General features: G+C 39.4%; 44 protein-coding genes and 2 pseudogenes (1 of these 46 running past the window's edge). 21 read left to right on the top strand and 25 right to left on the bottom strand.

The window, feature by feature from the left end; all coding sequences use genetic code 11:
- From AAC147_RS12645 to AAC147_RS12630, 4 genes and pseudogenes are all read left to right on the top strand, one after another.
- A pseudogene (locus AAC147_RS12645) lies at nucleotides 1–1,770 on the top strand (non-ribosomal peptide synthetase) (its annotated part extends 3,084 nt beyond the left edge of the window); the annotation flags it as partial.
- A 328-nt stretch (nucleotides 1,771–2,098) separates the two neighbouring features.
- Nucleotides 2,099–3,067, top strand: coding sequence for a methyltransferase (locus tag AAC147_RS12640; protein ID WP_047681562.1), 969 nt, complete (start codon nucleotides 2,099–2,101; stop codon nucleotides 3,065–3,067).
- A gap of 260 nt (nucleotides 3,068–3,327) precedes the next feature.
- Nucleotides 3,328–3,654, top strand: coding sequence for a hypothetical protein (locus tag AAC147_RS12635; RefSeq protein WP_231571408.1), 327 nt, complete (start codon nucleotides 3,328–3,330; stop codon nucleotides 3,652–3,654).
- Between the two features lie 224 nt (nucleotides 3,655–3,878).
- Nucleotides 3,879–4,982, top strand: coding sequence for an alkene reductase (locus AAC147_RS12630; protein WP_047681559.1), 1,104 nt, complete (start codon nucleotides 3,879–3,881; stop codon nucleotides 4,980–4,982).
- 96 nt (nucleotides 4,983–5,078) lie between these two features.
- On the opposite strand, the gene AAC147_RS12625 is transcribed toward AAC147_RS12630, so the two are convergent.
- Genes AAC147_RS12625 through AAC147_RS12610 form a run of 4 tightly spaced genes read right to left on the bottom strand, consistent with a single transcriptional unit; the run spans nucleotide 5,079 to nucleotide 9,716 of the window.
- Nucleotides 5,079–6,329 carry an HlyD family secretion protein gene (locus AAC147_RS12625; RefSeq protein WP_156115357.1) on the bottom strand — a complete coding sequence of 417 codons (1,251 nt, stop codon included), beginning with the start codon at nucleotides 6,327–6,329 and terminating at the stop codon, nucleotides 5,079–5,081.
- Complete coding sequence (locus AAC147_RS12620) at nucleotides 6,322–7,785, bottom strand: TolC family protein (RefSeq protein ID WP_047681552.1); 1,464 nt, start codon at nucleotides 7,783–7,785, stop codon at nucleotides 6,322–6,324. The genes AAC147_RS12625 and AAC147_RS12620 overlap by 8 nt, the downstream gene beginning before the upstream one ends.
- The gene (locus AAC147_RS12615; protein WP_047681549.1) at nucleotides 7,778–8,986 is read right to left on the bottom strand and encodes an ABC transporter permease; all 1,209 of its coding nucleotides are present in this window, start codon (nucleotides 8,984–8,986) and stop codon (nucleotides 7,778–7,780) included. The genes AAC147_RS12620 and AAC147_RS12615 overlap by 8 nt, the downstream gene beginning before the upstream one ends.
- Nucleotides 8,979–9,716: an ABC transporter ATP-binding protein gene (locus AAC147_RS12610; RefSeq protein ID WP_047681536.1), complete on the bottom strand. Its 738-nt coding sequence runs from the start codon at nucleotides 9,714–9,716 to the stop codon at nucleotides 8,979–8,981. Before AAC147_RS12610 ends, AAC147_RS12615 begins: the two co-directional genes overlap by 8 nt.
- 361 nt (nucleotides 9,717–10,077) lie before the next feature.
- On the opposite strand from AAC147_RS12610, the gene AAC147_RS12605 reads away from it, so the two are divergent.
- From AAC147_RS12605 to AAC147_RS12585, 5 genes are all read left to right on the top strand, one after another.
- Nucleotides 10,078–10,356: an LCI fold-containing protein gene (locus tag AAC147_RS12605; RefSeq protein WP_047681534.1), complete on the top strand. Its 279-nt coding sequence runs from the start codon at nucleotides 10,078–10,080 to the stop codon at nucleotides 10,354–10,356.
- A gap of 298 nt (nucleotides 10,357–10,654) precedes the next feature.
- Nucleotides 10,655–10,939 (top strand): hypothetical protein, encoded by a 285-nt coding sequence (locus AAC147_RS12600; RefSeq protein ID WP_047681532.1) that lies wholly within the window; start codon nucleotides 10,655–10,657, stop codon nucleotides 10,937–10,939.
- 156 nt (nucleotides 10,940–11,095) lie between these two features.
- The gene (locus tag AAC147_RS12595; protein ID WP_047681531.1) at nucleotides 11,096–11,377 is read left to right on the top strand and encodes a hypothetical protein; all 282 of its coding nucleotides are present in this window, start codon (nucleotides 11,096–11,098) and stop codon (nucleotides 11,375–11,377) included.
- A gap of 739 nt (nucleotides 11,378–12,116) precedes the next feature.
- Nucleotides 12,117–13,016, top strand: coding sequence for a LysR family transcriptional regulator (locus AAC147_RS12590; protein ID WP_047681529.1), 900 nt, complete (start codon nucleotides 12,117–12,119; stop codon nucleotides 13,014–13,016).
- Nucleotides 13,017–13,457: 441 nt separating this feature from the next.
- Nucleotides 13,458–14,399, top strand: a complete 942-nt coding sequence (locus AAC147_RS12585; RefSeq protein WP_047681527.1) for an alpha/beta hydrolase — start codon at nucleotides 13,458–13,460, stop codon at nucleotides 14,397–14,399.
- A gap of 238 nt (nucleotides 14,400–14,637) precedes the next feature.
- On the opposite strand, the gene AAC147_RS20155 is transcribed toward AAC147_RS12585, so the two are convergent.
- Complete coding sequence (locus AAC147_RS20155; RefSeq protein ID WP_187649329.1) at nucleotides 14,638–14,874, bottom strand: non-canonical purine NTP pyrophosphatase; 237 nt, start codon at nucleotides 14,872–14,874, stop codon at nucleotides 14,638–14,640.
- A 216-nt stretch (nucleotides 14,875–15,090) separates the two neighbouring features.
- On the opposite strand from AAC147_RS20155, the gene AAC147_RS12580 reads away from it, so the two are divergent.
- A complete protein-coding gene (locus AAC147_RS12580) occupies nucleotides 15,091–16,299 on the top strand; it encodes an insecticidal delta-endotoxin Cry8Ea1 family protein (RefSeq protein WP_047681525.1) in 1,209 nt (402 codons plus the stop codon).
- A 119-nt stretch (nucleotides 16,300–16,418) separates the two neighbouring features.
- Here the strand turns inward: AAC147_RS12580 and AAC147_RS12575 are convergent, their stop codons facing one another.
- Both AAC147_RS12575 and AAC147_RS12570 read right to left on the bottom strand, forming a co-directional pair.
- The gene (locus tag AAC147_RS12575) at nucleotides 16,419–17,594 is read right to left on the bottom strand and encodes a DmpA family aminopeptidase (RefSeq protein WP_197056378.1); all 1,176 of its coding nucleotides are present in this window, start codon (nucleotides 17,592–17,594) and stop codon (nucleotides 16,419–16,421) included.
- 283 nt (nucleotides 17,595–17,877) lie between these two features.
- Nucleotides 17,878–18,981 (bottom strand): alkene reductase, encoded by a 1,104-nt coding sequence (locus AAC147_RS12570; protein ID WP_047681515.1) that lies wholly within the window; start codon nucleotides 18,979–18,981, stop codon nucleotides 17,878–17,880.
- Nucleotides 18,982–19,151: 170 nt separating this feature from the next.
- Between AAC147_RS12570 and AAC147_RS12565 the strand changes: the two genes are divergently transcribed.
- Nucleotides 19,152–19,649: a GNAT family N-acetyltransferase gene (locus AAC147_RS12565; RefSeq protein WP_047681512.1), complete on the top strand. Its 498-nt coding sequence runs from the start codon at nucleotides 19,152–19,154 to the stop codon at nucleotides 19,647–19,649.
- Between the two features lie 193 nt (nucleotides 19,650–19,842).
- Complete coding sequence (locus AAC147_RS12560) at nucleotides 19,843–21,360, top strand: hypothetical protein (protein ID WP_052189531.1); 1,518 nt, start codon at nucleotides 19,843–19,845, stop codon at nucleotides 21,358–21,360.
- A gap of 21 nt (nucleotides 21,361–21,381) precedes the next feature.
- Here AAC147_RS12560 and AAC147_RS12555 read toward each other — a convergent pair whose 3' ends face one another.
- The 6 genes from AAC147_RS12555 to AAC147_RS12530 all read right to left on the bottom strand — a co-directional run bounded on the left by AAC147_RS12555 (nucleotide 21,382) and on the right by AAC147_RS12530 (nucleotide 33,138).
- On the bottom strand, nucleotides 21,382–21,840 hold the full coding sequence (locus AAC147_RS12555; RefSeq protein WP_047681511.1) for a MarR family winged helix-turn-helix transcriptional regulator: 459 nt from the start codon (nucleotides 21,838–21,840) through the stop codon (nucleotides 21,382–21,384).
- Nucleotides 21,841–21,943: 103 nt separating this feature from the next.
- Entirely contained in the window at nucleotides 21,944–26,566 is a 4,623-nt protein-coding gene (locus AAC147_RS12550) for a non-ribosomal peptide synthetase family protein (RefSeq protein ID WP_081989008.1), read from the bottom strand.
- A complete protein-coding gene (locus tag AAC147_RS12545) occupies nucleotides 26,556–28,361 on the bottom strand; it encodes a non-ribosomal peptide synthetase (protein WP_052189530.1) in 1,806 nt (601 codons plus the stop codon). Before AAC147_RS12545 ends, AAC147_RS12550 begins: the two co-directional genes overlap by 11 nt.
- A gap of 453 nt (nucleotides 28,362–28,814) precedes the next feature.
- Complete coding sequence (locus AAC147_RS12540; protein WP_047681508.1) at nucleotides 28,815–31,082, bottom strand: ATP-binding cassette domain-containing protein; 2,268 nt, start codon at nucleotides 31,080–31,082, stop codon at nucleotides 28,815–28,817.
- Nucleotides 31,083–31,336: 254 nt separating this feature from the next.
- Nucleotides 31,337–31,540 carry a hypothetical protein gene (locus AAC147_RS12535; RefSeq protein ID WP_047681506.1) on the bottom strand — a complete coding sequence of 68 codons (204 nt, stop codon included), beginning with the start codon at nucleotides 31,538–31,540 and terminating at the stop codon, nucleotides 31,337–31,339.
- A gap of 236 nt (nucleotides 31,541–31,776) precedes the next feature.
- Entirely contained in the window at nucleotides 31,777–33,138 is a 1,362-nt protein-coding gene (locus AAC147_RS12530; RefSeq protein ID WP_052189529.1) for an aspartate aminotransferase family protein, read from the bottom strand.
- A 249-nt stretch (nucleotides 33,139–33,387) separates the two neighbouring features.
- Between AAC147_RS12530 and AAC147_RS12525 the strand changes: the two genes are divergently transcribed.
- Together AAC147_RS12525 and AAC147_RS12520 are read left to right on the top strand one after the other, a co-directional pair.
- Nucleotides 33,388–33,831 (top strand): DUF2946 domain-containing protein, encoded by a 444-nt coding sequence (locus AAC147_RS12525; protein WP_047681503.1) that lies wholly within the window; start codon nucleotides 33,388–33,390, stop codon nucleotides 33,829–33,831.
- A 105-nt stretch (nucleotides 33,832–33,936) separates the two neighbouring features.
- A complete protein-coding gene (locus tag AAC147_RS12520) occupies nucleotides 33,937–35,985 on the top strand; it encodes a TonB-dependent copper receptor (protein ID WP_047681501.1) in 2,049 nt (682 codons plus the stop codon).
- A 153-nt stretch (nucleotides 35,986–36,138) separates the two neighbouring features.
- On the opposite strand, the gene AAC147_RS12515 is transcribed toward AAC147_RS12520, so the two are convergent.
- Nucleotides 36,139–36,630, bottom strand: a complete 492-nt coding sequence (locus tag AAC147_RS12515; protein ID WP_047681498.1) for a MarR family winged helix-turn-helix transcriptional regulator — start codon at nucleotides 36,628–36,630, stop codon at nucleotides 36,139–36,141.
- A gap of 318 nt (nucleotides 36,631–36,948) precedes the next feature.
- Between AAC147_RS12515 and AAC147_RS12510 the strand changes: the two genes are divergently transcribed.
- Complete coding sequence (locus tag AAC147_RS12510) at nucleotides 36,949–37,545, top strand: NADPH-dependent FMN reductase (RefSeq protein ID WP_047681495.1); 597 nt, start codon at nucleotides 36,949–36,951, stop codon at nucleotides 37,543–37,545.
- A gap of 109 nt (nucleotides 37,546–37,654) precedes the next feature.
- Here the strand turns inward: AAC147_RS12510 and AAC147_RS12505 are convergent, their stop codons facing one another.
- From AAC147_RS12505 to AAC147_RS12495, 3 genes are all read right to left on the bottom strand, one after another.
- Nucleotides 37,655–38,269: a pyridoxamine 5'-phosphate oxidase family protein gene (locus AAC147_RS12505; RefSeq protein ID WP_276552565.1), complete on the bottom strand. Its 615-nt coding sequence runs from the start codon at nucleotides 38,267–38,269 to the stop codon at nucleotides 37,655–37,657.
- Between the two features lie 101 nt (nucleotides 38,270–38,370).
- Nucleotides 38,371–38,796: an N-acetyltransferase gene (locus AAC147_RS12500; RefSeq protein ID WP_047681490.1), complete on the bottom strand. Its 426-nt coding sequence runs from the start codon at nucleotides 38,794–38,796 to the stop codon at nucleotides 38,371–38,373.
- Between the two features lie 11 nt (nucleotides 38,797–38,807).
- The gene (locus AAC147_RS12495) at nucleotides 38,808–39,500 is read right to left on the bottom strand and encodes a class I SAM-dependent methyltransferase (protein WP_047681487.1); all 693 of its coding nucleotides are present in this window, start codon (nucleotides 39,498–39,500) and stop codon (nucleotides 38,808–38,810) included.
- A 677-nt stretch (nucleotides 39,501–40,177) separates the two neighbouring features.
- Here AAC147_RS12495 and AAC147_RS12490 point away from each other — a divergent pair.
- The 3 genes from AAC147_RS12490 (at nucleotide 40,178) to AAC147_RS12480 (ending at nucleotide 46,290) form a co-directional block, all read left to right on the top strand.
- Nucleotides 40,178–43,243, top strand: coding sequence for an autotransporter domain-containing protein (locus tag AAC147_RS12490; protein WP_047681485.1), 3,066 nt, complete (start codon nucleotides 40,178–40,180; stop codon nucleotides 43,241–43,243).
- Between the two features lie 180 nt (nucleotides 43,244–43,423).
- Complete coding sequence (locus tag AAC147_RS12485) at nucleotides 43,424–44,944, top strand: trypsin-like serine peptidase (RefSeq protein WP_047681481.1); 1,521 nt, start codon at nucleotides 43,424–43,426, stop codon at nucleotides 44,942–44,944.
- 152 nt (nucleotides 44,945–45,096) lie between these two features.
- Nucleotides 45,097–46,290 (top strand): MFS transporter, encoded by a 1,194-nt coding sequence (locus tag AAC147_RS12480; protein WP_047681479.1) that lies wholly within the window; start codon nucleotides 45,097–45,099, stop codon nucleotides 46,288–46,290.
- A gap of 280 nt (nucleotides 46,291–46,570) precedes the next feature.
- Here the strand turns inward: AAC147_RS12480 and tyrP are convergent, their stop codons facing one another.
- The 3 genes from tyrP to AAC147_RS12465 form a co-directional block, all read right to left on the bottom strand.
- The gene (gene tyrP, locus AAC147_RS12475; RefSeq protein ID WP_047681476.1) at nucleotides 46,571–47,779 is read right to left on the bottom strand and encodes a tyrosine transporter TyrP; all 1,209 of its coding nucleotides are present in this window, start codon (nucleotides 47,777–47,779) and stop codon (nucleotides 46,571–46,573) included.
- An 18-nt stretch (nucleotides 47,780–47,797) separates the two neighbouring features.
- Entirely contained in the window at nucleotides 47,798–49,747 is a 1,950-nt protein-coding gene (locus AAC147_RS12470) for a pyridoxal phosphate-dependent decarboxylase family protein (protein ID WP_047681473.1), read from the bottom strand.
- Between the two features lie 313 nt (nucleotides 49,748–50,060).
- On the bottom strand, nucleotides 50,061–50,963 hold the full coding sequence (locus AAC147_RS12465; protein ID WP_047681472.1) for a dimethyl sulfoxide reductase anchor subunit family protein: 903 nt from the start codon (nucleotides 50,961–50,963) through the stop codon (nucleotides 50,061–50,063).
- 270 nt (nucleotides 50,964–51,233) lie between these two features.
- Between AAC147_RS12465 and AAC147_RS12460 the strand changes: the two genes are divergently transcribed.
- Together AAC147_RS12460 and uspE are read left to right on the top strand one after the other, a co-directional pair.
- Complete coding sequence (locus AAC147_RS12460) at nucleotides 51,234–51,989, top strand: FNR family transcription factor (protein ID WP_047681471.1); 756 nt, start codon at nucleotides 51,234–51,236, stop codon at nucleotides 51,987–51,989.
- Nucleotides 51,990–52,119: 130 nt separating this feature from the next.
- On the top strand, nucleotides 52,120–53,061 hold the full coding sequence (gene uspE, locus AAC147_RS12455; protein ID WP_047681469.1) for a universal stress protein UspE: 942 nt from the start codon (nucleotides 52,120–52,122) through the stop codon (nucleotides 53,059–53,061).
- A gap of 107 nt (nucleotides 53,062–53,168) precedes the next feature.
- Here the strand turns inward: uspE and AAC147_RS12450 are convergent, their stop codons facing one another.
- The 5 genes from AAC147_RS12450 to AAC147_RS12430 form a co-directional block, all read right to left on the bottom strand.
- The gene (locus AAC147_RS12450; RefSeq protein WP_369793148.1) at nucleotides 53,169–54,083 is read right to left on the bottom strand and encodes a tyrosine-type recombinase/integrase; all 915 of its coding nucleotides are present in this window, start codon (nucleotides 54,081–54,083) and stop codon (nucleotides 53,169–53,171) included.
- 459 nt (nucleotides 54,084–54,542) lie between these two features.
- Nucleotides 54,543–55,946 (bottom strand): coniferyl aldehyde dehydrogenase, encoded by a 1,404-nt coding sequence (locus AAC147_RS12445; RefSeq protein ID WP_047681463.1) that lies wholly within the window; start codon nucleotides 55,944–55,946, stop codon nucleotides 54,543–54,545.
- Complete coding sequence (locus AAC147_RS12440) at nucleotides 55,943–56,722, bottom strand: lysoplasmalogenase (protein ID WP_052189528.1); 780 nt, start codon at nucleotides 56,720–56,722, stop codon at nucleotides 55,943–55,945. The genes AAC147_RS12445 and AAC147_RS12440 overlap by 4 nt, the downstream gene beginning before the upstream one ends.
- Before the next feature lie 166 nt (nucleotides 56,723–56,888).
- On the bottom strand, nucleotides 56,889–57,122 hold the full coding sequence (locus AAC147_RS12435; RefSeq protein WP_255347665.1) for a recombinase family protein: 234 nt from the start codon (nucleotides 57,120–57,122) through the stop codon (nucleotides 56,889–56,891).
- Nucleotide 57,123: 1 nt separating this feature from the next.
- Entirely contained in the window at nucleotides 57,124–57,213 is a 90-nt protein-coding gene (locus AAC147_RS12430) for a hypothetical protein (protein ID WP_255347666.1), read from the bottom strand.
- A gap of 190 nt (nucleotides 57,214–57,403) precedes the next feature.
- Here AAC147_RS12430 and AAC147_RS12425 point away from each other — a divergent pair.
- A pseudogene (locus AAC147_RS12425) lies at nucleotides 57,404–57,671 on the top strand (IS110 family transposase); the annotation flags it as partial.

The following is a 57,671-nucleotide window of genomic DNA, read 5'->3' as shown; positions in this document are numbered from 1 at the left end:
CGTGGCCGGGCTACGCTGTTCAATGCTTATGGCCCGACGGAAATCACGGTATGTGCCACCACTTGGCGTTGTCCGGCAGATTATATTGGTACATTAATTCCTATCGGACGTCCGACAGCCAACACTTGTGTCTATCTTCTGGATGCCAGTGGTCAGCCGGTTCCACTGGGAGCGGTAGGGGAGCTGTATATTGGTGGTGACGGTGTCGCGCGTGGCTATCTTAACCATCCTGATCTGACCGCTGAATGCTTCCTGGCTGACCCGTTTAGTCAGACACCGGGGGCACGGATGTACCGCACCGGCGATTTGGCCCGCTACTTGCCGGATGGTAACCTGATATTTGTTGGCCGTAACGACCAGCAAGTGAAAATCCGGGGATTCCGTATTGAACCGGGTGAGATAGAAGCCCGGCTGGTGGAGTACCCGGCAGTGCGTGAAGCTATCGTACTGACTTTGGGTAATAAGCAGGATAAACGTTTAATCGCTTATGTTGTGGCGGAAGAAGATAACAGATTAGTAGCCCGTTTGCGTGAACATCTGAGTGCTATTTTGCCTGATTATATGATGCCGGCGGCTTTTGTACGCCTGAACGCATTTCCTCTGACCCCTAACGGTAAGCTGGATCGTCGGGCACTGCCGGAGCCTGATCAAAATGCCTTTGCTCATCAAGCCTATGAAGCTCCACAGGGGGAGGTTGAGATTGCATTGGCAACCATCTGGCGTGAATTGCTGGAGGTTGAGCAAATAAGCCGGTATGACAATTTCTTTGCGTTGGGTGGACACTCGCTGCTTGCTATGCGGATGATAAATCTTGCCGCAGGTCGTGGTTTGATGTGTACACTGAATAACCTATTCCAATTCCCTGTACTGGCTGAACTGGTATCAAAAATCACATTAGATCCACTGTCTCAGCCGCAAAGCGGGGCGATACCTGTACGGCCATCCGGAACAGAACCGCCGTTATTCTTTGTGCCCAGTGGAATGGATGATTACTCCTATATCTTTGGATTAGCTAAACATATTCAATCAGACTATCCGATTTATGCATTACCTTGGACGTCCATTGATGAAGAACAGATATCGACTATTGAAGCATTGGCTACCAAAATGATCGCCTTTATGAAGACGGTTCAACCGGAAGGCCGATACCGGATCTACGGTTACTCTTCTGGTGGTGTACTGGCTTATGCCATTGCCCAACAACTTTTGAATGCCGGTGAGACCGTCGATTTCCTGGGTTTGATTGATACGCCTGCCCCTCACTGTTTCAGGCATCAGGTCATTCAACCAAAACTCCAGTTTCTTGTTGAACTGGCAAAACAATCGGGCAGGGAACATAGAGAGGAAATTGCGGTATTGCATCAGAAAATTGATAAACTGAATTTGGTGCAATTTATTGCCGCGGCGCAGGAACTGGAACTCTACCCGCCGAACCTGCGTCCTGACTTGATCGCAAGGCGTTGGGAACAGATGGTAAATTATATGCAACTGGTCAAAAAATATGAACCACAAGCCTTGGCGATAACACTCCACCAGTTCTATGCAAGAGAATCTTATCCGCAACTCCCTTTCGTTACGGAAGCTGCATTACCCTCCTTGAGTACGGAACCGTCGTTAGGCTGGAAGCAAATTGTGCCTGATTCTTTGCTCCAGCTAACATCTATACCGGGCGACCATTTTAGCCTGATGGAGGATAGTAAAAATAAAACCATTTTGGCTAAAACCTTAAGTATGGCATTGGCAATGGATTGTGAAGCGGAGGCAGTGTAATGTCAGTGATATTGCAGGAATAGCAAGCGATTATTGACGGCGATATTGTCCGGTCAAAGATGTTTTTATCATGGCCGGACATCTCTCCCAAATAGAATTAAGGAAAAGAATCTATCACCTTATCCCAATTCAGTATTTGAGGGAAAGAGTTAATAAAAATATTAGATGTAATTAGATAAATATGACTTGACTTCAAGTTAACTTGAGGTTTTAGAGTATGCGCATTAACCAGGGGAAGTAAAACGAAAGATGTTTCTTGAAACCTGGCAGATTTCTAAATTAGGCAAATCAATCTATCGATTTAATAATCTGAATCAGGAGAATAATAATGTCATTGGAAATGATTACAGCCTATCGTAAATCGAATGCACTATTCGCTTTTGTAGACAGCAAAGCACCATTATATTTAAGTACTCAAGATGGAAAAACAGTGGAACAAATTTCTCAGTTATGCCATGTTTATCAAGATAGATTCCATAGATTATTGGATTATATGCAAAAACTTAATGTGTTAACAAAAAAAGAAGATAAATTTTACCTTACTGAACAATGGTCATCACTCAGTGATCCAAACAGCTTTGAAACATTATATATAAAGTTCGAATTAGACCCTGCCTTCTGGAACGCTTGGTCACAATACAGTGCATCCTTAAGTAAAATAAATGAAAAATCTGCTTTTGAACTTACTCATAATAAGCCATTTTTTGATTACCTCAGTCATGAAAATAATAAATATATTAAAAAAATTTTTGATGAATTATTGGCAAAAATGACCGATAAGATAAATAAATATATTATTGAACATATACCTCTAAATAACATTACTTCATTTATCGATATCGGGGGTGGGGAGGGATCTTTTTCAAAAAATATAAAAATGCATTACCCACATATCCAATGTTACGTCATGGATCAATATAATTTCACAAGGAAAGAATCAGAAGGGGTTACTTTCATCAATGGCAATTTCTTTTCTGATATTCCATCGGGATATGATGTTTATAGCATAAAAAATGTTTTGGATGATTGGCCAGATAATAAAGCCATTGATATTCTCAAAAATTGCCATAAAGCAATGCGGGAGGATTCCATTTTATATGTTATCGATATGATAAAAGGACCCAATGATGCTGCGTCATTTGATTTATACATAGATACTCTTCTGTTAGGCCGGAAAAGGTACCAATCTGAATTTGAATTTATGGCAAAACAAGCTGGATTCTCTATTACAAATATCTACAATTTGAATTTTTCCACAGAAAATGGCAGCTACTACCTTATTGAAATGAAAAAATGAATTTTGTGAAAATGAGATGGGGGTTGGTCAGTCACTGACCCTGATAAAATGGGACATTGTGACAGCTCTAAATGGATAGCAAGTGACATGACTATATTGGTGTTACAATGAAGGTTCGCATAATGTATATTATGTTAAATAATAGATCACTTACTTCACTATCCTTTTCCACTCTAAAATAATCATAAAGCTACCTGTCTTCCTAAATGATCCCCTACCATTCTCCTGATATGGAAGTACGTCCGATATCAGGAACAACTTTGCTTGCAGCAGATTATTTAAATGACTGTCCTGAAAACAGTGCTACATGTATCGCAATGAATGCTTTACCTGTCATAAAAAAAGCCTTTACAGGCAGTGATAGTCTATGTTTAGAAAAAGCTTCTGTGGGTATGCGTCCAATTCCTAATGATGAAATGCCCATCGTCGGAAAAGTTGCTGATTATCGTGGCTTATATATGCTCAGCATGCATGCAGCAATTACACTTGCACCACTGATATGCCGACTGGCTCAGGAAGAAATAATAAATGACACAGAACAAGCTGCGTTAAATCCATACAGATTAACACGCTTTGATAAAAACTGAGTTATTCGTTCTATATCAGAAGATGGCTTTTGCCATCTTTGCAATATCAGCAAAAGACTTCTGCGTTTATTGCTCTTTTTTAGAGTGACCTATCTCATGATAATAAAACCCATATTAATCAAATTAACCGCTATCGCCACACTTGATCGTAACGAACGTATCGTTAATCCAGAAGGACTTGCCCCTCAATGGGATAACTAATCTAATGAAGGATGAGGTTTATTATGCTTTTTGAACGCTATTCTCTGAGTGGTTTATTGTTATCTAATCGTATTGTAATGCCACCGATGACTCGTTCGCGGGCAGGAATAGATGGTATAGCCACTGATTTAATGGCTAAATATTATGCACAACGAGCCAGTGCCGGGCTTATTATCAGTGAAGGGACACAAATCAGTCAGCAGGGACAAGGATATGCCTGGACACCGGGTATTTATAAGCCTGAACATGTCATCGGATGGAAAAAAGTAACAAATGCAGTGCATAAGGCAGGTGGAAAAATTTTTGCCCAGTTATGGCATGTAGGAAGAGTTTCACACACTATTCTGCAACCTAATAATGCTGCGCCTGTTTCTCCCTCTGCTCTTCAAGCAAAAGGTGTAAAAGTTTTTGTGGATATTGCGGGTTGTGGGCCTGAACATGGTTTCGGTGAAATGGTACAACATTCGCAGCCACGAGCACTGACACTTGATGAAATTCCAGATATCGTAACTGATTATATTCAAGCAGCAAAAAATGCTATTGCAGCAGGTTTTGATGGCGTAGAGCTTCATGCAGCGAATGGCTATCTGATTAATCAGTTTATTGATTCCCAGTCTAACCTGCGGGATGACGAGTATGGTGGAACCCTGCAAAATCGGCTACGTTTTTTGAAAGAAGTCGCTATGTCAGTAGCTGCTGCAATAGGTAAAGATAAGCTAGGAGTTCGCCTGGCACCACTCACAACTCTGATGGGTTCAAAAGATGATACCCCTGAAGCAACTTATCTGGCTGCCGCGAGTGTGCTGAATGATATCGGAGTAGCCTATATTCATATTGCGGAAGCTGACTGGGAAGACGCACCTGTTATGCCAGTCGCTTTCAAAGAAGCGTTCCGCATGCTTTATCATGGCACGCTGATATACTCTGGAAAATACACGTTAGAACGTGCTGAAGAAGCACTGACTAAAGGTTGGGCAGATCTGATCGGGTTTGGCCGCTCTTTTATTGCTAACCCCGATCTACCCTACCGTCTTGCCAATGGGCTGGAATTAAACCAGCCAATAAAAGAAAAATTTTTCGGTGGTAGTGAGGAAGGTTATACTGATTATCTGGCGATAAGCGAATAAAAATATATCTCTTCAATTTTCAAGCTATCTCTTGGTGGCTTTATATTCCAGCTCCTTCGGGAGCTGTTTATTCTTCCACATCTGAAATCAATATTTTCAACGAGGTAACGCGATAAATCCCTCTTCCAGCCCGTGAACTTCCATACCTTCCGGCATAGCTTCCCCGATAGTTACCCGACGAGATACAGCCGGGCTTTTTAAATTCGGACGCCAGGTTACGGTTACTTGTCCATTGCTATCGTGAGTTAATGCTTTTTCTGGCACAACAGTACCCCGTTCATTGCGATAAGTAATAATATTCACTTTGGCACTCATACCAGGTCTGATGGGGTAACCCTGTTTCATGGGTGAAGTCACTTTAATCACAACGTCATAATAAATCGCCGAACCGGGGTTGTCGTTATTCACACTTTGCATGGCAATAGTTTCAATTTCACCATCCAAAGGGTGATCGGAAAACCCCTCTCCGCTAATTTTTACTGTCTGCCCTTCTCTGAGTTTGGCGAGATCAGTTTCTTCAACTTTTGCCAGTACCTGATACTGTGTTGTGTCCATCACTTCCAGTAAAGGCATCCCATCGGTAACCCGCACGCCGGTCTGAATCGTTAATAACTTCCCCTTTTCTCCCTGTGCTGCTCTGAGTATGACACCGGAAAATGGCGCTTTGATTTCTTTACGGGTGTATTGTTCCTGTAGCGCCTGATAGCGGCTGGTTGCATTTTGCAGCTCCATCTCTGCAACACGTACATTGCTAGCGCTTCCTTTTTGTCGGGTTGATACAAGATCATCCTTTACAGAAGCGAGCTCCGTGAGTTGCCGACGAAGTTGCTGCTCAAGGTTTTCTACTTCCATTCGTGGAACGATACCTCGTGAAAAAAGCGCCTGTGTTTTTGCCAGATTATTTTTTAATTCCATCACCATATGATTCGCATTTTCGACATTTCTTCTGGCCCGGATGACTTCCTGACTGTTTTCCCAATCACGCAATTGTTCAACGGCAAATGAGGCTTTAATCATTTCAACCTGCGCCTGCCGAAGTTCAATATCCAGCTTGCGGGTGTCAAGTATCACTAATGTCTGGCCAGCTTTCACTTGTTGCCCTTCTTTGACCAAGACTTGTTTGATAATGGCATCAAATGGCGCAGGGATAGTTTCGAGACGCCCGGATTGCAGCTTGCCGACCAGACCTAATTGCTTTTCTATCAGGTTGTGTTTTACTTCAATCCACTGTACTGATCCCTGATCTGACGATTCTTTTGAGGACAAATACCCTGAGAACAATAAGGCAAAAAAACAAATTACTATGACAAGTACGCCAACGATGGCCCATTGATAACGTTTAGTCATTGAGAACGATCTCCCAGCTTTCCAGTGTCGTGCCAAGAATTTGATCCAGTTCGGCCTGAGCATTGAGATAGTGGATAAGTGTATTCAGGCGTGCATTTTCGGCATTTCTCAAGTCGGTTTCAAAACTCAGAACCTGAAAGTTACTGGATCGCCCTGCCTGTAATTTTTCCTGTTCAATTTCGAGTTTCTTTTGAGAAAGTGAACTGGCTTTTATTGCTAGTTGATATTCCTGCCAGCGTGATTCTGTATCCCGGATGGCATTGATGACTTTTTGTTCCAGATTTATTTTGGCCTCTTCCAGATGTAACGCCTGCTTCTGGACTTCTACTCTGGCCTGAACTTCCTCTTGTTTCCGGGTCATATCACCGATTGGAATATCCAGTTGTATACCCACATAATTTTCCCAGTTGCGGGCCTCAGAAGAGGATGAACGATACTGGGATGTTCCTCCAACCAATGATAAATCCCAGAGCTGGTTATCTCTGGCCTGCAATAATTGAATATCTGCCGTTTTTGCGGAAAGTAACTGGATCAGATAACCCGGCTGCTGAGCCTGCGCTTTTTTAATGGATTGTTCAACATTTAAACTGACGTGAGTACCTTCCAGCGTATCAGTCGCCTGGATAGGGGTTTTAAGGCTCAAGGCAAGTAACTTAAGTAATGCCAGCTTTGTAGTATGCACATTGTTTTCAGCCTCTTTTGCTGATAATTCCTGCATGGCCAAATCAGCCTGCGTCTGTATGATATCTGTCTGAGCCATTCTGCCGGCATCAATCAATTCTTTGTTCGTCTCCACTAATCTCTGCATACGCTTAAGGGAAGCGATGGATAATGCCTGTTGCTCCTGAGCACGAAGTAACGCATGGTATGCCAGAATAATTTGCGTGATGGAATCGGAAATAGTTGCTTTTAGATTCAATCGGTTGGTTTGTTCCCGAAGTTTTGCCAGTAAGATTGGGGCATTATTAATATCGGTTCCTGCTCCCCGTAAAAGAGGCTGTATCACAGAAATACTTGCGCCATCATTGTGAAGTTTGTTTATCCTTGAGTTATTGTTCTCACGTGTCCAGGAAAGTGTGAAACGCGTTCCCAAAGGAGTGAGCAATGTGGCATTCGGAGAAAGGCTAGTTTTCCTGAAACTTGAATCCTGACTTTTACCTGCAATGTAACGTCCACTTAGCTGTAATTTGGGGGTGAATCTATCCTCTGCCACCCGTAAATCAAATTTTTGCGCAATGCGATCCAGATAAATACTGCGGATTGCATAGTTATTCCTTAAACCAAGCGATATCGCGTCACTCAACGACAAGCCGATCACTTCTCCAGAAGTTTCCCGGCTAAGACTGTAATCAGGTTCTGATAAAACCCATCGTCCCTGTTCAGATGCAAAGGTTCCTGTTTGAGTAAAACAGAAAAACAAAGTCAACGAGCTATAAAGGAAATATTTTTTAATCATCACGTAATGCCTGTACCGGTTCCATTTGAGAGGCTTTATGCGCGGGATAAAAGCCGGAGATAAGCCCCGCTACGATTGAACTCCCTATTCCTAATGGAATAGATAAAGGAGCCAGAGAAAATGACCAACCAGAATAAAGAACAAAAAGAAAGGCGACGATGACACCGACTAACGCACCTAGGATTGCGCCGGCAAAAGTCAGTGCCGCAGCTTCATACAAAAAAAGACGCCGGATATCTTGAGTTCTTGCCCCTAAAGCCATTCGCAACCCAATCTCTTTTCGCCGGGCCGAAACGTTCATCAGCATCACATTCGAAATCGCAATGCCGCCAGTGAGCAGCGAAATGCCGGCTAACCCAATCAACATAAAAGAAAAGGTTTTACTTTGTTCTGTCTGCCCTTTCAGTAATTGCTGAGCAACCCGAACATCAATGTTAACCTCTGGAAACTTACGTTTGAGCAACGCCAATAAATCTTTTGCATCGGTTTCTGTGGTTGCGTTTGTTATGGTACGGGCGATGATGCCGTTCAGATCAATATTGGATGAGATTTTTCGCATGGCATTGATAGGAGCAACCACAACCGAATCCAGAGAAAAAGGAAAGATGGGGTTTTGCCCTTTTACATCGAAAATGCCAATTACAGTGTATAAATAATTGCCAAGCTGAATCTGCTTGCCAATTATACGGAATGGGTCCCCTTCACCAAGGGTAACCGCGACTTCATTGCCAATGACCAAATAAGGCGAGTGCTGATCATAATCAGAGATGAACCGGCCATAACGAAGTCGCAACTGCATAACTTCCTCCAGTTCCGCAGAAGAACCTATCACGGTAAATGTTTCTGTTTTCCCATTATATCGACCAGAAGAAGGAGAATAGATCCACGGTGCTGTTGAAGATAAACCAGGAATAGCCGCTGTCAGATCGGCCATGTTAAGTGAGTTACTATCAATTCCATGATTATATGAGTAAAAATTTGTTGTAATGACATTGATATCCAGCCCACTGAACATCTTTAACGCAGCCAGTGTGGCGTTATGTCCGGTATTCACAAATGCCACAATAGACGCACAACCAATAGCAATCCCGGATAAAGCAAGCAGAGAACTTTTCCCTGTTGCCATTAAGTTACGCCAGGCTTCTTTCCACATCATTAATACCGACATGCCATAGTTGCCGGACTGACGATTATCATGCATGTGTTGTCATCCTTTTGGTTTCATGCAACTGACCATCAATCATGCGTAATTCGCGCTGCATATGGTTTGCAACCATAGCATCATGGGTTATTACAACCAGCGTCATCGCGTTTTCTGTGTGAAGAGAAGAAAGCAGCAATAAAATTTCTTCTGCCGTTTGTTGATCCAAATTACCGGTCGGTTCATCAGCCAGCAGTAATGAAGGTTCTCCGACCAATGCCCTGGCAAGCGCCACCCGTTGACGTTGCCCGCCGGATAAATCTGCCGGATAATGCATGGCACGGTGTGAAAGCCCTACCAAGTTCAGTTTTTCTCTGGCAATTTTATGGGCCTGTGAGGCAGAAATACCACGGTAAAGAAGCGGCAGAGCGACATTTTCTGTCGATGTCATTCCGGCCAACAAATGAAAACTTTGAAAGACAAAACCAATTTCTTTATTACGCATTCTGGCACGAAGATCAGCATCGGCTGTTGACATATCAACGCCGCAAAGAAAATATTCCCCCGAAGTGGGCTTATCCAGCAGACCGAGAATATTCAGTAATGTGCTTTTGCCTGAACCCGATGCGCCAACAATAGCGCAACTCTGACCGGCAAAAATTTGTGCAGTGATATTTTTCAGAATCGATACTTCGCCCTCCCCTCCATGTTGATAAACACGGGTTAGTCCTTGCATATTGATAACAGGTGATATCGGTATTGTGGGATGAAGCAAATTTAAAGTATCCATTATTTTTATAATATCTCCCCGCTTTAATGTCTACATTCATCTTTATTAAAATATCCAGTTTCTGATATCGTTAAGGAATTAATAATCAAGTCACCTAAAATCAATGTTGTTATGGTACATTGAGTTGCAATTATGAATAAATTATTTTCTTTGCGTAAATAATAGTAGAATCATTGTTGATCATAAAATATGATAATAGAGATTAGATTTCTAATCCAGAATATAAAAATATAGCTAATTTCTAAATTTTAAAATTGTAACATCATCATATGATGTTTTATATTTACGCGAGTTATCAAAAACAATTTGATCATTAATGTATTTAAACTACAAATTTTAAAACTATTACAGGAGAATGCTTATGTTCAAGAAATTATTGACAGTTGGGGCATTGGCTGTGGGTGTTTTGTTGAGTAGTAATGCAATGGCACTAAATAATTGTCAGGTTGAAAACGTACCAAAACATCTTACCGGTAATCTTTATGAAATGTATGTTGTTAACCCAACAAATAATTTCGCAAATACCTTTGAAAGGTATGGTATCACATGGTATTTTAAAGGAAAAATTGGGAATGGAGAGTGTAGATATAATACCGGAAGGAAAGCCTATCAAGCTTATTATCAAGGAAGAAAATACTAATTCACCAGAGAAAATTATTATCATAATAAATTTATGATGCATATAAACCCCGTTTAAAAAAACGGGGTTTTGGATATTATAATGAACGATAATATTCCCGATTTTCCATTATTATCTGGTTTTAAATTTTTTATAACGCCACCTAAATTTCCAATATAAGATAAAAAACAAAAAATTTACAAATTTTAAAATTGTAACATCATCATATGATGATTTAGATTTAACGCGCATTATCAAAAACAATTTGGCAATTAATGTATTTAAGTTAAAATTTAAAAACTATTACAGGAGAATGTTTATGTTCAAGAAATTATTAACAGTTGGGGCATTAGCAGCAGCATTGATCGGCGGAATTGGAACTGCATCGGCAAAAACATATTGTAATCCTGAGGAGCCAGGATATGTTGCAGGGGGTAAATATTATAGATATCTTACTAATCCTTATAATAATTTCGCTAATGTATTTACGGAAGATACTAAATTTGGAAAAATGACATGGTATTTTAAACAAGGTCTTGGAAGCTGTGAATTGAGTTCTGGATATAATGCTTTCCAAGCTTACTATGAAGGCAGATTACAATAATCGGATAGTTTTATTAAATGGTTCTTTTAAATAAAGACAAATATCAGGATTTGTCTTTATTATGAAAAATGAAGCTTTCCAAAGCTAAGATATTTAATACAGTTCGTTGAAGTTTATTTCAGCTGAAAGTTATAATATTTTGATAGGAGAATGTTTATGTTCAAGAAATTATTAACAGTTGGAGCATTAGCAGCAGCATTGATCGGTGGAATTGGGACTTCATCGGCATTTCAAAGCTGTCCGAGTGAGAGAATACTGTCTGAATCACCTCCGTTTACAAAATATGTTGTTAATCCTTATAATAATTTTGATAATGTATTTACTCAGTATGAGTCTTATATTGGAAAAACGATTACATGGCGTATTCAATCTTCTCCTGAAATTTGTAAAACCAATAGTGGGAATATGGCTTACTTCGCTTTATACAGCGGTAATTGAAGTTATGTAAAAATCCGCCTTCATAGAAGGCGGATTTAACGCTGCCTGCTAAAATGGGGCTAAAAGTCGCTATAAATATCCTTTTATTCCTGCTTTTTTATTAAACCCAAAACCATCTATTTCTTATTAATACAGAGAGTAAGAGAAATATTTTAACGTAATTCCTCTACGGTCAAATCCCTATGGGAATGTTAGGTATTATTTACAAAGTGTTAAACCAGTAGCTCCTCGTTGTGGTAAAGGATATATTGCTTACTATGAAGGTAAGAAAATATAAAATCCTCTGGATAGCCTCTTATTAGAGGCTTTTTAGCGGAATTTTACTTTATGTCAATTTATCCTATATCCTTTTGCTAATCATCCTCGACATATGGTTATCAGGTTGAAATGGCTCCTTACTCTAACCGATGCAAACGCACATTGATTTCATCAATATAAAATTGCTTTAATTTTTCCGTTGGATGAAACGACTGGAATGCCTTACAGCAGGATGAATCTATTGATAAAATTTCCCTGCTTATGGCTTGGCCAGAAACAGAATATTTCACAGAAAAAGAATGAGCAGCACTGATGTTAGTCGAGACGGTAACTACCCGCCTAAATCAGGCGGGCATATAAATGATATTACTGCCCTTATTTAATCTTCCCTAATTCAGTTGTTCGCTAACAGACGGCGCTAAAGTTGATCTTTGCAAAAACAATCAGTAATCTGAGAAAAATAATTGAATAAAGTGCAAAAATGAAAATTACACTGGAAGAAATGCAGGTGTTTATTGCTGTGGTAGACAGCGGTTCAATAACTGCTGCTGCCGAACGACTGGATCTTACTATTTCCACTACCAGCCGGGCTTTGTTACGCCTTGAAGAGAAAATGGATAGTACCTTGTTATACCGAACTACCCGACGGATCAAACTCAGCGAAGAAGGCGCCGCATTTTTACAAAAAGCGCGTGAAGTGGTGAAGCTTGCGCAAGAAGCGGAAGAAGTGTTGATAAGCCACAAGAATATTCCTTCTGGTACTCTACGAGTGGATGCATCTACTCCCTTTCTACTCCACGTCGTTACACCGCTGGTTGCTCAATTTCATGAAATCTATCCGCAAATAACACTGGAACTGACCAACTATGAAGGTGTGACCAACTTACTGGAAAAGCACACTGACATTGCCTTTCGTATTGGTTCGCTGACGGATTCTTCCCTGCATGCCACATTGTTAGGTCATAGTCAGTTACGTATTCTGGCAAGTCCTCTCTATGTACAGCGCTATGGAGAGCCTAAAACGGTTGAAGAATTACAACAACACTGTTTACTCGGATTTACTGCGCCAGAAAATCTCAATGAGTGGCCACTGTACGACGGTGATAAGAAGGGTTTTAAAATTACGCCAACAATCGCCGCAAGCAGTGGTGAAATTTTGTGTAACCTGGCTCGAAAAGGTGTGGGCATAGTGTGTTTGTCTGATTTCATGACTCATGAGATGAGAGAAACAGGAGAGTTTAAACAAATATTACCTCACATCACTTTCGAGCAAAAACAACCGATTAATGCAGTCTATTACCGTAACCAAACACTTTCCCCGCGTTTACGCTGCTTTATTGATTTTATTAAAAGCTATAGTTCAAGCCTTAATCGGTTGTGACATTAGTTATTGTCTACAAAGTGTAGTTGATTATTATCATCACAAATAAAAATGGAACCTTTATCTTTTTTTCCTCAATTTATAAGTGAGTGACATTTCAATGCATAAACTTAACTCATTTTTGGGCAAATTATCTTTTGGATCTAAAACTATCGCCCGATTTTTTGAATAAGTCAGTTCAGGAAAAAGAGTTCTAAACGTATCAATCAATGTGGTTTGGCAGTGAAAAAAGATAGCTATACGTGAATCACTAAAACGACCTAATCGGATGGTTGTTCCTTATCGTTAATAACGGCACTTGATATAACTCAGGGTAATGCTCAAATACAGAGTGAACTTGGTTACTTTGAAATTCTGTCATAAGATTGCTACCTTATCCGTTAATTTGTGTATTGTGGCTATCTCACATCACTTTATCTTAATTAGAATGGTCAGGATATTATGAAAAAAATACTTATTTACATCGTATTTGTTTTAACTTCAATGTCTATGCAATCTATGGCTGAAGAGACCACATATAGTTTACGGGGAAATGATGGCAAAGAAATTACTTATTATTTGATAAAAAGAAATAGCATACCTTCTGAAAATCTTCTTGTTCTGATTCAGGGTTCTGATTGTAACAGTGTTATCAATAACCGGAAAATGATAGAAAATTTTGATGCTACTTTTCCTGAGAATGATATTCTCTTAGTAGAAAAAGCAGGGCTTGATAGCCGTATTGGAAAAAATGGGATTGAAGTTAATGATTCGGCATGTCCACAGATATATATTCAGAATGATTCGCCATCAAAACGCGTTAAAGATTATCTTGCCGTATTAAATCAATTAAAAAACAAATACCGCCATATTGTCCTTATTGGAGGAAGTGAAGGCGCTCTTGTTACCAATATGATAGCGTCTGATGCAGATTTTATTACTGCTGCGATTTCGATTAATGGTGGTGGGCGTTTTTTTATTGATGATGTTATCCATAGCATCAGGCGTGAGACTCCGGCAGAAATGTCCGATGAAGCAGTTAACAGTTTTAGAACTTTTGCGGAAGCAGCAAAGAAAAATAACTTACCCGCTGGCATGGTAGTCAGTGGACATGGTGCAAACTGGTGGTATGAATCATTATCCATTGATAATCAGAGATTGATCCAATCCAGTAAAATACCATTATTGGTTATCCAGTGTATGAGTGATAATAATACTGATGCGGCTGGAATACTAAAGGTGATGGCAGCTATTGATAATCCAAAGGTTTCTTTTAAGACTTATGATGGGTTAGATCACTTTTTCAAAGATAATGACGGAAATTATCATGCTGCAATAATTACTAAAGATATTAAAAACTGGTATCAGTTACAAAGCAAGGGCGCTGTTGAAAACAGTAATTAATCATCGTCCTAGATTATGAATATAGGGTAGTAATGCGAAAACAGTCATCTTATGTAATCACTTAGATGACTGTAATTTTTTGTTTTCTAATTACATTACTTCAATTAATCATCAGAAATTTGCACTATTGTTATTCTGTTGGTTGCAAAGGTACTTATGTCCTTCAGTTAACTGACTGTAGAATTGCTCACTATCTGTTACTTTTAATATCTGACAAAGATCAGACCAGCCTGTTTCATTACTGCGCTCTAAAGGAGAGAGATAAAATAGATAACCCCCTTGTCGTGTCTGAAAAAAAGACTACCTTATTATTTTCCGTTCTGAGCGCCAAGTGATTGATGAAATAACATTCACGGTTATCTTTCCCTGCTAATAGAGTAATAATTCCATGAACGCCTAATGAAGATAAAATGTATTTAGTATACAGCGAGAGGAAACCATTAAGAACATCTATATGGAAAGTACTGTCCTCAATAAAAACATATAGTCATTATGCAATGTCGAATAATTTTCAGCTAATATCCTTATAAAATTTAAGGTAAAAATAAGAGGTAGGAGTTAAGAAATTAAATTATAATTTCTGTTTATCAAGCAAATAATAAAAATTGAAATTTAATTCTATAAGGTTATCACCTAATATAATTTAAGAAATAATAACGTATTCTACAAACACAATAAGGTAAAAGTGATAATGGAATTGGAAAATATTATAGACACACAAGACAGTAATGTTAAATTGCATATTTTGACTTTAGAAGCATTAAACATGATTAAAACGAAAGATTTTAATCAGTCAACTTCCTCATCTCCACTAGGTGTCGTATCTACCGTATTAAGTATTTTATTAAAACTGACTTACAAAAAATTGACAGAGCCTAAAGAAGTTGATGTTATTGGAATTATTCAGGATACATTAATTAAATATACCAGTGAGTGGTTAGAGTCAGAGTATCAAGCTGTAAGAAAAGATGCAGAAAGCTTACAGGATGCCATCTCCGCTTATCAAAAAAATCCAACAGATGAAGCAAGGCAGCTTATTGTCGTTCGTAATGAGATCGCAATATCCAATATGCGTCGTTTATGTATCCTCAGCATTAACACTGCTAAAAGTCAAAGTATTCCTCAATTATCAAGTATTTGTGCCCTTTCCTGCTTATTGTATTTCTTTACATTAAGAGACACTATAGTTAATGGTGTTGAATGGGGATATTCACCTGATAATCTTGAAAAATACAGTAAATCTCTGGCTGAGCAAGCGGATATTATGTTTAATGATATCCTCATTGCTGCTATTAATAATTATAATGGTGATGATCTTTACGAGCCACAAACACAGGCAAAACGTTCAATGATATATTGGACAAGTGACTATACTAATATACAATCCCATTTAACTTTTGGTGCACAAAGAAAGCCATCGCGTGTTTGTTTAGATCCAAATGATACAGATAATTTATTTATTGACCATAACTATAATAATATTTTCCTCGGTGATGTATTCCTCAATGGTGGTAGATCATCTGATAACGGAGGTTATAATTATCTCTCAGCAACAGAACCGAGAAGTTATGATCATGGCCCGACTACAATCACATTACAGGTCAAGTCAGCAGGCCGCTATCGTTTACGCATGTATTATGCTTATATGACAGATTCGCTCAGTTTTAATTATGAAGTCAAAATGAAGCTGCAACAATCTCGTCTTATTTTTGATCAAAACATCAAGTTCTTTGAAGAAAGAGTGTTAACACCTTATAAAGCAGGTTCAAACTACGGGCCGGTTATATATCGAACAACTGAGGTTGATTTAGAAGCAGGGACTTTAGAGTTAACATTACATGAAGATAATTATATATCTGGTAATGGATTCATTCAGCATATTGAGTTCTTAGGTCTATAAAGTAGCAGACTCTAATAAAGCATGAGAGTTACCAACTTAAATTTAAATTTTTTAATCAAAGTTGGTAACTTGTTTATTTTTAAGTAGAAATTTTAAACTTTATTTTGAGCTAATCTGTTTCAGATCCTACTGAGTAGGTTATATTTTTTTAATATTTCTTTAACTCTGTCTTTAGGAATAGAATAGGAAGTATTACCATTTCTACCAACCATTGTTTTGGCTGCGAACATCGCATTAATGATGGCTTCTTCCGTTGCATTTATGGTTGCTTCATATAACGGGTCCAGTTTGTCATTTGGCAATATTTCCACTGTTTTTATCTCCTCTCTGGAAAATGCACCATTATTTGCAGTGGAAAATGCAATAAATATTTCACCACTGGTATTACGGGCTATGCCACCTACCTTTGCAAGTCCAAGAGAGACCCTTTTAGCTATTTTTTCCAATTGATGAGGCGCTAATGGCGCATCTGTAGCTACCACAACTATTATAGATCCAGCATCTTTTATTTTTTTCTTATCCCCATGGTATATTGGGGTAATATCTTGGATTTCTTTACCAATTGGAACTCCTGAGATAATAAGATCATCTCTAAATCCAAAATTCCCCTGAACAAGCACCCCGACAGTATATCCTCCATCTGTTTTGTCTAAAATTCTTGATGAAGTGCCTGTTCCCCCCTTAAATTGAAAGAGGTTCATTCCGGTTCCGCCACCGACATTACCTTCTTCTATAGCTCCTGATTTAGCACTATTCAACGCATGGTATACATGTTCTTTTTTTACATGCATACCGTTTATATCATTTAATATGCCATCCCATGTTTCTGTAACCACAGGTAGTATCCAAAATAAATCATCCTTTAATGGTGATATTAGATTGTTATCAATCATCCAGCTAATTGTTGAGTCTCTGACAACACCGACACTATGCGTATTGGTTATTAATATCGGGGTTTCCAGAAAACCACTTTCCTCAATCCATTGACTGCCTGTCATTTCTCCATTTCCATTTAAAGAGAATATACCGGAAAATACCGGGCTAAAATTTATTCCTCTGGGTAATATCGCTGTTACACCTGTTCTTACCGGGCCTTTGCCAACTTCTAATTTTCCATTTCCCTCAATGATAGTTGAATAGCCAATTTTTACACCATTCACATCGGTAATCGCATTATATTCCCCGGTTGTTCCAGAGAAAGGAATACCGTAATCTCTGGCTCTAACCTCATTGGCCAGAGAATTTGATGCTATCATTGTCGAAATAAATAAGATTAATATTTTCAATATTTTCATGCTGTTGATAAATACTCCTTGTTATAATAAATTAATCTTAATATTAAATTTCATAATCATTATGAGCTTTGTTTTTTAGGTTTATTTTCACCATGAGTAAACTAAATAATTTTCCTGCAACGGTAAACAGTTTCACGGAAATGAACTATTTTATAAAAAATCATGAAGTTAATTATTTTTGATATTTATAGAATTGAGTTACAAAAAGAATGATAAAGAAGGAGAAGAAAAAATATGGCGGCCACACTGAAACAACTCAATTAAGCCGCCTGTCAGCATTAGATTAGTAATTCGCTTTCGGCCAGTCGGTATAACCTTTTGCTCCATTACCATAATAGGCGTCATGATTGACACTGGTCAGTTCAATGTCATAACGCAAACGTTCGACCAAATCAGGGTTGGAAATAAACGGACGACCAAATGCAACCGCGTCAACTTTTCCTTCCGCCCGGCGGGAAATAGCCATTTCCAGATTGTAGTCGTTATTGCCGATGTAAGCACCTTCAAACCATGACCTTAATTTATCTAAATCAATGCCTTCAGGAATCACACGGTCTTTTTTTGTAGTCCCTTCAACAAAGTGCAGATAAGCCAGTTTGAACGGGTTGAGTTGTCTAATCAGATAGCCATAAGTTGCCATTACATCACTATCAAGCGGTGTGTTTCCTACTTCAGTTGTCACTGGGGACAACCGAATAGCAACCCGACCACTACCCCAAACTCCGGTGACAGCTTCAACAACCTCCAGAACCAAGCGAACTCGGTTTTCAATAGAACCGCCATATTGATCAGTACGGTGGTTAGTTGAATCACGTATGAATTGTTCCAACAGATAGTTGTTGGCTGAATGGATTTCTACACCGTCGAATCCTGCCCGTTTGGCGTATTCAGCAGCATGTTTGTATTGCTCGATAATGCCGGGGATCTCATTGGTTTCCAGTGCGCGTGGCATGGAAACTTCCTGCATTCCATTCTCAGTGTAAACATTACCACCGGCTTTAATGGCAGACGGTGCTACCGGCGGTTCTCCGTTAGGTTGCAAATCGACATGAGAACAACGCCCGACATGCCACAATTGCATCACCATTTTGCCACCAGCAATGTGAACAGCATCGGTGACTTTTTTCCATGCAGCTACCTGCTCTTCTGTCCAGATACCGGGAGTCATCGCATAGCCGCGTCCCTGTAGGGAAATATTGGTTGCTTCTGAAATAATCAGACCTGCACTGGCACGCTGAACGTAATATGTTACGTTGAGTTCATTCGGAATCCCTTCCCTATTCACACGGCTGCGTGTTAACGGTGCCATAACTATACGATTAGCGAGTTCAATTTCTCCTAGTTTAGTGGGTAAAAAAAGATCAGTACGAATGCTATTGTCAGACATAAGATTTCCTTTTTTAATAACAGACCAGTCGTCTACTGCTTGAATTCAGAATTTTTCCCTTGGTTTTCGAAAGAAAAGCAATATATAAATCACATAATCATAAATATTAATGCTATTTTGACAAAATTTGTTTATAACATCTCTTAGTTAGAATGTAACCAGGAAACAGTATGGGATTTTCACCACTTATCAGAGTATTATCAGCAAGCGATGTTTCAGAATATCAAAAGCTTAGATTCGAAGCTCTACGTTCTGATCCTGATGCTTTTGGTTTAACATATGAAGAAGAGCATACCAAAAGTGAACAAGAATTTATCACTATATTAACTGATTCTCTGGTGTTAGGTGCCTATTTAAATAGTGAATTAGTTGGCATGATCAGGTTTCAACGAGGTACTGAGTATAAAAATTTACATAAAGGAACTATTTGGGGTTTTTATGTTAAACCTGGCTGTCGAGGTTTGAAAATAGGAGAAAAACTTATTGAAAAATTGATAGTTCTTCTGGAAGGAAATATTAGACAAGTATCATTAGCTGTTGTTGAAGAAAATGTCTCAGCGATAAATTTATATAAAAAATTTGGTTTCGAAATATTTGGCATTGAGCCCATGCCACTAAAAAATGACTCAATATACGTTAATATGGTATTGATGTACCTGATAATGTAGGTATCTATTTTTAACAACTTAATTCTTAATTAAGAATGATAAATTTTGGTGTTGAGTGAATTTCCGACAAAGACATTATGGGTAGCGTTGATATTGAAATATTTTCCTTATTAAAAAGCAAAATAGGTAGTACTACCTCTCTCTTGGTACACCTGTCATTCATTCAACAAACATCGAAACCAGGAAAAAATTCATGAATGCTTTACCTATTGTGGCCATTTTATTGATGTTATTTTCTTGTTTAGTGAATGCTGATGAAGTAAACACAGACTTAGATAAGAAAAATGAAGCAGCAACTGCGCGTTTCTTCAGTAATCTGATTGAGACTAATAATCCGAATATTGCAGAACTGACTATGGCAATGAGAATGATGCCTAAGGGTGCAGATATTCATCTTCATTACTCTGGTGCAATGTTTGTAGAGAGTTATCTTGATTGGTTAGGGGATAAAGGATATTGCATTTATGATAGATCTGAGCCGAAACTTAAAATAGAGATTTATCAGGTAGAAACACGTCAGAAAAATCAACTCCCGGAGGAAAGCCAGCAATTTTGTCTCAATAAGGATGAGATCATCGAAAATAATATCTTCTACCGAAAATTATTGGCAGTATGGTCAACCAAAGATTTCTACAACCATTATGAGATACAGAAAGCTCCAGATCAGCACTTTTTTGACACCTTTAATTATTTTAGTTCGTTAGCAAATCAAGATTTAAGGGCTGGATTTACTAAATTAAAAGATCGGGCTAAATATGAAAATGTTCAGTATTTGGAAATTATCTTACAAGAAGCACCTTCTGTTGAATACCCAGATCTTGCGAAAGTGCTTGATACATTAGATCCAAATGCCGATGAAAACGTCGTTTTCGCAGCGTTGGCTCCCTATGCAGAGTTTATGGCTAAGGACCCAAATTTTACGAAAAGTATATCTAACTACATCCAAACTGGAGAAGCTGCGATTTCTGGCATGGACGATGATAAATTTCGTGTTCGAATTCAAGCCTATGCTTATCGTGATGAGCCACGCGCTATTGTATTCTCAAGTTTATATTCGGCATTTTCAGCAGCACATATCAGCAAAAAGATTGTCGGTGTGAATATCGTTGGGGCGGAAAATGATTACATCTCAATGCGTGACTATAAGTTGCACATGTTAATGTTTCGGTATTTAAAAATTCTTTTCCCTGATGTCCATTTATCTCTGCATGCAGGGGAGCTGGTTAACGGAATGGTTCCACCAGAGGAGCTGGCAAATCATATTCAATATGCTGTAGATATCGCAGGAGCTGATAGGATCGGTCACGGCGTTGCTATCGCCAGGGAGGAGAATGCGTTGGAATTACTCCGCATACTGAGAGAAAAGAAAATACCTATCGAAATAAACCTGACAAGTAATGGCTTTATCCTTGGAGTGAAAGGAAACAACCACCCGATAAAACTTTATCAACGTCATGGCGTTCCTTTCGTGATATCAACTGATGACCCTGGGGTGCTTCGTAGTGACTTAACTCAGGAATTTGTAACCTTTGCCATAAACTACAAACCATCATATGCAGATATCAAAAAAACGGTGTTTAATAGCATTCAATACTCTTTTCTAACCCCAGAGGAAAAATCGACAGCGTTGGAGGATCTGCGAGTCAGGTTTTTGGTTTTCGAATCAGAGATCGCAAGGATAGAGAAATCGCTGCACAAAAATGCGCGTTAGGTTAGTTTAGCTGGATTAATCTCAAGTCGGTGTTTGCGCATATAAAAGATCGGCTGCACGATTACACAGCTCTGTAAATATAGCAATTTCGCCCTGAGACATATTAGCAGCCACAATATCAGCCATATTGTGGCTGCTGGATTCTGCCCGCTGTAAAAACATTAATCCCTTCTGGCTTAATTTAGTCACCAATTCACGTTTATCGCTTTCCCCTGCTTCCTGTTCAATGAGTTCTTTATCTTTCAGTGCTCGCAGGATTTTAGATGTTTTTGAACGGGTAAAACCAAGTTTTTCGCCAATAACACTGGGTCTTATGGGTTGATATTGTCGAAGTAAATATAAGGTATCATATTGTGCCCAAGAGACACCTTCCGGATTTGTAATGGTTCTTCTTGCAACAAGAACACACTGGAGTCTGCTCAATGCATCTTCGAAGGGGGTTATTACCGCATTATAAGTATTCTGATTATCCGTTTTCATATGACCTTCTTATATAACCTGAACTTTGGATGCAACTTGAAATCCACATGGCATATATACGGCTAGAAAACAGTAAAAATCAAGGAAGAAAATTGCTTCACAGTTACTTATATTCCGGTTCATATTTTTTGTCCATAAAATAAGCAATCAATTTCGTAAAAGTTCTTACAGTGATATCCGGAAAATCAAATCCACAATTTCTAATCATCTGATGTGTCATTTGGTTGTTATAGGTATTGTTACCAATAGTCAAAGTTTGTTCTTTAAACAGATGAACTAATGAACCTAATGCTACATCATCGCCATTAACAACCATTTTTTCGAGTTTTTCCAACCAAACTGACTGAGAAACAGTTTTGATGTTATACCCTTTGTGTTTCAGTGCCAGATACACCGGGGTAAAGTCAGTACCTTTAGGATGAAATAAATGGAAGTTATGATGACCGGGTATTTTATTGGAAACTGATAATGTCACAATGACTTGGCTGACAAAATCAACAGGCAATAGATCTGTATTTAATAATTCTGGGTATAGCGCAATTCCCATTTGGATAAAACTTTTAATCTGACGCCACAGAAAGTCATCTTCCTGACATGCACCAGTGACACTGTCACCGGATATTCGCCCTATTCGGTAAACATTGATATCGACACCTTGAGTTCTGGCTTGTTGTATATATTGTTCAGCTACCCATTTACTTTGAGTATAACCAATAGATAGTGAATCCGGGTGATCAGGAAAACAATCCTCTGTAATGGGTTGATTAGGATAGTCTGATGAAAATACAGCGATAGTAGAAATGTATTCAAGTTTCTTGTGTTGGTGGTGACAACAGAAGTTAATGATTTCTACCGTACCATCTACATTTGTTCCTTTAACAGAACTGTATGGGAGGACAAAATTAATATGAGCGGCTGCATGATAGATTTTAGCTACTTGCTCTGACAATAACTGATATTCTTCCTCATTTAAGCCAAATCTGGTTTCAGCAATCTCCCCTACCACAATTTCAACACGGGAAAAATCAATTTCGATACCATAACGATGAGCATTTTTTATTATACGGTTTAACCCTGTACTGCTATCTGTTGCCCTGACTAAACAAAATACTTTACCAGCCAGTTGCTGAAGTAACGAACGAAGAAGATAGATACCTAAAAAACCCGTTGCTCCGGTGAGTAATACACCATCACTTTCCGATAGGCTTAGTTGCTGAACAGAAGTCCAATCGTGCTGTATGGATGCGTCATTAATGAATGTATTCTGCATTTCGTTATTGTTTTTTTGATTATTATTCAGATAGATATCAACAGAAGCGGCCATGTCACGTAAAGTAGGAGTGCTGAACAGTAACTTGAGTGGAAAATCGGCATTAAATTGTTTGCGCAATAAATACACCAATTGTGTTGCTGACAGTGAATGTCCTCCGATATTGAAAAAGTTATCTCCTGCTTTAATTTGCCGGTTTGGCAGAACTTTTTGCCAGAGTGATTTTACTTTTTGTTCAATTGAAGTCAGACGTTCCTCAGAGATACTACTATTTTCAAGCTTATCTGCTGCAAAATCTGACAATTGGTTTATCCCGATACCATTTATCTCAACATCATGTAATGCCCTACGATCAATTTTTCCACTTGGAGTCGTTGGAAGATCAGATAAAAATACAAACTCATTTGGGATCATGTAATCTGGCAGATGAGTACGTAATTCAGTTAATAGCCCGGCGCGCGCTAATGTCGCAGTTGTGGTTGCCACTATGAAAGCCACCAGCATTTTGTTACCTGCGGTGTCTTCTTTGCCAATAACAGCAGACACTTTCACACCATCCAATGAATTGAGTACCGCTTCTATTTCTGATGGTTCAATCCTGAATCCACGAATTTTTAACTGATTATCCAGACGTCCAAGGTACGTGAATGTATCATCAGATTTTAGCCTTACCAGATCACCCGATTTATAAGCATGTTGGCTAAGTACACCTGGCCAGCTTCCGGTTAGAAACCGCGTTTGGGTTTCATGCTCTTTGTTGTGATAACCGGGAGAAAGAAAGTCGCTGATAATCCAAAGTTCGCCTGTTATCCCTGCCGGAACCATGCGCTTGTGCTCATCAAGCGCGAGCAGGGTAAATCCGGGTAGTGGATATCCGATTGATGCACTATCCCCCCATAGAGATACATTCGTCGGCATGATATAAGCAGAACAGACATGACTTTCTGACGGGCCATAGAGGTTAATCAGTCTTCGGTTAGCATTAAACATACGCTTAATGTCAGAAGTGAGAACCAGTTGTTCACCGGTTGAATAGACTTCTTTAAGCGTCGGCAGTTGAGCTTTATTCATGACGGTTAATTGAGCCAAATGTTGTAGCGCAACATAGGGAAAATATGCGCGGTGAATTCCATTTAACTCAATGACATTTTGCAGATAATGCAGATCCTTACGCTCTTCTTCATCTGCAATATATAATTTTCCTCCGGTGCACAACGTAGCAAATATTTCCTGCACGGAAACATCAAAAGACAGAGACATGTAATGCAGAGTGCAATCACCTTCACTACAGACAGAAATCCCTTTTTGCCATTCCAGCAGATTAGACAATGTCTTATTCAGCAGGCGTACCCCCTTAGGTTGACCTGTTGAGCCAGATGTATAAATGACATATAACTCATCATCCGGTTTACGTTGTACTGATTGCCAATTAACATCCTGTGCGAATACTATTTCATCTAATATCACTCTGGAGATAGATACCGATGTTACTGTAACAAGTTCACTTGTGGTAACGATACAATCCACCGCTGCATCTTGAAGCATATATTCAATACGTTCCGAAGGATAACCAGGGTCAATAGGAACATAGGATGCACCTGTTTTTAAAACGGCCAGTAAAGCAACGATAGAATCTTCATTTCGATTTAACAACAGTCCGACCCGCGAACCGACACCAATGGTGTAATTTGTATAGATAAATTCAGCCAACTGATTGGCCCGATGATCTAACCACCCATAAGACCAATGGCTGTAGCGTGTCATTAACGCAATATGATTCGGGTGATTTTTCGCATACGCTTCGATCTCCCTGATAACACATTGATTACCCGTATCAGAAAATGGCGTACTTGAACGATTAGCGATGTAAAATTGTTCTTCTTGTGTCAGGATCTCAATTTCACCTAGCGTCTTTTCTCCCCATTTCCCTATAGATAAAGTGATTTGCTTATAGAGCTCCAGCCAATATTGTATCGTGTTGCCTTCAAATAGTTCGGCATTAAATTCCATCACTAACTGATTGGATGTTTCTGTTTTAATAAAGAGGGTTAAATCATATTTAGCTGCCTGAATATATTGTTCGGAAAGTCTTACTGGAAAAGGAAAATCCCGGAATACATCATTGGTAGTATCAATCATGACAAGCAGTGTCTGAAACACAGGATTAGCCAATCCAAAGTTTTGACCCGTATCAGCAACCATGTCAGCAAAAGGTAACTGTTTGTTTAAATGAGCCTGAACAAAACGCTCACTCACTGACATTGCAAATTGATTCACTGTAATATCTGCATCTAAATACGACCGGAATGGTAGTGTGTTGACCAAATATCCTACTGTTTCCTCAAAATCAGTGTTATCACGCAGCGTAAAAGGAATACCGATAGTGATATCTTTCTGTCCAGACAGATTATACAGTAAGAACTGCCAACACATGGCCATATACATAAAGGGCGTCATTGCAAGGTTGAGTGCCTGCTGAGATATTTTCAGTACTTCATCATGGCTAAGTTGCAAGTGAAGATAATCTGCTTTAGTTCCTTTGTTCTCTTTTCTGGGAAAATCAGTCGGAAGATCTATCATAGGAGGATAAGGAGTAAGTGTCTGCTTCCAATATTCTTTCATCATGGAAGTTTCAGGTTTGGCTAATAGTTCTTGTTGCCATTGAGTAAATTCCAGATAGCCGGCACCGATTTTCAGATAATGATATTCTTTGTCTCCAAACAATTCACTTCTAAGTAAGTGGCAATAATATTTGAGAATATTTTTTACAATAATACGTACTGAGGGTGCATCGACGATAATATGATGGAAGCAACATACCAGCCAACTCTGTTTTGATTCATCTGTTATCAAGCAGATATCGAATAATGGCCCTTTTGCCAAATCATATTGTTTAGATGCCATCTGTTGAATAACGGTTTCCGGATGAATGATCTCGGTAAGTGTTTTATGGACAATTTGAATATTACCGGGCTGTTCTATGACTTGATAAAGCTGCTTTTGATTAAATGCAAAACGCGTACGTAAAACAGGCGTTATTTCTACAAATTGTGTGATTGCTTTTTCCAGCAAATGATGATCTAAATGTGTCCCTATTTCTACAAGTAATGGGACATTGTAACATTCAGGTTGAATTAATACCTGGTCAAGTAGCCATAATCCTTTTTGCCCTTGAGTACTGGGTATATATGTCCTGCTACTCAATTCAGGTGCATAGTCGATTAAGTTATCAATTAAATTATCTAGTGAGGAAGAAGAAAGGATAATTTGTGTATTCACCGACAGATCTAAGAATTCAGAGAGTAAATCTGCACATCGACTGGCATCATTAGCAGAAAGAATACTTAGATCGTATTCATTACAGTGCCATTTGTTTTCACAATGCCATAGTAAATGCTGTTGTAAAAAGTTATCCAATGTATCCTTAACCGCTTTGTATAAAGTCTCATTTTCCATCTTTTCTCTCCAGCCAATTTTTCCTTAATTGAATTGCTAATTTTTCGACACTACCCGCTGAAAAAACATCAGCAGGAGAAACATGAATCCCAAGTGTTTTGCTGACAAGAGAGGCTAACTTGATTAGATGAAGGGAGTTCACACCTTGTTCCCAAAATAGAGTTGCTGGATCAAGGTTCTTGTAACCCGTAATTTCTTCCCAGATTAAGAGAACCTTTGTTTGTACGGGATCATGTTCAAAGTCATTTTGCTTGTGTCTTCCATCAGCGATAAGCTGAGCCATCTTGAGCCGGTCACGTTTACCATTTTTATTCATCGGTAAGGAGTTAACATGCGTAATTCGTTCTGGAACCATATAAGACGGTAATTTTGAATTCATAAACTCGCGTAGTTGAATGTCGGATAGCGGGCCTGATTTACTCAAATAACAGGCGTGTAACAGCGGTTCATTAGATGTTTGTTCTATAGTTACAATGGCATCTTCTATTTGAGGGTGTGAACGTAATATATGTTCCACGCCTGTGATTTCGATTCTAAATCCACGAATTTTACATATGTGCTTACCCCGCCCCAGTAGTGTGATATTACCAGATTGATTTTTTTTAGCTCGATCGTCAGTGCGGTAATAGCGTTCATAAATACCATTAAGATCTAACCAGACAAAACGCTCTTTGGTTAACACAGGATCTGAGTATCCTTCGGCAAGCCCCGCACCGCTGATACAAAGTTCCCCCGGAATATCCAGCCCACAAATTTCTAAGTTATCATCAAGTACGACCATCTTGACAAGAGGCAATGGACAACCAATAGGTACAGGGGAGTCAGGATCGAGTATTTCGGTTGGTGATACCTCATAAATAGCGGAAAAAGATGAATTTTCAGTACATCCCATTCCATTGAATATACGTCCTTTACCCGCTTTAGCTGCAAATGAAAATAGTCTGGGATTAACAAAATCTCCCGAAACAATCACACAATTAGGTTTATGTAAAGTATCAGGGTAAACTTCTACAAATAACCGAAAGAGCCCGCCGGATAGAAAAAGAATAGAGATATTCTGGCGTTCAATGATGTTATTAATTTCTACTAAATCAGGAACATTTGACGGATAGATAACAAGCGTGGCTCCAGTAAGAAAACTCATCCAAATTTCGCTGGTACTCGCTGCGAATGCGGGGTCCGCAAGCTGTAAATAACGGTCGTTATCTGTATTACCTAATTGGCTGACAGGAATCGCAAGGCGGGATAAACCACAATGACGGATAATAACACTCTTGGGTTTGCCAGTGGAACCTGATGTCAACAATATCATTATTGGATCTGTCGCAATGAGGTTTTCAAATACTACGGGCATATAGCCTAAATCACGCGTTTTCAAAAGCAGGTTTTCTACAGAGATAAATGGGCAATTTATAGGTGTGTTAGTTTCTTTTAATGTGAGCGTCTCATCAGTCTCTGAGATCAGTAAACTAACATCGGCAACCTTAATGCAATCTGCCTGATATTGTGCAGGATTACTATGACTCAGTGGCACGATAACAGCACCAAGCCGGATCACCGCCACCAGCACCAAATATAACTCAAGGCAACGAGTTAACTTGACAGCAATTTTATCGCCTTTCCTAACCCCTATTCTTTGCAAAACAGAGGCTATCTGGGTTGATTGATCCCAAAGTTCACGATATGACAGTATTTCAGAATTAAATACTAATGCTGTTTTATTTGGATATTGATTTACTATATCAAATAAGAGGTCCGGTATAGCATGTAACTGCTCGATATGTTTTGTGATCATGCAGAAACCTCCGCATATTTATATACCCTTCGTCTTTCAAGTTGCCTCTTTGTTGGCTGATCATATTGAAACCCATTGGGTATAATATAAATTAATTCAGATATACTAAATAATTCACTCGAAGCGAAATAATCCTGCTAGATATACCCTGAATAAAATATTTATTTTAATAATCTGAAAAATTTGATAGAACAAAGTCTACAACGCAACTATGAAATCAGTCAAATGACTTTTTTATCATTCAAAAAATAAAATTTTATTAAAACATAATGTTATAAACATTACAAACAACAGTTGCACTTTAAAAATTAACAATATGTGGATAAATAAAAGACTATTTATATTGTTCAGGCAGAATAAATTAATCTATTAATATAAAATGTTTAACGCCAATATTATGAGAAATGGAGTTAAACAATCAGGAAGAGTTTAAATGTAATACTTAAGATAAAACTATTTTTTATGGCAGTGCTGGCGTAAATATTCGGCTGTCAATGAGTCACCCTGTTCAAACATCTCCTGTGGTGTGCCGCTGAACATCACTCGTCCACCATCAGTTCCTGCACCTTCACCTAAATCAATTATCCAATCTGCTTCCGCAATAATGTCTATGTTATGTTCAATGATCAGGACAGAATTTCCCTGCTCTACAAGACGGCGAAATAACTTAATAAGGATCGCCACATCTGAAGGATGAAGCCCGGTTGTCGGTTCATCAAAGATATACATATCACCCTTATTATTCAGGTAAGAGGCAAGTTTCAATCTTTGGCATTCTCCACCGGATAAATGATCAAGAGACTCCCCAAGCCGCATATAACCTAATCCAACATCTTGAATATGAACTAAAGTTGGGTGAATCTGACTATCTCCCTCAAAAAAATTTGTCGCCTGAGCAATACTCATATTCATCAGATCAACAATCGTTTTATCTCTATACTTATAATTTAAAGATTTTTTATTGTATTTCTGCCCCTGACAAGCCTCACAAGGCAAGGTAACAGAATCCATAAAAGCTAAATCAGTTTCAATGACACCTAATCCGTTACACTCCAGACATGCCCCTCTGGCATTGGGTGAAAACCATGATTTGGTCACATTATTAGCCAGTGCAAAGCGTTCCCGAATGTGATCAAAAACCCCGCTCCACGATGCAATATGAGAACGCTTAGAGGTATGCAGAGGTTTCTGGTCGATAACAACCGCATTTATACATTTAGGGACAACCTCCCCCATAATCAGGGAACTTTTACCTGAGCCAGCCACACCACTGACAGCAAGCATGACACCCATCGGTATATCAATAGAAATTTCTTTTAGATTATGCAATATTGCATTTCTTATGGGGAGATAGCCAACGGGTTCTTTCGGGGTTCGGTTGAGATGAGTTATCTGGGATAAATATTTTCCGGTTACTGTCCCGGAGATACGTAAGCCATTAAGATCACCTTGATAAGTAATGGTTCCACCGTTGTCTCCTGCGCCGGGACCTAAATCAACCACATGATCTGCAATTTTGATGACATCGGGATCATGTTCGACCATTAAAATAGTATTACCTTTATCACGTAATTGCTGAATCAGTACATTAAGTTTTGTAATATCAGCCGGATGCAAACCAGTACTGGGTTCGTCAATGATATAAGTCATTCCGGTGAGACTACTGCCTAAATGACGCACCATTTTTAAACGCTGAGATTCTCCTCCTGATAAAGTTGTTGTTGAGCGATTAAGATTTAAATAGCCAAGGCCAACGGAGCACATTGATGCTAAACGTGTTTTTAACGCATTGAGCAGTGTACTGACTGAAGGATCACGTAATGTCGTTATAAATTGCCTCAGCTCTACAATCGGCATATCTACACAATCACCGATACTCTTACTCTGAATTAAACATGAACGGATACGTTTATTGAGTCGCTGCCCGTGGCAGACAGGACACTGTTTCATCGAAACAATGTCCTGAAATTCTTCACTTGTGTTCTCCTTGCTATCCTTAACCAGATAGCTGCGCGTAAATCGGGTAATAACACCTTCAAATCGGGCAGATTTAGGCCAATCAGGGGAAGGCACAGCCGGTACGACGTTATCTGCATAAAGTAAAAGTCGGCGTTCTTCTGTCGTGTAATCAGCAATTTTCTTGTCATTATCAAACAAACCAGAATGAACATACCGACGCCACCGCCAAGTACCCGGCGCAAATGTGGAATATTGAATTGCGCCTTCATTTAAAGACTTATTTTCATTCACCAATCTTTCAACATCTATGGTGCTGGCAATGCCTAATCCTTCACAATTTGGACACATACCTGATGGATGATTGAATGAAAAAATATTGGAATAACCGACAAAGGGTTTACCGATTCTGGAAAACAAAAGTCGCAGCAAAGTATAAATATCTGACGCCGTACCAACCGTAGAGCGTACATTTTCACCAATACGTTTTTGGTTAATGATAATTGCAGTAGTGAGGTTGTTTATCTCATCCACATCCGGCTGACCATAGTATGGCAACCGATGCCGGATATAAGGCGGGAAAGTATCATTAAGTTGTCTTTGAGATTCCGCAGCAATTGTACCGAATACAAGGGAGCTTTTACCTGAACCTGAAACACCTGTGAATACAGTGATAACGTTTTTAGGAATATATAGATCAATTCCTTTAAGGTTATTTTGTTTCGCACCACGAATTTCAATTGTGTTTTGTTCATGATTTCTCATTTAATTCACCTTTCACGCGTGACTCACACCAACATCGGGGAAAAAACACACATTTATTCTGTCAGGTGGCTGACTATAGCACCGCAATATGTAATTTCCAAATGGAAATCATATTTTTCGTTTGTTAGAAAATTTACCAGGAGTATAAAAATAAATTAATAACTATAGTTTCCTGTAGGAAACTATATTTCTACGATATTTAAAGCAGGAAGTGAACTTCATGTCAGGAGAGGTAAGAAGAAAATTTTTTCGGTTTATGAAAATAACTCCTCGTCCTCATCGTCATCATCACCGAATATTTCTTCTAATATTTCTAATAACTCGTCTTCATCTAACCAACCATTCCCGCTCATACTTCCAGTCATTTCTTTTTCAAAAAGCTTACATATCTTATCTGCTGCTATCTTGGAATCTTCATTCAGTTCAATCAGGGTTTCAATCTTCTTACGTAATTTCATTTTCGCCTCAGCTAATTTTTAGGTTTAAGATGAAGAATACATTCAATGAACGACATAAACACACGACAGATAATAATAGTTAAAATTTATTTTAAGTTTGCGATCTGCATCAGGCTTTGTGCAAGGATTTACATTGCCCCGACGTAACCGTTTAAATGCAGAGCCATGACTCTGACAACACAGGCTGGAATAATAAGAGGAAAGAGCGGTAAGATACCGCTCAGATTGTTTAATGTTTACTTAATCCGATGTAAAACATCGCCCACCGCATTGAACAAACGGTCAAGGTCATCGGGTTTAGTATTAAACATTGGACCAAATTGCAGAGTATCACCACTAAACCGGACATAAAAACCCGCGTTCCATAGCGCAATACCCGCTTCAAAAGGACGGACATTACCATCATCGTCACGTGGTGCGATTTGAATTGCTCCAATCAAACCACAGTTACGAATATCAACAACATTTGGGCAATGTTCGAGCCCATGCAGTGCTTGTTCAAAATGAGGGACTAACTCAGCGGCTTGTTGGATCAGGTTTTCTTTTTCCAATATTTCTAAAGTCGCCAAACCAGCAGCACAGGCAACGGGATGAGCCGAATAAGTATAGCCGTGGTTGAATTCGATCATGTGTTCAGGGAGTGGTTGTGACATGAAAGCATCATAAATGTCACTGGAAACAGTAACACCGCCAAGAGGGATAGCCCCGTTAGTGACTTGTTTGGCGAAATTGAGGATATCCGGAGTAACACCAAAATAATCTGCGGCTGTCCAACATCCCATACGGCCAAAACCAGTAATAACTTCGTCAAAGATTAACAAGATATCATGTTGGGTACATATTTCCCGCAAACGCTGTAAATAACCTTGTGGCGGGATAATTGCGCCAGCAGAGCCGGCAACAGGTTCAACGATAACGGCAGCAATATTACTGGCATCATGTAGCTCTATGAGTTTCAATAACTCATCGGCCAACTCAGGGCCACCTGTTGATGGGATCCCTCTGGTAAATGCCATATCACTTTGCAAAGTGTGTGGAAGATGATCAACATCCATCATTTGGCCAAACATCTTGCGATTTCCACCAATACCACCAAGACTTGTCCCACCGACATTGACCCCATGATAGCTACGCATTCTGCCAATCAATTTGGTTTTTGTCGCTTGTCCTTTTATACGCCAGTAGGCACATGCTATTTTTAACGCTGTGTCAGCAGTCTCTGAACCTGAATTAGTAAAAAAGACATGGTTTAAATTACCGGGCATCTGTTGAGCGATTTTATCTGCCAATCTGAATGACAGAGGATGAGCATATTGGAAACCTGGAGAATAATCTAACGTACCGAGTTGTTCTGAAGCAGCCTGACGGATTTCCGAACGTGAGTGACCCGCTCCACAAGTCCATAACCCCGATAAGCTGTCATAAATACGACGACCTTTAGCATCTATTAGCCAATGCCCATCCGCAGAGACAATCAGCCGTGGATCTTGTTGAAATTGACGGTTAGCACTAAACGGCATCCAATGTGCTTTCAGGTTCAGATCTTGGAAAGAATCAGTATGAAAGGAATGAGTTTGAATGGTATTGCTATCTGACATTTTGTAACTCCTCATATTAGAATTGTAACAAAAAGTTGTAATGACAAGTTTGCAACAAAATGATATTCAGGTTAAATCTCATTTATCGAATCATTAGTTATGAATTTACTCACGCAGCAAATGAACCTATAAACTCTAAATATACTAATACTGAAGCACTCATCAAAAGTCCCCAAAATATTTTAACAAAACCAATAAAAATGCAGTAAGATTGGCACCCAATCGTCAGCATTGATCTGGATTATTAGTTTGTTATCACTTTTTCATCTATCACAACGCAGAACACCAGCGTTAATTGCCCTATTGGCGATTATGATGTTGTTCATCGCTCCGGTGGTATCAAAAACACTGGAGCACAGCCGTGGTATAAAAAGTGAAGCATGTCATGGTATGTCGATGCCTGATATGCAAAACAGTAATCATCATCAGGCATCTTTTTTATCTGATACCATGAATCATCATGGCGTCGCTCATATCCATATGGGATTGATGGACGATATTGCCTGTGGTTATTGCCAACTACTGATTAATCTGCCGTTGTTGTCGGGAACATTCGTTTCTTTTCTCCTGCTGACATTGACGATTTCCCGTGCACCACCAGCACCATGTTTTTCTGGCCCGACGATCCGGTTGTTCTACGGCGAGTCACAACCACGTGCCCCCCCCCTTAATTCATCCGCTTGCTTGAGATAAATGATTTATTTTCACTGCCTTAAGTCGTCTTTTGTAAGGCAAATCGGAATTGTTTTAAACAAATTCTGTTTGAATTTGTTACTCATTAATTAAGGGATATTTTTCATGTCTAGTACACAATTATTTCGCGTCTCTCCTTTGGCCACAGCTTTAGCGATTGCATTCTTTATGCCGGTCAGCAGCTTAGCTGTCACGAAAGATCAGATGATTGAAGAGACGAAAGACTCACACACCATCCATGAGAGTGAATCAGTAATAACCGTAACCGCGCCGGCTGTTTCACCACTTAGTGTTTTCTCTTCACTTAAAACACCTCGTCAACCTGTACCCGCCAGCGATGGTTCGGATTACCTGAAAACTATCCCCGGATTTTCTCAGATCCGTAACGGTGGAACGAATGGTGACCCTGTATTTCGCGGTATGTTTGGTTCTCGCTTGCGTATGTTGATTGACGATGGTGAAATTCTGGGTTCTTGTCCATCAAGAATGGATGCTCCAAGTTCTTACATTTCACCAGAAAGTTATGATGTACTGAGTCTGGTCAAAGGGCCTCAAACTGTTCTTTGGGGGCCAGGAAATTCCGCAGGCACTATCCGCTTCGAACGTTCCCGCCCGCAATTTGAAGAACCTGGTGCTAAAGGTAATGCCAGCACCGTTGTTGGTTCTAACGGACGTTGGGATGGTAACGCAGATCTGAGCTTTGGTAATCAGCATGGTTATATGCGTTTTATTGGCAATAAATCTCGCTCTAATGATTATAAAGATGGTGACGGATACCGTGTTCCTTCCCACTGGAATAAATGGAATACCGATATCGCGTTGGGATGGACGCCTGATGAAGATACGTTACTGGAATTAAGCGCGGGGCAAGGTGATGGAAAAGCACGTTATGCCGGACGTGGGATGGATGGCTCCAAATTCAAACGTGAAAGTTTGGGAGTACGCTTTGAAAAGTCCAATATCGGCGATGTATTTGATAAGTTTGAAACCAACTTTTATTACAACTCTACCCGCCATGTGATGGATAATTTATCCCGCCCTTCTCTTCCAGCAATGGGCATGGGACATGGTAGTCATATGAAACATGGTAATCACTCTATGCACGGCGGTGGTCATGGTATGAATATGAAGATGGCCCATCAACTGGATCGCCGCACTTTTGGTGGACGTATGATGGGAACATGGCTCTGGGAAGATTTCAGATTACAGAGCGGTGTGGATATGCAGACCAATACCCACCGCAATCAATCCCAAAAGGATGCACGATTCCGTGATTATGGCGTTTTCGGCGAGCTGACCTGGGATGCAACTGAACAAAGTAAAGTTACCGGTGGTGCGCGTTTGGATCGTGTTTTAGTCGATAAATACACTCAAGATACTCAGGAAGCACGAACAGATACTTTACCCGCAGGTTTTGTCCGATTTGAACATAACCTGAAAGAGCTCCCGGTTATGTTTTATGCCGGCGTAGGTTATACCGAACGTTTCCCTGATTATTGGGAACTGTTCCGTTCTAAAGGTAATGCGTTCAAGAAACTGCAAACAGAAAAAACAACGCAGTTAGATATCGGTGCACATTATAACGATCAGAACCTGAAAGGCTGGATTTCAGCTTATGTTGGTAAGATTGATGACTTTATTCTATTTCACTACACAGACAATAAAGTCAGCAAGGCAAGTAATGTGGATGCTACCATCTGGGGTGGAGAAATGGGCGTTGCTTACCATCTGAATGATAACTGGAAAACGGATGCAAGTCTGGCTTATTCCTGGGCACGAAATTCTTCCAATCACCGTCCATTACCCCAAACTCCACCACTGGAAGCACGCTTGGGTTTGACCTGGGAACAGGGTGATTGGACAAGTAGTGGTTTGCTGCGTTTAGTCAACAGTCAGAATCGGGTTGCAATCAACGAAGGTAACGTTGTCGGGAAAGATTTTAACCGCAGTGCTGGTTTTGCCGTTTTCTCTGCGAATACTGCCTATAAAGTAACCCAAGATATTCAGATTAGTGCTGGTGTTGACAATATCTTTAACAGAACTTACAGCGAACACCTCAATCTGGCAGGAAATAGCGGCTTTGGTTATTCGGCCAATACGCCAGTAAATGAACCTGGTCGTACTTATTGGGCCAGATTTAACGTGAAATTCTAACACATTAGCCTCCCAGACTTTGCCCTGAATGATGTCGGGGCAAAGTCTTCACCATTTCTTAATGAACTTTTTTATTAAAGTTATTTTTACATAGCATTAAGAAATATCTTCTTAGAAAGATACTTTTATGGGGCTATAATTATCAGAGGAATCCTAAATATCGGATTCATTCGTCAATAGCCAATGACGCAATAACATAGCAAGTTGTTCTTGCTGTTCACTGGATAGTGCCCCAAGAATTTCTCTCTCATTTTCCAGATGGCTTTCAACCACTTTATCTATGAGTTCTTTTCCTTCCGTAGTCAAAGAGACTTTGCAACTGCGTCGATCTTTAGCATTTGCAACACGCTCAACCAGTCCTCGTTGTACCATATGCTCAATGCGGGTACTCATTGCTCCCGAAGTCAACATAACGGATTGATACATCTCAGTGGGTGTAATTGGTGTGTCATAACGGCGTAGTGTCGCAAGGATATCAAACTCAATAGCGCTTAAGTCGTATGCCTTGAAGATAGGCTGTAATCGCTGTTCGATAATTTTATTTGCACGGTATAAACGCCCAATCACACCCATTGGTGAAGGATCAAGGTCTGGGCGCTGTTGCTCCCATTGTATGAGTAAACGGTCAACGTGATCGTACTTCATGTCTTTTTCCCTATTCATTTATTTTTGAGAAAAGATACTTGATAAAATTTATATAGGCTATTATTTTAATTTATCTTTACATAAAGATACATTTTGTAATGAATTTTACACCAGTTATTCTGGGTATTATCAGAATTACGTTACTTGTGATGGGATTAAAAAAACAAACAGAGAAGCAATTAGGTTTGTAACGACGATGGTTTTTTCCTATTCCAATTTATCAGAGCCTGCATCATTATGATTGCTGTTTGGTTTTCTATTCCTCGAATTCGTACTCAAACAGCCTTATAACCCCATATAATTCAGGAGAATTACAGTATGAAATTGACTTTGATATCTGGCAGCCAGCGTCAAAACTCCAGCAGTCAACGTGTAGCCCGCTATTTGCAAAAACTCAGTAATGAATATGGATTTACGGATACTAATTTCCTCGAATTGTGCAATGTTGAACTTCCTCTTCATGATGGCTATACCACAGATATATCAGCAGAGTCACATCCGTGGCAGGCAATTGCTCACCAATTAAGAGAAAGTGAAGCCTTTATTTTTGTGTCTCCTGAATGGCATGGAATGGTGCCACCAGCGCTAAAAAATCTATTGTTATATTGCTCTGTGACGGAACTGGGGCATAAACCAGCATTATTGACTAGCGTTTCTGCTGGCCCAAATGGTGTTTACCCGCTTTCAGAATTACGTCTGACCGGTTTTAAAAATAATCATGTTTGCTTCTTGCCGGATCATCTCATTTTCCGCCAAAGTGAAAGCTTAATCTCCCCAGATTTGATGTGTAATGATGCTGTATTTGAAGGACGAGTTCACTACACACTGAAACTACTCAAATCTTATGCCGAAGCTCTGAAACATGTACGTGAAGTTATTGGAGAGGAAAATAAAAAGTATCATTATGGTATGTAAAATAGACAAGAATAACTATTTTTATTAAAAATCAAAGCATTAAAAACTAGGCTCGGCTCAATAATATGAGTCGAGTATAAAAGATCGGGTTACCGATCTTTTATATGAATTAATACAGGCTGTCCTTAAGGCGCTGAGGTAATTCCGCATCGTATCCAGCACCATCAAACTCATTTTTACTGAGTTCTTTGAGAATATGCCCTGGACTGGGTAAAGCACTGCGTTCAATCTGGGTTGAAGTATCCCATAAACCTGAACGTATAATGGCACGACTACATTGGAAAAAAACAGCATCTACGGTGATACGTAATACAGAGTTTGGCAAAACGTTACGGTAAGCAAAACGCTCTCGTATTTCCGGAGTAATTAGTATTTCTGCCCGACCGTTGATGCGTAATGTTTCACCAATACCAGGAATAAGCAGTAACAGAGCAACACGGTTATCGTGCAGGATATTACGCAGACTATCGATTCGGTTATTCCCTCTTCTGTCTGGCAAAATCAACGTTTTCTCATCTTCGATATGAATAAAGCCAGGTTGGTCTCCACGTGGAGAAATATCCATCCCTTCTTTACCTGTTGTTGCTAATGCTGCAAATGGTGCTGATTCGATAAAAGGACGATAAATCGGATGAATATGATCCGTTTCCTTAAGCACAGAAAGTACCGCGGGTTTTCCGTAAATTTGCTCAAGTGTGGTGATATCAGTAACAACGTTATCCATTATGAAATTTCTCCTTCATAATCAATCCGTAGTCTGACATGTTCTATGATGATATTGAGTTAGTCATAGAACAGCGCTGTTTTAAAATTGACATGACTTATTCAGTGATGAAAACGCATAACATACTCCAGATGCCCTGTTGCCTCGTCTTTCCCTTCTTTAGCAACATAAAATCCTTGTGATAAATAGAAATTATAGCTTATTTCATTTTCTTGATAGACTGCCAAGGTAAGCTCTGTTCTGCGATTTTTGGCATCGGCAATCAATTCACTACCCACTCCCTGCCTTTGGTTATCCGGTAATACGAAAATTGCGGCTAATGCATCGTCATGTAGTGCGTAAAAACCGATGATTTTTCCGTTTTGGACATAAACATATACCTCAGAAGCCGGAATATAGAGGTTTCTCATTTTTTCGATCTGAGATTTCCAAAAATCAGCCGCGATAAAATGGTGTGCTTTAATAGATGCCTCCAGCCAAATTGTCAGAATGTCGTCCATATCTGCTTCTGTGAATTTCCTGATCATTTCTGTGGACCTTATAATTCTTCTTCTTTTTTGAAGACAGATATTATAAATGGAGGCTTAAAATTTGGAACATGAGGAATTAATTTTTGGTGAAGAGAAAACCCTGCCTCTTCTGCACATGCTATCCGTTTTTCTAATGACCAGTACGTATCATTAAAAGAGAATGGCTTACCCGTTTCAGTCCACAAAGTCGTTAACAATGTATCTCCGTCACGGTAAGTCTTTCCTGCTTCTCCTGTTTTGAATGGGCCAAAATCTATGCCTAAAGCATCCAAATTAAAATCAAGAGTCATGTAATAACCATGTTTAACTAAATGGCTATTTACCTGACGAAAAATAGCTTTGTACGAGTCTTCTGTTTTTAGTGTGCAGAGCACAAAAGAGCTGACTACCGTATCAAAAGGGCTGTCATTCGTATAGTGATGTAGCTCAGTTGGATAAATGAATATAGCCCCACTCTCTTTATATTTTTCTTTTGCTAATTCAATAGCATATTTTGAAATATCTGCACCGATTACGTGAGGCACAATCGACGTAAGAAAAGGAATTAATGCTCCTGATCCACAACCAAGATCAAGAACTTTTTTTATGGAATTATGTTGCTTAATAAAATCACAAATAGTTGTGAAAGCATATTTCTTTTCAAGAATATCATTGTATTGTGAAAAAAACTCAGAAAGCTCTTTTTCTTCCCATTTACTCATATATTCACCTCTTATTGTTTTTATAAAGCTGTGAAAGAAGTTAATAATCAGGTTAATTTAATATTATAGCTTCTTTAATGATTCCTTTTGTTGAGAACTCATGATCTTAATCCCGTTTAAAGAATAAGGCTATTTTATAATTTTTATATATAGCATAAATTATTACACGAATAATAATTTATAAAAATCTTGTCATCTCTACTGTGTTTTTATATCAATCATACTTATTTTATTACCCTGATAAATATCCATTTAATAAATAAAAGATTGCTTAACAAAAATACGGAGAAGTATTTTTTTTATTTTTTACTTAATAATAAATAACTGTATATCAGTGTAAAATAACTAAAATTTAAATTTATCCATTTGAATTTAAAAAGAAAATAAAATTAAATTATTGTAAATCAAATGTTATCAGTGGGTTAAATAAATTCTTGCATTTGATGTTTAGTTATCATTTCATAGAAACTTGCTGGCGAGTTATAGATATTTTTTTGATATCTTTAATTAATTATTTATTTAAAGATTATTCTGCAACATCCATCTGTTTTGGGAATAACTTAATCCTGCCAGTTATATGAACTCAAATGACCTGTTAAATATAAGCGTTTTCTGAAGAGTTATTTATTGAATAGCGAATCGGAAGATTTCATCATGTAAAAAATGGACCTACTCTTATGAAAAAAAACAATACAGTAAAACCTATATTTTTGTGGGTGACATTATTTTGTGGACTATTACCTATTAATGCTTCAATGGCCGATACTGGATATCAGGAACAAGGGCAGAAAAACTCGCCTGATAGTTGGCTATCAGAGGAATTCAAGCGTCAATGGGGATTAACCGCAATTGGTGCGCATTATGCTTATGCACGTGGTTATACTGGGAAAGGGATTAATGTTGGTGTGCTGGATGAGGCTGTTACTCAGCATTCTGAATTTGCAGGAAAACTTAAGATATTAAGCCCTGAAGATATTTGGAACTACGATGAAAAGAAAAATGGAACGATCATCTTCGGTGCTCACGGTAACCATGTGTCAGGAATTATTGCCGCAAACAGAGACGGTAAAGGGATGCACGGCGTGGCATTTGATTCGGGCTTAATTACTGCAAAATATTTGCAAAATGAGTTTAATCGTACAGAAGCCATGATTCAGAGTAATGTTCGGGTTATCAATAATAGTTGGGGTGTTCGTCCTGGATATGCTACTGATAGCAAAGGTAATCCTATAAGATTTCCAAATGGAACAGTAAAATATGATAAAGTCACATTAGACGATGTCATTAAATATGCCACCCCGATTAAAGAAATGTTGGATAAGTTAAGTAAATCTCCGATCCCAGAGGATGATTTCTATCCAATACTGGGAACAATCAGATCAGCTTCCTTATTGCGTGCAGCACGTCAAGATAAATTAGTTGTTTTTGCTGCGGGAAATGCCAACAACTATAACGTCACCTGGTTACACGCGGGGATGCCGTTTTTCTTCCCTGATGTATTAAAGAATTACCTCAGCGTAGCCAACCTGACCAGAGACAATCAAATTAACGTCTCATCAACCAGTTGCGGATATACCGCTAGTTACTGTTTGTCCGCACCAGGCACCAGAGTTTACAGTAGCACAGGTGATTTTGTTTCGAAAAATAATGGAAAAATAGACGAAGATGCCTTAAATAAGGGTGAACTGGAGATTAATCCTACTTATGAGGCTTACACAGGCACATCTATGGCATCCCCGCATGTAGTCGGAGCGGCGGCTGTCTTGATGCAGCGTTTTCCTTATATGACAGCGGGGCAAATCTCTGATGTTCTCAAAACAACTGCTACTGATCTGGGGGAAAAAGGTATTGACCGGCTCTATGGCTGGGGAATGCTGAACCTGAAAGATGCCATTGATGGCCCTAAAATGTTTATCACTGAGAAAGATATTCCTGCTGAATTCTATGTTCCCGGCTCATATACGGAAACTCAGTTTGTCGCAAATATCCCCGGAATGGGGGGGATAGTGGAAAAAGGTACTACTGTAGAACGGGTATGCGATAGCATTGAGTGTGCCTATGACTATTGGAGTAATGATATTGCAGGTCATGGTGGATTGACTAAAACCGGTAAAGGAATGCTTGAACTTGCTGGTAAAAATAGCACTTATAAAGGGCCAACCTGGGTAGAACAAGGCCAGTTGCAAATTAGTGGCTCTATAACTTCTGATGTCACTGTGCAAAATGATGCAACACTGAGTGGAAGTGGTACTGTTGGCTCACTTATGGCCAATGCCAGTGCCAATATTGCTCCAGGCAATTTAAATTCAATTGGAATCTTGAACGTTGATCGTGATGTTACTTTCCAGGAAGGTTCTCGTTATCTGGTTGAAGTTGCACCAAATACTCAAGGACGTAGTGATCGCATTTCCAGCAATGGTTCAGCGATATTGAAAGGTGGAGCTGTACAGGTCACATTAGAAAACAACAGCAACTTACTCTCAAAACATGAAGTTCGTAGCCTGCTTGGTCAGCAATACAATATCTTACAGGCAAACCGTGGTATCAATGGTCAATTTACTACCGTTGCACCTAACTATTTGTTCGTTGGTACTCATCTTAACTACCAACCTAATAGCGTGATGTTAGATATAAAACGTAATACCACTACATTTGCCAGTATGGGTAAAACCGCTAATGAACGTGCGATAGCCAATGCTGCTGATAAGCTGAATCTGGGTCATCCGGTTTATGAGAGTATCTTAATGTCTGATACGCCTGCTCAGGCTCGCCAGGCATTCCAACAGTTGTCTTCTGGACAGATCCATGCCGATATCGCTGCTGCACAGATCAATAGCAGCCGTTATCTGCGCGATACATTGAATACACGCTTGCGCCAGGCAGATGGTGGAACCACTAATCAGGATATCAAAGCAGATAAAAATGGTGTTTGGGCGCAAATCACCAGCCACTGGCAACGCGCCGATGATACCAGTGAAATCAACGGCTATCGTATGTCTAATTATGGTGTGTTACTGGGCGCAGACAAGACGTTAACGAATGACTGGCGTATCGGTATGTCTACTGGTTATACCCGCTCTTCTCTGCGCGGTGGTTATAATACTTCAGCCGACAGCAACAATTTCCATCTGGCATTATATGGTAGCAAACAGATTAATGCTCTGGCATTGCGTACTGGTGTGACCTATAGCTGGCATCGTTTTGATACAAAACGTTCGGTTGCTTTTGGCAGTCAGTCCGACAATTTGAAAGCTAAATATGGTGCACAAACCGGGCAGATATTTACTGAAGCAGCTTATCGTATTAATGCTCCCTGGTTGAATTTGGAACCATTTGCCAATTTGTCTCACGTTAATTTCCGTCATGGTGGTATTAATGAGCAAGGTGGTGCTGCGGCATTAACTGGCGAAAAACAATCAAAAAATGCAACTCTCTCCACATTAGGTTTACGCGTTGATCAAAAATGGCAGACGCAAAATCAAATTACTGTAGGTATGTATGGTGAATTGGGTTGGCAACATCAATTTGGCAATGTCGATCGTGGCAGTAAATTAAGTTTCAGTAATAGCAATGCAGCATTTACTCTCAACAGTGTTTCAGCAGCACGTGACGCCGCTGTCATCAAAGCAGGTACGGCATTGAACATTAATGAAAATGCTCAATTATCTCTGGGATATAACGGTGTCTTATCAGGCAATCACAAAGATAACGGTGTATTCTTCAATGCCAACTGGAAATTCTGAGTAATAAAAACCTCATAAAAAACAAACTCATTGCTGGCAATAGCTGGCAGTGAGTTTTTCTTTTCTTCTTCATTTGATGGCTTTGTATCCACAGCAATACAAAATAGTTAAGTAGATCTTATGCATTGTCAGTCAGATAATGACTACCGAGTCATCTACATAATCTAAAGGAGGATAATTATGGCTTATCGTAAGGTACTGTTAGTTAGTTTGTTTTCTATCACAGCAAGTTCAAATGCTTTAGCGTTGAGTGATACATCTATTGATTTTTCTGAGCCTAATGATAATGGTGCTCCATTAATGAAATCAACCGATCCTGGTGCCGATAAATTCAGAACTGTCGGTAAATTTTCGGGGGGAGCAAGCTGTACTGCAACCCTGATTGCTGGTGAAAATGAACCAAGCCCAAAGACTCCGGCCTTGATACTAACAGCAGGACACTGTGTTAATAGCAATGTAGGAACAAATGAAGTGATCGTTGATCAGCCAGTAGAAATGGAATATTGGCAATATACTCCGGATTATTTTATTGACAAAAAAGCCAACCTTTCACCAATAAAAATTGACCGTATTCTGTATTCAACGATGAAACACCAAGATATCGCTGTCTTACAATTGAAAGCTACTTATGGCGATCTGGCTAAGAAAGGCTATCATCCTTTGAAGCTGAAGAAAAACCTGAAGATGAAATATCAGCCTATCGTGTTGACACATATTCCTGTCAATAATGTTGATTACGATTTTGCTTACCTTAGAAAATCGGAATGTGATATTACCGGAAAATCACCATTATTGTATGAAAGTTCTGCCCCATGGATTTGGTCTCCGATCTTCTCTGTTAACTGTGCTGGTGTAGTCGGTGGAACATCTGGCTCCCCTGTTTTTGAAAAAGGTAAAACGGACGTTATTGGTGTTCTTAATACAACCACAACACCAGGTATGACTGGTTGTGGACTCGGCAGGCCTTGTACTGTCGAAAACAATAAAGGAGTTTCAGAAGAAGGAGCCAGCTATTTCATTCCTGTAGATACCATTGCTAATGCAATAACCAAGGACAACAAACTGGATCTATCTAAACTGGAAAATAATAGCGGTGACATTTTAGAAAGAAGTCTGCTGTGGTCATCTTGGATTACTCAAGGTGTTGTTGACGGAGAGAAAGCAAAATGGGATGTCATTATCAAAGAAGGTGCTGATGTCAAAAATATCCGCTATAAAACAGGGCTGATCAGCGAAGTGGATTGTACAAATCAAGCCGGATATAGCGCTCCAGTTTCAGCTAGCAAGAATCTATTGAAAAACATGTTATTGCCTGAAAAAGACGGTATCTATAAACTCTGTGTTATCCATCAGAACAACGATGGTCAATGGCAAAAAACAAAAGATGCCTCAGTGATGTTGCGAGAAATTGATAATGTTCCACCATCAATTAAACCAATCATTCATAAAGATGACCATGGGAGTAACAACTGGTATATAACTGTTAAAGCTCAACAATATGAACTCATGGGTGTTCAAGTGAAATATGGTCCTAAAGCAACAACCCACTGTGATGATAAATCAGGTTACGGCTTTGCCTGGAGGCCTATAGTTCTAGCTAAATCTGAAGCTCCATGGCGTGTATGTGCATATGGTCAAGATATGGCAAAAAATGATAGCCAAATTAGTGTACTTGATATTGAAGCCACTGCTGCTAAATAAACAATCTCACTGCCAGTAATCGCTGGCAGTGAAACACCACACTACCTTCACTCCCCTATTTTTTTATCCAACACATGATGTAGTAGCTAAAGACAGCTAAAAATTTTATCTATTTCCACTCAATCCAATTTTTTATCAGAGAAGGCCTGAATATGTCATCACGTATTATTTTGCCTAAAGTTTCATCATTAATTCTACCGATATTCTCATTTGCTGTATTTTTCATCGGTGCGACAGAGTTTATGCTATCCCCCATACTCAAACCATTGGCTGAATCGTTTGAAACAACAACAGATAAAGCGACCTGGCTGGTATCCAGTTATGCCCTCGCTTACGCACTTTCAGCACCGATTTTTGGTTGGTTATCTTATCGAATAAGTCGATATAAATTGTTGCTGACATCTTTGCTGTTTCTTTCATTTGATGGGCTGGCATTGGCTATAGCCCCCAATTTAGAAATTGCTATCGGATTGCGTATTTTCGGAGGTATTGCTTCGGCTGCTCTGATCCCAACTATTTTTGCATTGGTTGCAGATATTTTCCCTCCCCATAAACAAACCCCAGCAATGGGAATTGTTATGTTTGGCATGACTGCGGGTATTGCGGCTGGCCCTGTCTTCGCAGGAGTGTTAACAGCCGTTTTTAACTGGCGGATACCATTTTTGATGAATGCGATAGGATGTATTTTGCTTTTTATTTTAAGCAGAAATGTTTTAAGCCGAAAATTGCCTTTAACTCTGAAGAAAAACTCTTCCCAGAATCATCACATAAGAAAAACAGAAATAACATTTCAATGGATACACCAGGGGAATTTAATCCGCCCTCTTATCGCAAAAGGGTTTTGGAATGGTACGGCAGTATCTGCTTTTATATTGACCGGAGAAGTATTAAGACGACATTATGATTTAGAAACAGACGCAGTTGGTATCTCCGTTTCTGCATTTGGCATCGGGCTTGGTTTGGGGAATCTATCTACATATTTTGTGAAGCACTTACGGATCCGGGAAGAATGCACGCTACTGTTGACAATAATAACACTTTTCGTAACCAGTTCTGCATTCATGTTATTACCACTGTCTTTATTCTTTAGCCTTGGCTGCCTGATGTTATGGGGATGTGCACTCGGACTTGCAGCCCCTGTGAGCACTTCTATTCTGGCAAATCGAGCGAAGCGGAATAAAGGCCAAATATTGGCAGTATCTGAAAGCCTGAATAATCTGGCAATTCTATTTTTACTCCCCATTGTGACTACGCAACTAACCCTGCACGGTATCGTGGCGGCAATGATAATACTGGGAAGCTGCTTGATAATAGCTATTGGGATGATATTGAGAGATTTTTGGTGACACTGTCACTAAATCAAGGCCAATAAACGTAAAAAAATGGCCCAGTGGAAGCGAAACTGTAAAATACGACATTTGACTTTTTTGAACTGAGCTTGTGGCTAAACACACTATCCTTAGTCCGTCCTATTAGTATTATCCTGAATAAGCTGAAACTCACGTACCCAACGAATTGAATAATAAATAAATTTATCATCTTATCCATCATGTAGAAAAATCTCTTCCTTCTAAAAGGCTTTGGTGAATTCCAAAGCCTTTCGACAATGATAAGGAGTTAATGAACTTATCCAACTTCAGGTAAGATTCCTGTCACAATACCTATTTGAATAGAAATTACTGCGATCCCACAAAGAAATACCAAAACCAATGCGGGCGTTCCGCCAAAGACCCGATATTGGCATACATTTTTTTGGCGAACTTTAAAAATCAAAATACTGGGTAATAACAAAGCAAGGATTGATAACGCAATAGCAGCATATCCCAACGCCATGACAAATCCTTTTGGATAAAACAAGGCAAACACTAATGGAGGTGCAAATGTTAGCAATCCGGTTTGTAAGCGCCCTGCTACATTATTCTGGCGTTTGAAAAGATCTGCCAGAAAATCAAATAACCCAAGAGTGACGCCCAAAAAAGACGTTGCTAACGCCAGGTTGGCGAATATTTGCACTGAAAATTCTGTTTTTGATGATACAACTACATCACGAATCGAGCGGATCAATCCATCTAATCCGGATTTTTCAGCTAGAATTCCCAATAGTGTAGTTGAATCAAGACTTCCTAATGTAGCTAATTGCCAAAGTATATAAGCTATCAGAGGAATTGCACTGCCGATAATAAATATCCATCGTAATTTACGGATATCACCTTTCATATATCGTATAATGCTCGGTACGCTGCCATGAAAACCAAATGAAGTGAAAACAACAGGAATAGCAGATAAAATAAGACCTTGCTCAACAGGCATGGATAATAAATTTACATGCTGAATGTGTGGAAGCATCAAACCAAGCATCAATACCAGAAAGATAATCTTGGCACTAAACAATATTCTGTTTATAAAATCGACAGAGCTGGTACCAACACAGACTATCCCTCCACCTATCAAGGTGAATAGAAGTACGCCTACGGCACCATGAAATGAAACACCTGTCCATTTATTAATGTTGGCAGTAAGTAAATCACCTGCCCCACTGATATAAGCCGCAGTTAAGGCGTACAACAGAAACATCATGCTGAAACCAGTAATGATTTTTCCATATTTGCCAAGATAACGATAAGCCAGTGTCCCCAAACCGGTATCGAATGATTCATACTGATAAGCTTCAACCAGCAATAATGCGGTATAACTCATCAAAATCCATATCCCAACTAGCAGAATAAAACTAACACTGAAACCTATACCAGATGCGGCAAGTGGCATTGCCAGCATACCTGCTCCGATCGTTGTCCCGGCGACAATAAAAATACTTCCCAGGGTACGATTTTTCATATCTATATCCCTTTAGTATCAACTAAGAAATGAAGTATCAAAATCTAACCTTTGATGTAATTGCTTTTCTTTTTCATCAACAATTTGAGTCAGTTTTCTAACAAAAATAAATTTTAATTGCTCCCAATATTCTTCGAAGTGTTCTTCATTACGCAGACAATGTGTCATGACGGCTGCCCGCAATATATATATATGATGTACTGCTTGCCATTCACTATAACTAAAACCACATTGCTCAGCGTAATACCTGGGAGTATCACCATACTCTTTGTAATCCAGTATTGTTGATGATGTGAGAAAATCATTGGCATAAGCACGTCCGGTGGAATATGAACATAGTTCATAGATCCGTTTGTTGAGGGCGTTATGGTTCAGCAGACTGGTATTTCCGACTTCCTTGAAAGAAAAATTAATCATATGAAAGTCAGGTGTTGGCATGATATACGTTTCAAATTGATATTTTTCAACCTTTATAGGTTGCATATTGGTTATCTTATCTAATAATCGATTAGCAGTGACGATCCCAGCAGCGATCACTTTGCCATACCCATGAATGTTCAGAGGTAATAATCTGTGCGCTGCCCACAAAGCGGCAGCAGTTGCTCCAGCCTTTGAACCTTCCATTATAGAGGCACCTAATATTCCTCGATTACTGGTTGGTGAATCATTGTGAACATCATTATCTTCAAAGACATAAGCAGCATGGGAAGAAATCAAATCGAGAATTCGCTTATCCTTCATACAGATAGCACCAGCCGAATATTGAATGAATCCCATCTTATGGGGATCAACAGTAATCGAATCGACATGTTTTAGTGCCTTGAAACTCTGATAGACTTCCAGTTTAGGCCAGTTAATATTTTCAGGGATAAGTCCAAGTTCATGATGATGCTTAACTAATTCATCATATTCCATAAATTTTCCCTGCTCATCCAGGAGTGAAGAACAGGCATAACCTGCATAGGCAGCATCAATATGGATGTAAAACGATGCCCCATAATGCTCTTCACATTCCTGCCTCAGCTTTATCACTTCATCAATGCGATCAATTGCTCCTACTTCCGTTGTACCTACCACAGCAATCATTGCCAAAATAGCTTCTCCTTTCTCAATAAGAGAAAGCGTGATTTCACGCATCTTGGCAACATCAGTCTGATAATGTTCATTAACGGGCAATGGAATAATATTTTCTTGTCCAATACCAAAAATATCGGCTGCTTTTATCCAAGAGTAATGCTTAGACTGTGGTACAAGTAGCTTGCCTAAAATTTCCGGTTTAACGCCTATGCCACGACATGTCATATCGCGTATTTCATTAAATATTCCCTGCCTTTTTAACTCACTAATTAAATCAATGGCTTCTGCTGTTGGAATATTCATTAATTGTTTTTGAGACTTGTGACTGAGCAGGTTTTTGGTTTCAGGATGCAGAGAAATGGCTAAAGACAGTGTTTTTAAGTTCCTGGCAACCCAAAGTCCCTCATAGTTAGCCACGGTTCCTCCTGAGGTGATATGTCCCCAGGCTTGTTGTGTGTCATAGCCAAACATTCGGCAGAGATCTAATCCGGATTCAAGCTCAAGATCTGTTGTGGTTGGTGATGCTTCATAAGAACAGTTATTGGGGTTGTACATCATCGCCATAACATAAGCGAGATTAGAAACCATCAAAGTGTCGCCATTAATGTGTCCAAGATAACGGGGAGAAAAGAAAGGAATGGAGGTGTTTTTTAGTTTTGCCGATAACTGATTTAATATTCCTTCTGTTCGATACAGTGTTTCTCTGTAGTTATGCTCATAGCGATCAACTGATGTAACCAGAGCGGAATCTTCAGGATGAAAACCTGAACGCCAATGCATATGCTCACTGACCGCATAATCCATCATTTCCCTGAAAAACACAGCATTTTCTGACTTTGGACCTAAAAATAGAGCATCTACATTTAAGTTAGAATTAAGTGGCTTAGTCATAATCACAATATCCTCGATTGTTCATTATTCTTTGTTAGCTATTTATTCATTAACTAAGTCAAGCTATGAACACAGATATAAAACATATGATTTGAAATATTAATAACAAGTTAATAAATACTTTAAATTTGTGCACTAGAACAAAAAAATGATAAAGAAAAGATGTAATCCAGTAGTGTTTTAAGGATGGTTTGTAAATTTAAGACCATGAATATACTGTGGTTTTCTGCACATAAAATCAGTGGCGGCATCACATTTTTTATTGTGCAGATTAGAATAAATGGAATATATGACTTTATAATGATGTTAATAATTACATGTTGCACATGATAAAGAAAATATATTGATTAATGATTTCCGCAATAAACATAATGACTGTACCCGACAGAATAGAATAACCTGTTCGAATGCGTGTTCTGTTTCGCCCTTTCCATAATGTATATGTCCAGATCGCCATAGCGATAATGTATAAACACCATGTTATCATTCTAAAACTAAATGCACTTTTGAAGTTAAGTTCTGGTTGATGGGGAAAAATGGTGTTTTTTCCTTCACTTTCCAATGCCGTCTCTACTAACCATCCCATGTATGCTGGTTGTTCAATCAATCGGATTGTCACACTGATAAAAACAATAATCAGCGCTGACATAATAAGTTTGGTAGGAATTTTTTCTCGCATAAGTTTCCCGCCCGACTGACTAATAAACGACAAAGCCAGTGCTGGCCCCAACGTAAATACTGCGCCATAGAACAAAAAATAAGTATTAATATTTGTCCAGGTGAGCATGGCACTGTTCAAATAAATACTGACCATATAGTGAATATCAGCTAAGCCAATAATACCGATCCCCATCATAACATATACATGTCCGCGCCTGGTGACCAAAACAAAAAGTGTATATAAACTCAAAGTACCAAAGTAGATGGCAGCAAATGTTGTTTCTATATTTATCCACTCTCGCCGGTGTATTATGTTATGCAATTGTAATAAATGATACACACTGAATGGATATCCCATAATATCCAAAGAAGATAGCAAACCTATTCCAGACAGTATGCTACTGATGACTAAAGCTATGCGGACAGGGACAACCGTTGATTTTTGCCCTGCGTTTGTTTTCTGATTAAAACAATAAATATAAAGTGCACTCATCAGTACCAGGCCAATAGAACTTTGCACTATCATTGTAAATGCAATTAACAGCCATTCACTCATGCTAATCCATCCATTTATCTGTAAACCCACCTCTATCGTCAATACACCACCATCAACATGACATTATATTATTAATATAATTTCAGTTTTATTGGTGTGTTATATCGAATGTGCAGAATTTTACGCAAGTTAAGACTTAATCACAGCAAAATTTCATTTTTTTCTTCGTCAATGACAAAGATAATGATTAACAAAAAAATCAGGCTCTTATCAGAGCCACCTAAATATGTTAAATTGACGAACATCAATCATTTCTAACGAGCACTTCCTATGGTTCCGGAAAAACGCATTATTAGGCGGATTCAATCAGGTGGTTGTGCAATCCACTGTCAGGATTGCAGCATTAACCAACTATGCATTCCTTTCACTTTAAACGAACATGAACTCGATCAGCTTGATAATATCATTGAGCGTAAAAAACCCATCCAAAAAGGACAAACTCTTTTTAAAGCTGGTGACGCATTAAAATCGCTTTATGCTATCCGTTCTGGAACTATTAAAAGCTATACAATCACTGAAGAAGGTGATGAGCAAATCACAGGTTTTCATCTTGCCGGAGATTTAGTCGGATTTGATGCCATAATCAATACAGAGCATCCCAGTTTTGCTCAGGCATTGGAAACTTCAATGGTATGCGAAATCCCATTTGAAACATTAGATGATCTTTCCGGAAAAATGCCGAATCTCCGCCAGCAAATGATGCGTTTGATGAGTGGTGAAATTAAAGGTGATCAGGAAATGATCCTCTTATTATCCAAGAAGAATGCAGAAGAAAGGCTGGCGGCATTTGTTTATAATTTGTCCCGCCGTTTTTCGCAACGCGGTTTTTCCCCCCGTGAATTCCGTCTGACTATGACACGTGGTGATATCGGTAATTATCTCGGCTTGACAGTTGAAACTATCAGCCGTCTGCTTGGGCGTTTTCAGAAAAATGGCATTTTAAGTGTTAAAGGAAAGTATATCACTGTAGAAAACATGGAAAAATTAACTGAACTGGCAGGTAAAGCCCACGTAAATGTGACATAAAGTTATTTCAAAATTTAAGCCAGATCACTATATTTTGCTGATCTGGCACTCTCCTACACTGTTATAGTTGTCGATATTAGTTTATCTTTCTGTACGAAAGGCACATCCAGCCTCTGCGAGGTATTAATATATGGCAAACTACCAAAACCTCTTAGTTGCAATTGATCCGAATCAGGATGATCAGCCAGCATTAAGACGTGCGGTATATATCGTGCAACGTAATGGTGGCCGGATTAAGGCTTTCTTGCCCATTTATGATCTATCCTATGATATGACTACGTTACTTTCTCCCGAAGAAAGAAACGCTATGCGTAAAGGTGTTATTGGTCAACGGGTCGCCTGGATAAAACAACAAGCACATTACTACCTTGAATCAGGAATTGATATTGAAATCAAAGTAGTTTGGCATAATCGTTTTTATGAAGCGATCATTCAGGAAGTTATTTCTGGAGAACATGATTTGCTATTGAAGATGGCACATCAGCATTCTCTGTTAGAGTCGATGATTTTTACACCGCTCGACTGGCACTTATTACGTAAATGCCCTTGTCCTGTCTGGATGGTAAAAGACCAGATATGGCCAGAAAAAGGGTCGGCAGTTGTTGCGGTGAATTTATCAAACGAAGAATCCTATCATAATGAACTTAATCTGAAATTAGTTGGTGAAACACAAGAACTTGCTAACAGGATTGTAAAAGAACCTCTTATCCACCTTGTCAGTGCCTATCCCGCAGCGCCTTTAAACATTGCAACAGAACTGCCTGATTTTGATCCCAATGTATACAATCGTGCATTACGCGGTCAGCATTTGGTCGCAATGAAAGAACTACGACAGAAATTTTGTATCAGCGAAGAGCAAACGCATGTTCAGGAAGGCTTGCCGGAAAAAGTCATTCCTGAAATCTGCGAGGAAATTAATGCTGGTGTGGTTGTTTTAGGCATTCTTGGGCGTACAGGTTTGTCTGCTGCATTTCTTGGTAATACTGCAGAACATGTTATTGACCGGTTAAAATGCGATCTGCTGGCAATTAAACCTGATGGTTTCATTTGTCCGATTGATGTGGATGAATAATAATCGACAATGATTCGATAGTTTGCCCGAAATAAGATTTATTCAAGTTTCGGGCAAACTATGATTTGTATTAGTGTGATTTGATTACTATATCAAAATTACTATATTCAAAAATTCAAATTTCTGGCCGCATTTCTCAGACGTTCATCCCCGCGCCGATCATACTTTTGAGTTGTCGTAATACTTGAGTGTCCCATTGCATCTTTGACGGTCACAATATCTTCGCCATTATCCAACATAGCCGAGGCAAAGGTTCTGCGTAGATCATGAGGAGCAAATTTTTCTATTCCGCTTTCAATCCTGCGAGTTTCCAATATATGATAAATAGCCTGATCAGAAAGACGATCTTCTGTTACATCATCATGCCTGCGGATACGAGTAAATAATGGCCCGGCATGCTCCCCCCGAACTTCATCCACCCAGCAATTCAACCGCCTCCATGTCCCTTCCGGCATATATGACAAACGTTCTTTGTTTCCTTTCCCCATCACTCTTAATGCTTGTTCACGATAAATGATGTGTTTCAGATCTAATGAGACAATTTCTGAACGGCGCAGACCGCAACCTATCAAAATACCGATAATGGCGGCATCGCGTAAGCCTTTTGTACTGAGATCGTTTTCACAGGTATAAAATAAGGTCTTAATTTCATAACGCTCAAGTGCCCGTCCTTTGGTTAAGCGACTTCCCCTGACAGAACGTACTTGTTTAATGTGTTGAAAATTATCCGTGTCAAGTTGTTTCATTGTCCAGGCTTCTAGTGCAACGCCTTTCAATGCAGAAAGATAAGTATTGATCGTTGCGGGTGCTTTGCCTGAATCAGAGAGCATTTCCATAATGGCCTGAATATGATGGCGCCGTAGATTACGCCATAAACAGTCCTGCACATTTTGGTAACCCAACATTTTTGCCACAATATTAAGAAATGACTTCATAGTTTGGCGACTTCGCTTTGAACCAAGACTGACAAGATAGGCAATGGCAGGATTGTCATATATCTGATCAGATGCAGACAATGGCATAACCATTCCCTGCTTTTGATAATCTCTGGAATTCTGTTGCTCATCAGAAAGCACAATCAGTGAGTTTTTCTCCTCTTTATTTTTATCGTTCTTCTCATCTTTATGGTGCATAACTGCCCTCTGACTCCAATGTCTTTTGATTGCGCTACGTAAAAACTGGGACTTATGACTCACACCATATTATTGTGAAAATCTTACTTTTTCAAATGTGTATTTTAATAAGTAGAAAAAATATGTAGGAAATGTGAACGTGTGTAAGAGCAATAAAGTTTGTACACAAGAGATAGTTACTGATGCATAACCTATTGATATAGCTGTTTTTAGAGCATCAAAAATGCTGGATCAATGCTTGAATGAAACTGACATTATTAACTCACACAAACAAATCTGCTTGTGCTGGTCAGCTTGTGAATACGCCCTGACTGTTTCAAATTTGACTTGAAATATTGCAGCAGTTTTTTATCGTGTGAGAAAGCGGATAAGCATATTAACATGCTTACCATAGGGAGGACGTAGCTGATCTGTCAGTGCCAGATTGTATTTGCGCAAAATAGGCATGGCTTTGGAAAAAGTTTTAAAGCCTTCATAGCCGTGATACTGCCCCATACCGCTCTGGCCTACACCCCCAAAGGGTAAACTTGTACATGCAAATTGATACAGTGTGTCATTGATGCAAATGCTACCTGCGACGATGTGCAATAAAGCCGCCTCAATTTGCTTGTTATTTTTGCTGAAACAATAAAAGGCCAATGGTCGATCACGGCTTGCAATATAATGGATTGCTTCATCATAAGAGCGGTAGGTTTTAATCGGTATCAGTGGGCCGAAAATTTCTTCCTGCATGATAGCACTGTCATCATCAGGGTTGAGAACTAGTGTAGGAGCAAGAATACGTTGCTTAAGCGCTTGTCTCGGATCAATAAGAGGCATAAGCGGAATGATCTGATGACCGCGTATGATTGCATCTTCAAGTAATTTAATAAGACGTCGATACTGGTTGTTATTGATAATGCTTGTATAGTCTGGGAAGTTGTTGGGTTGGGGATAGCGTTGCGAAATTTGTTCCTTAGCCTCTGTAATAAACGGCTCAATGACACTTTCCGGCAATAATACGTAATCGGGTGCTATGCAGGTTTGTCCAGAATTGAAAAGCTTTCCGTTTATAATGCGAGCAGCCGCTTTTTTCAGATCGGCATCGGGGGCAATCAGTGCTGGAGACTTACCGCCAAGTTCCAACGTAACAGGAGTGAGGTTTTGTGCGGCAGCGGCCATTACTTTTTTACCGATCGCCCTGGAGCCAGTAAAAAACAGGTGATCAAAGGGTAAGGCAGAAAAAGCGGCTGCAATATCTGCTCCGCCTTGTGCAATACTGACACGATTTTCAGGAAAAATTTTGCTTAGAAATTTTTCTAAGTAGGCATTGGTATGTGGCGTATGTTCTGAAGGTTTGATAAATGCATGATTACCTGCGGCAAGAGCTGATACTAATGGTGTGAGAGTCAAATTAACCGGATAGTTCCACGGCGCCATGATGCCAACAACGCCGAGCGGCACATAGCGTACTTCAGCCGTTGCCGGCCACAACTGCCATCCAGCCTTGCGTCTTTGCGGTTTTATCCATCTTTTAAGATACCGCAGACAAAGATCAATTTCCCTCAACACAATTATCGCTTCTGCCATTATGCTCTCGTGGCGAGAACGATGGCCGAAATCGTAGGAAACGGCTTCCACCATTTCATTCAGGCTGGCTTTAAAATTTGCGCGCAAACACAGCAGATCATCCCGGCGTTGGTATTCATCAGGTCGATTCTGTTCCCAAGCTTGGCGCAGTGCGTCAAATTTGGTGTTGATTAATTCTGTCATTGATCACGCCTCCGCACAGAGCAGGCAAAACACCATTGAGCTATATAATAAGTGCCGAGTACCAAGAGCGGACTTAACGGAGTTTCAAAGTAAAAATGGCTATAAGCGAGCATGCTATCGCTGATAGCAAAAAAGATACCGCCAAAAGCTGCAATATTCGCTGCATGTTGTGCTGGAAGCATCGGGCTTTTAAATGGATAAATAATTACTCTGTTAACCGCTAACCCGGCCATGAAAGTCAAAATCGCAGCATAGATGGCAACCGGCATTTTCATGCTGTTAGGTAGATGATTCCACAGCCCGATGACTATTAATAATGCGATGACTATAAATATGATAAAAACTGCAATTACAATGAAAATTGTACGAAGAGTTATAAATTTTGCACTGAAGTATTTGTTTTTAATAACAGAAGTATAAATACTGTCGCAACATAGAGCATAAATGTAAGCGCAATGTGTGAGCAGGAAGCAAAATAGTCCAGCCAAAAAATAGTCTTGCGGTAACATCAAAAAAAAATCACCCCCTACGGCGAATGCAAGTCCAAAAACAATGGCGTTACGATAACGTATTGAGAAAGGTGCTCGGATCAACAGAATCCAAAACACTAATAGTGCGGTGGCGGTGGGTTTAGTCAGATAGTGGAGCCAAATCCATGCTGGATTTACCGAAGCACTGAGTGATGCACCTGTTATAGTGCTAATTGAAAGGAGTGTATAGAGCAATCCGATTTTGTTGTGCAAACCATGCTGAGGAGTGCAATTATTTGATGGCATATGCCTCTCCCACCGTTTCTTTCTTACTTAAGGTAACAGAATTTTCACCTGTAAATAACAACAAACCAATAACAAAGTAGAATAAAAAAACATGATCAAAAGGCATCGTAACTTAAGGTTATAGGAGGTTTTGCGCCCATTCCCTCGATAAGTTCACTGCACAAAATCAAACCCTCTTTTTCAGTCTAAAGTAGGTTGCTCTGGATATGCCCGTCCTTTCCATGACGTCTTTCATCAATGCTTTCTGAATTATCATATTTTTGGCCTGAGCTGCACCTTTATGCGGTTTTCTGCCAAATCTAACGCCGGATTCCTTCGCATATTGACGACCTTCATTCGTACGCTCAAGAATACGTTCGCGCTCTGCTTCAGCCACTGCCGCCAGAATCTGAACCATCATTTTACCCATCGTGCCCTTCAGTACTGAGGCTGTTGTCCAAAAACCGAATAGCTATGCCTTTTTTGTAGCAGCTATCGACAATTTTGATCATGTCCGAGTTATTGCGGCCTAAACGATCCATTTTGGTACATATATATAATGGTGTCGTCTATTTCAGCTCTGGCAAGTAACTTTTTCAACCCTTCTCTGTTGTCAGTTTTTCCGGTCATCTTATCCGTGAAAATTCGATCTTCACGAACCCCCGCCTGTTATAGTGATAATGTGCCTGTAACCGCAGTAATAGGGAATCACTGGTCCGGGATAAAGTCAAAACCACCAACCAGATGCAGGCTTTCCTGCTTGAATTTGGTATCAGCATGCCCAAGGGGATTGCCGTGATAAAACGGCTCTCTGCTGTGCTGGCTGAACATGAACTTCCCCCTTATTTGGTGCAGGTATTACTGCGGTTACAGGCACATTATCACTATCTGGTTGAGCAAATCACCGAGATTGAAACTGCCCTGTCACAGGAGGTTGCTCAGGATGATATCGGACAACGGCTGATGACGA

Source organism: Xenorhabdus sp. NBAII XenSa04 (assembly GCF_963866145.1).
In the GTDB taxonomy this organism is placed as follows: Bacteria; Pseudomonadota; Gammaproteobacteria; order Enterobacterales; family Enterobacteriaceae; genus Xenorhabdus; species Xenorhabdus indica.
The sequence above is the reverse complement of the archived record's forward strand: the minus strand, read 5'-3'. Positions and strand labels throughout refer to the sequence as shown.

Excerpts from the sequence above, each read along its gene's own strand:
- AAC147_RS12640 (WP_047681562.1), top strand. The coding sequence starts at position 2,099 with ATGTCATTGGAAATGATTACAGCCTATCGTAAATCGAATGCACTATTC.
- AAC147_RS12630 (WP_047681559.1), top strand. The coding sequence starts at position 3,879 with ATGCTTTTTGAACGCTATTCTCTGAGTGGTTTATTGTTATCTAATCGT.
- AAC147_RS12625 (WP_156115357.1), bottom strand. The coding sequence starts at position 6,329 with ATGACTAAACGTTATCAATGGGCCATCGTTGGCGTACTTGTCATAGTA.
- AAC147_RS12620 (WP_047681552.1), bottom strand. The coding sequence starts at position 7,785 with ATGATTAAAAAATATTTCCTTTATAGCTCGTTGACTTTGTTTTTCTGT.
- AAC147_RS12615 (WP_047681549.1), bottom strand. The coding sequence starts at position 8,986 with ATGCATGATAATCGTCAGTCCGGCAACTATGGCATGTCGGTATTAATG.
- AAC147_RS12610 (WP_047681536.1), bottom strand. The coding sequence starts at position 9,716 with ATGGATACTTTAAATTTGCTTCATCCCACAATACCGATATCACCTGTT.
- AAC147_RS12605 (WP_047681534.1), top strand. The coding sequence starts at position 10,078 with ATGTTCAAGAAATTATTGACAGTTGGGGCATTGGCTGTGGGTGTTTTG.
- AAC147_RS12600 (WP_047681532.1), top strand. The coding sequence starts at position 10,655 with ATGTTCAAGAAATTATTAACAGTTGGGGCATTAGCAGCAGCATTGATC.
- AAC147_RS12595 (WP_047681531.1), top strand. The coding sequence starts at position 11,096 with ATGTTCAAGAAATTATTAACAGTTGGAGCATTAGCAGCAGCATTGATC.
- AAC147_RS12590 (WP_047681529.1), top strand. The coding sequence starts at position 12,117 with ATGAAAATTACACTGGAAGAAATGCAGGTGTTTATTGCTGTGGTAGAC.
- AAC147_RS12585 (WP_047681527.1), top strand. The coding sequence starts at position 13,458 with ATGAAAAAAATACTTATTTACATCGTATTTGTTTTAACTTCAATGTCT.
- AAC147_RS12580 (WP_047681525.1), top strand. The coding sequence starts at position 15,091 with ATGGAATTGGAAAATATTATAGACACACAAGACAGTAATGTTAAATTG.
- AAC147_RS12575 (WP_197056378.1), bottom strand. The coding sequence starts at position 17,594 with ATGAAAATATTGAAAATATTAATCTTATTTATTTCGACAATGATAGCA.
- AAC147_RS12570 (WP_047681515.1), bottom strand. The coding sequence starts at position 18,981 with ATGTCTGACAATAGCATTCGTACTGATCTTTTTTTACCCACTAAACTA.
- AAC147_RS12565 (WP_047681512.1), top strand. The coding sequence starts at position 19,152 with ATGGGATTTTCACCACTTATCAGAGTATTATCAGCAAGCGATGTTTCA.
- AAC147_RS12560 (WP_052189531.1), top strand. The coding sequence starts at position 19,843 with ATGAATGCTTTACCTATTGTGGCCATTTTATTGATGTTATTTTCTTGT.
- AAC147_RS12555 (WP_047681511.1), bottom strand. The coding sequence starts at position 21,840 with ATGAAAACGGATAATCAGAATACTTATAATGCGGTAATAACCCCCTTC.
- AAC147_RS12550 (WP_081989008.1), bottom strand. The coding sequence starts at position 26,566 with ATGGAAAATGAGACTTTATACAAAGCGGTTAAGGATACATTGGATAAC.
- AAC147_RS12545 (WP_052189530.1), bottom strand. The coding sequence starts at position 28,361 with ATGATCACAAAACATATCGAGCAGTTACATGCTATACCGGACCTCTTA.
- AAC147_RS12540 (WP_047681508.1), bottom strand. The coding sequence starts at position 31,082 with ATGAGAAATCATGAACAAAACACAATTGAAATTCGTGGTGCGAAACAA.
- AAC147_RS12535 (WP_047681506.1), bottom strand. The coding sequence starts at position 31,540 with ATGAAATTACGTAAGAAGATTGAAACCCTGATTGAACTGAATGAAGAT.
- AAC147_RS12530 (WP_052189529.1), bottom strand. The coding sequence starts at position 33,138 with ATGTCAGATAGCAATACCATTCAAACTCATTCCTTTCATACTGATTCT.
- AAC147_RS12520 (WP_047681501.1), top strand. The coding sequence starts at position 33,937 with ATGTCTAGTACACAATTATTTCGCGTCTCTCCTTTGGCCACAGCTTTA.
- AAC147_RS12515 (WP_047681498.1), bottom strand. The coding sequence starts at position 36,630 with ATGAAGTACGATCACGTTGACCGTTTACTCATACAATGGGAGCAACAG.
- AAC147_RS12510 (WP_047681495.1), top strand. The coding sequence starts at position 36,949 with ATGAAATTGACTTTGATATCTGGCAGCCAGCGTCAAAACTCCAGCAGT.
- AAC147_RS12505 (WP_276552565.1), bottom strand. The coding sequence starts at position 38,269 with ATGGATAACGTTGTTACTGATATCACCACACTTGAGCAAATTTACGGA.
- AAC147_RS12500 (WP_047681490.1), bottom strand. The coding sequence starts at position 38,796 with ATGATCAGGAAATTCACAGAAGCAGATATGGACGACATTCTGACAATT.
- AAC147_RS12495 (WP_047681487.1), bottom strand. The coding sequence starts at position 39,500 with ATGAGTAAATGGGAAGAAAAAGAGCTTTCTGAGTTTTTTTCACAATAC.
- AAC147_RS12490 (WP_047681485.1), top strand. The coding sequence starts at position 40,178 with ATGAAAAAAAACAATACAGTAAAACCTATATTTTTGTGGGTGACATTA.
- AAC147_RS12485 (WP_047681481.1), top strand. The coding sequence starts at position 43,424 with ATGGCTTATCGTAAGGTACTGTTAGTTAGTTTGTTTTCTATCACAGCA.
- AAC147_RS12480 (WP_047681479.1), top strand. The coding sequence starts at position 45,097 with ATGTCATCACGTATTATTTTGCCTAAAGTTTCATCATTAATTCTACCG.
- tyrP (WP_047681476.1), bottom strand. The coding sequence starts at position 47,779 with ATGAAAAATCGTACCCTGGGAAGTATTTTTATTGTCGCCGGGACAACG.
- AAC147_RS12470 (WP_047681473.1), bottom strand. The coding sequence starts at position 49,747 with ATGACTAAGCCACTTAATTCTAACTTAAATGTAGATGCTCTATTTTTA.
- AAC147_RS12465 (WP_047681472.1), bottom strand. The coding sequence starts at position 50,963 with ATGAGTGAATGGCTGTTAATTGCATTTACAATGATAGTGCAAAGTTCT.
- AAC147_RS12460 (WP_047681471.1), top strand. The coding sequence starts at position 51,234 with ATGGTTCCGGAAAAACGCATTATTAGGCGGATTCAATCAGGTGGTTGT.
- uspE (WP_047681469.1), top strand. The coding sequence starts at position 52,120 with ATGGCAAACTACCAAAACCTCTTAGTTGCAATTGATCCGAATCAGGAT.
- AAC147_RS12450 (WP_369793148.1), bottom strand. The coding sequence starts at position 54,083 with ATGCCATTGTCTGCATCTGATCAGATATATGACAATCCTGCCATTGCC.
- AAC147_RS12445 (WP_047681463.1), bottom strand. The coding sequence starts at position 55,946 with ATGACAGAATTAATCAACACCAAATTTGACGCACTGCGCCAAGCTTGG.
- AAC147_RS12440 (WP_052189528.1), bottom strand. The coding sequence starts at position 56,722 with ATGCCATCAAATAATTGCACTCCTCAGCATGGTTTGCACAACAAAATC.
- AAC147_RS12435 (WP_255347665.1), bottom strand. The coding sequence starts at position 57,122 with ATGATGGTTCAGATTCTGGCGGCAGTGGCTGAAGCAGAGCGCGAACGT.
- AAC147_RS12430 (WP_255347666.1), bottom strand. The coding sequence starts at position 57,213 with ATGATCAAAATTGTCGATAGCTGCTACAAAAAAGGCATAGCTATTCGG.